Genomic DNA, 57,671 nt, shown 5'->3' with positions numbered 1-57,671 from the left:
TCCAGCCTCGGCGGTTATAAATATGACAAAGATGATCGTAATTAGCATGCTGTTCAGCCTGTTTTTTAGCATAACTGAGTCGTTGAATTCGCCTACCAACTGCAATAGCAAGAAGCAGAGATTCAATCGTAAAAGCAATCACAAACCCATAACGCTGTATAAAAGGACTGTATTCGGTTAGTAACACTCTAAATATCATGCTGATAAATACACAGCTTAAGGCAATAAATACCAAGCTGGCTTCGTTAACGCCTTGTTTAGCTTGCACAGCTGAGAGTATAAAAATGGTCATCACAATCAGTAGTGACAAATAGCCAGTAACGATTGTGGTGATATTAGTAATAGCGGGTAAATCTAAAGCTATTTTTTGTAAGCACAAAGTCAGTACACATAACGCGGTAATTTTTAATGCATAACTTAATTTGCGCCAATACTCAGGTAGCTCTAATAGTGCGCTCATAAACCAAGTAGCACTGACTATAGTTAAACCAATGCTTAATGTATAAAGGTGGCTGATATATGCAGAAAAGTAGCCATTGGTAAATAAATAGGGCTGGCCTTCTTGTAAAAAAATAAAGCTAGCGATACAAAAAAGATAGAGGCCATACAGTTTAAAAATAGCGTCTTTAATGCCATAACCTATTATTAAAGCATAAAAAATAAGCGTTGCGCATAATCCATAAAACACCCCAAATATTAAATTGTACAACTGCACCTTTTCAATAAACTGCTGTGAGTCTAGCCAAGTAAACCGGGGATTATAGCTGGCAGTAGTGGTTAAAGTTAGCTTTGCATTAAAGCTGCCTTGTTCCATTAAAATAGCCATTTGATTTGTTTTTAAAGGGGCTTTTAATTGGTTATTTTGTTGCCACGAAAAACTTTCAAGTGCAGGGCGAGTAAACGTAAAAACACCGCTTTGGTTTAGCGTACATACCAACTCAAATTGGTTAATGCCTTTTTCTAGTTTTATGTCTGCAGCAATACCTTGCGATAAGGGAATGGACACACTGTTTGTAATAGATTTTAAATTGCAGCTATCTTTTGCAATAGCTGTATTGCAGATAAGAAAAATAAAAAATAAAGCACCGCAAAGTTTAATACATAAGGAGGTGGTTGTATGTAAGTGCTTCCTTATTGTTACGGTGTTATTGAGCATAGTAGGGTTATAAAAATGGCAGTTACCCTATATTAACAAAGCGTGTTATCTTTGCTAGTAAAAGTTAATAATAAAGTTTGATATAGCGCATGAATGGGTAAATCTTATTTTTATAACTGTATTTCACTCGGAGTTTTATTAAAGTGGCGTTTAAACTCACGGCTAAACTGTGATGCACTGGTGTAACCTACCTTAAAAGCAGCTTCATTTGCTTTGCTGCCCGCTGTGGTAATTAACTCTTTTGCTTTAGCTAAACGTACTTTTTTTAAGTATTGTAAGGGAGATTCAAACGTTACCTGTCTAAATGCACGATGAAAAGAGGATACGCTCATATTTACCTCTTCTGCTAAACCTTCAACAGTAATAGGGTTTGCATAGTCCTGATGCATCGTTGCTAGTGTGCGAGCTATACGCGCATAATGGCCATCATGCATAGCTAGGCCTATTAAAGTATTCCCTTGGGGGCCGCAAAGGACACGATACACTAGCTCTTTTACTATATCTTCGCCGAATACCTCAGCCTCAAGTGGATTATTTAAAACCGTTAGTAACCTACATGTTACCTGCTCCATTGCGCAGTCTAGCTTTGCTGATTGTACTGCGCCAATGTGCGCGCTGGAGACAGATAAAGGCTGGTGCTGCATCATCTGATTAACCAGTTTGTGCAACATGACAGGGTTTATATCTATAGCTATGCCCATAACCGGTAAGTCATTATCGGTAAACGCTTCACACTCTAATGGGACCGGTACACCTAGTACCAAGTAATCACCTTCGCCGTATTTTATTTGATGTTCTGGGAAATGAATTATTTTATGGCCTTGGCCAACCACGATTATGCCTGAATTATAAATAAGCGGCTGGCGCGGTGAACTTTTGGTAGCGCGATGAAAATACACCCCAGGAATAATTGTTTCCATGGTGCCCTCAAAGCTTAGTAAATTATTGTACTCGGCGTATTGTTGCAACATTTTGGCTATGATGGGCATAAAAGTATCTGTAATTAAAATATTTTGCGTAAAATAACAGTGCTGGTAGTTTTAGGCAAGCTTTAGGCAGTTATTGGGCTTTTTATATATTAACTTTGCTACTAATATGCATCCATCAAAGCTTTACTTGATATGTGACTAAGTAAAGCATTATGAAATTAACCGTCACCTAGGAGCAAAATAATGAAATTTAGCTACGTAAATCCCACTCTCATCCAATTTGGCCAACAGCAAATTGCCGCACTTAGCGACTTGATCGCAAAAGATCAAAAAGTATTAGTTGTTTATGGCGGCGGCTCAATTAAAAAGAACGGCGTGTATGACCAAGTTGCTGCTGCACTTGAAGGTTTTGATTGGGTCGAATTCTCGGGCGTGGGTGCTAACCCAACAATTGAAGTACTTGACCAAGCGGTTAAAATTTGTAAAGAACAAGATATCGACTTTGTATTAGGTGTCGGCGGCGGCTCTGTAATAGACGGCGTTAAATACATTGCGGCTTCTGCAGTATACGACGGCGAAGGTTGGGACATTCCTACTGGTAAGCATACAATTACTAGCGCATTACCAATTGGTGCCGTATTAACGCTACCAGCTACAGGTTCTGAATCTAATCAAAACTCAGTGGTAAGCAAAGAAGCGACTAAGCAAAAATTGCCGTTTGCTTCACCAGAGGTACTGCCTAAATTTGCGATTATGGATCCTGATGTAATGAAAACATTACCACAGCGCCAGCTTGTAAATGGCTTAGTTGATGCGTGGGTGCATACTTGTGAGCAATACCTTACGTTCCCTGAAGGCGCATTGGTACAAGAAGGATACGCAGAGGCACTGTTAAAAACGCTCAAAACACTGGGCGATAACTTTGAAAACCAAGACGATGCATGGCGTGCAAACCTTATGTGGGCAGCTAACCAAGCACTTAATGGCTTAATTGGTTCTGGCGTATCGCAAGATTGGGCAACCCACATGATTGGTCATGAGCTTACTGCTGCCTATGGTGTTGACCATGCGCGTTCGCTTGCTATTGTTCAGCCTTCTTTATTGCGCAATCAATTTGCAGTTAAAAAAGCGAAACTAGAGCAAATGGGTAAAAACGTATTTGGCCTTGAGCAAACAGACGATTTAGCGGAGCAAACAATTCAAGCGATTGAAGCGTTTTACCACAGCCTTGAGGTTGCAACACAGCTAACTGAACATGGTGATGATAAAGCGGCTGCCATTGATAATATTATTGGCAAACTAGAAGCACATGGCATGGTTGCCCTTGGTGAAAACCAAGCGATTACGCTAAAAGAAAGCCGTGAAATTTTAGAACACGCGGTTGCTTAAGCGTTAATTTTAAAAAACCACTGGCTGTTAAAGCCGGTGGTTTTTTGTTTTATAGTTAACCTCAGTAAACGCAATTGGCGCCATTAATTGATAAAAAGCCCTTTATTGTCGTTTGTCGCTAATATACTATGTGGCTTCAATTGGTTAGGTTTATTTAAGTCAATTTTAGGCTGAGAAGATAGCTAAATTATGCGCTCAAATCGTTTGTTAATGGTCATGTTACTCGTGCTTGTGCACAGCTTTATAAGTTGTGATGGCGCTGCATACCATTTACAAGAAGACGTTGAGCATGTAAGTAACGCATTATCACAAAACACTATAACCGCTGATAATGACCAAGGACAAAGCGATAATCAGCCACCGGTTGAGATTCATGCACACCAACATTGTCACTGTGGCTATTACAGCACACTTAGTCACGCTATTATTCCTCAACAAAGTAAACCCTCAGTACTTGTGTATTACCATGGTTTAAATTATCCACCTGATGTACCCCCACCGAATTCATTTAGCTAGTTTTTAATTTAATTTAATTTCAATTAATTATTGTGCTTTTAGCTGCCTGCGCGTAAGCGTTCTATGGGCTGTTATAGGCATGTTTAAATTGCTAACTATTTTACACTGTCGCTATTTTTAGCGTAGGTTGTCAATGGTTTGCAAGTGAACTCTGTTTATTAAAAAACGGACAAGCTATATGAATAAAAAACCAATTATGCTGGTGGTGATGCTGTGCGCGCTACCTGCTTTTAGTGCGTTTGCAAATGTTAAAACGTTAACCCTAAAACAAGCGTTGATAAATACCGAGCAACAAAATCCGCTATTAAGCGCTATCCTTATCATCAAAAAATACTCAGCGCGCTTAAATCTCAAGCGGCGCTTTCGCCTAATCCTGTCTTAAATGTAGAAGCCGAAAACCTATTAGGAACTAACGATGCGCGTGGTGTGCAAGGGGCTGAAATAACCTTGTCATTTAGCCAGCTTATAGAGCTTGGAGATAAACGCCAAAGCCGTATAAATTACGCAACGGCGAACATTAAAGCCCAAGCAATACAATATCAAAATACTCGGTTAGCTTTATTAGCAACCACTGGTGAGCGATATTACGAGGCGCTTAAATTTCAAACCTTACTTACGCTTAACAGCGAACGACAACACGTGGTGAGCCAAGCTCTCAAAGCAATAAAGCAACGGGCTAACGCTGGCGCTGTATCGCAAGCCGATGTAACCCGTATGCGTTATGCGCTAAGCCAAGTTGAGCTTGAGAAAGCTAAGCTAAATAGCGAATTTGAGCGAGCGCGTTTATCGCTCAATGAGCTGTGGAATGAGCAACATGACTACACGAATTTCGCAGGAAATATGGCTACCTTAATACCGCTTAAATCTGAGCAAGCGTTACTCAATGCAGTTAACCAAGCGCCTGAGTTTGCCATGTTGCAGCAACAATACTTACAGCAAGCGGCCAACTTAACGCTGCAAAAAGCTAACGGGCAAAGCGACATTAATGTAGGTGCGGGCCTGCGCTACAATCAGCAAAGCGATACCAGTTCGTTGCTGTTTTCGTTTTCTATGCCATTGCAATTGAGTAACCCAAATAGCGGTAATTTTGAAGCGGCTAACAGTCAGTTGGCATTGTTACGTGAGCAGCAAGGGCAATTACGGGTTCAGTTACGCCAACAAGTTCGTACCTTGTACGCCTATTACCAAGGCAAAACGTTACAGGCGCAGTTGCTATCAGAGCAGGTTATTCCACAAGCCCAAACACTCATTGAGCAAAGTTTAAAAAGCTATCAACGCGGACAAATTTCGGTGTTGCAATTGCTCGATGCTCAACAAGCTCTATTTGACTCTAAACGCGCACTTATCAATACCTATGCAGCGCTATATCAAACGCACCTTACTCTTGAGCGTTTAACTGGCCAATCTTTAACTGGGACTTTTCAATCATGAACAACACGTTTATCGCACTATTAATATTTCTTTCGTTTACAACGAGCGTTATAAGTACACATGTATTTGCCTCAGCAGAGCATGGGCAAATGCAGCAATCCCAAAAACAAGGTGCCCATGGCGGCTTTTTATTAACTAACGCAAAGCTCACTCTTGAGTTAAAGCTGCGAGAATTGGCAGGTAAAGTTGAGCTGCGCGTATATGGTTATGAGCAAAATCAGCCGATAGATATAAACGATTTAAGCATCGAAATGAACTTAAAACGATTAGTAGAAGCGCCGCAAAAAATACAATTTACGCGTGAGAATGAGTACCTTGTTAGCACGCAACCCATAAATGAGCCACATTCGTTTTCGCTTTTCATTACTGCCAATTATAAAGGTGAACACGTTAGTTTTGAGTACACCCAACACGAAGGCCGCACTGTGCTTAGTGAGCGAGCGATTAAAGGTGCGGGTATTGAAACGCAGATAGCACAAAGTGGCGAAGTTGATATTTATGACACGCTGTTTGGTGTTATTGCACCGACACAGCACGGCACAGTAGAAGTGATGGCGCCATATACCGGATTGATCAGCGATATTTTTGTCAGCATTGGTCAAACGGTTCAAAAAGGTGAGGTACTGGCCAGTGTCACCAACCGTGAAACATTACAAAACTACAGTATTAAAAGCCCCATTAGCGGTGTGGTAACCGAGCAATATTTAAAGCGTGGCGAACTGGCAAGTACTCGCGCGTTAATGCAGGTCGTGAATCTTGATAAAGTATGGGTTGAGCTCTCAGCCTTTCCTGAAAACATCGAAAATCTAGCCATTGGTCAAAGTGCCACGGTGTACGATTTACATCACCATTTAAATGCCCAAGGTAAGGTGTTTTTTATAGCGCCTATGATGACCGGCGGGCACATTGCACGTGCCCGTATAGCGCTTAATAACCCAGATGGTCATTGGCGCCCAGGTATGCATGTTAATACTGATGTCAGTATCGATAAGGTTAATGCTCGCGTGCGTGTAAAGCCTGAGGCTATTCAAGAGTTTAACGGCATGGCGAGTGTGTTTGTGCGTAAAAATAATGTGTTTGAAGTACGCCCGGTTACTTTAGGCGCAAAAAATAGCGAGTGGGTTGAAGTCATCGCAGGTTTAAGCCCCGGTAGTGAGTACGTCACTGTCAATAGCTATGTGATCAAAGCCGATATTTTAAAAAGCGGCGCAAGTCACGCTCACTAGGAGGTACCATGATTAACTGGATTGTTTCTTTTGCGGTTAAACGCCGCATGATGGTGCTTGCGCTAACATTTTTATTTGCTGGGTTTGGTGTGTATAACATCCAAAACTTAGCGGTAGATGCTGTCCCCGATATTACCAACGTGCAAGTGCAAATTAATACTAAAGCGCCTGGTTTTACACCGCTTGAAGTCGAACAGCGTATCACTTACTTAGTCGAAACGGCGATGGCGGGTATTCCTAAGCTTGATTACACACGTTCGCTTTCTCGCTATGGGCTTTCTCAAGTAACCGTTATTTTTGATGAAGGCACCGATATTTATTGGGCGCGTCAGCAAATTGGTGAACGGATTCAAAGTATTCGCGCCGATTTACCTAATAATATTGAGCCAAACCTTGGACCTATTGCCAGTGGTTTAGGTGAAATATTTACCTACAGCGTGCATGCAAAGCCCAATGCGTTAAAAAGTGATGGTACGGCGTATAACGCCGAAGACTTACGTACTTTGCAAGATTGGGTTATTCGTCCGCAGCTTTTAAAAGTAAAAGGCGTAACCGAAATAAACAGCCAAGGTGGCTTTGAGCGCCAGTACCAGGTTGCGCCCATGCCAGAAAAGCTCATTGCTTATAAGCTGACAATCAAGGATGTTATTAGTGCACTTGAGCTTAATAACAGCAACCGTGGTGCTGGTTATATAGAGCGCTTTGACGGCCAATATTTAGTGCGCTCGCCAGGGCAATTAAAAACCTTAGCCGATATAGCAAACACCGTTATCGCCAAGCGAGATGATACCCCTGTGCGAATTAAAGACGTGGCAAATGTGTATTTAGGAAAAGAGCTCAGAACCGGCGCGGCTACCTATAATGGCGAAGAAACCGTACTAGGCACGGCAATGATGCTAATAGGTGAAAACAGCCGTGTGGTTGCCAAAGCCATGGCTGATAAGTTGATAGAGGTACAAAAAAGCTTACCTGCAGGGGTTATCGTTGAGCCTGTCTATGACCGTACCAACCTGGTTGATAAAACCATTGCCACAGTTCAAAAAAATCTGTTTGAAGGGGCGGTATTAGTTATCGTCATTTTACTGTTATTGCTCGGGAACATCACTGGTGCGCTTATTACCGCCATGGTTATTCCGCTGAGTATGCTATTTGCTATTACTGGTATGGTGGGCAATCGAGTCTCGGGTAACTTAATGAGCTTAGGCGCAATCGATTTTGGATTAATTGTAGATGGCGCGGTGATTGTGGTTGAAAACTGCCTTCGTCAATTAGGGATGGCTCAACATAAACACGGGCGCTTACTTACACTCAGTGAGCGTTTAAAAGTTGTCACTTCAGCCACCAAAGAAGTGTTTAGCCCCGCCGTATTTGGTATTTTAATTATTATGTTGGTATATTTACCGCTATTTGCGCTCAGTGGTGTTGAGGGCAAAATGTTTCAGCCTATGGCGTTTACTGTGGTTGCCGCGTTAATAGGTGCACTCATTTTTGCTGTCACCTTTGTGCCAGCGGCTATTGCCGTATTTGTGCGTGGTAAAGTAGATGAAAGCGAAAACGCAGTAATGCGTGGCGTTAAAAAAATCTACAAGCCACTGCTTAACTTATCGCTTAAATTACCGTGGCTGATGGTGAGCATTGCGACGGTTTTAGTACTAGTGCTTGGCTTTAAAGTTAAAAATATGGGCGCCGAATTTTTACCTCAGCTTGATGAAGGTGACATTGCAATGCATGCGCTGCGTATTACTGGCACCGGTATTGAACAATCGGTGCAAATGCAAAAGCAGTTGGAGCAGGCTTTATTAGCACAACCCGAAATTGCGAACGTATTTTCGAAGATTGGTACTGCGGATGTAGCCAGCGATCCTATGCCGCCAAATGTTGCCGACACCTTTTTAATGTTAAAGCCGTCCGAGCAATGGCCAAACCCATCACTGAGTAAAGACGCGTTAGTGCAGCAAATTCGTCATCGCGTGAATGAGGTACCGGGTAATAACTATGAATTTACCCAGCCTATAGAAATGCGCTTTAACGAGTTAATTGCTGGTGTGCGTGCCGATGTAGCGCTGCGTATTTACGGTGACGATTTAGCCATACTTAAGCAGTTTGGCGAAAAAGCCACTGGTTTAATGCGAAATATTACCGGTGCTACTGATGTTCGTTTAGAACAAATACAGGGGCTGCCTACACTTTCTGTTACTCCAATGCGAGACCACATGGCGTTATTAGGATTAACTGTAAACGACATTCAACAAACGCTTGCCGCTGCCGTTGGTGGGGTGCAAACAGGGCTCATTTATGAGGGTGATAAGCGCTTTTCGTTACTAGTACGCTTAGATAAGCGTTGGTCTGATGATGTCTCTGCGCTTGCGCGTTTACCTATTGCATTACCTCAAAGTAGTAACCCTGAGCTTGCATTTGTACCGCTTGGAGAAGTGGCTACAATCAGCATTGAAAAAGGGCCGAATCAAATAAACCGCGAAAGTGGTAAGCGTAATGTGGTAGTAACGGCCAATGTAGCGGGGCGCGATTTAGCAAGCTTTGTCAGTGATGCCCAAGCGAAAATGAACGCACAACTTAACCTACCTAGCGGTTACTGGCTTGAATACGGCGGTACGTTTGAGCAATTACAATCGGCGAGTAAACGTTTGTCGTTGGTTGTGCCTGTGACTTTATTGCTTATTTTTGGCTTACTTTATAGTGCTTTTGGCTCGCTGCGTGATTCACTCATTATATTCAGCGGTGTACCTCTGGCACTGACCGGTGGGGTATTGGCGTTATTGCTACGAGATATGCCGCTTTCTATTTCAGCGGGTGTGGGTTTTATTGCCCTAAGTGGTGTTGCGGTATTAAACGGTGTAGTGATGTTGTCGTTTATTAAGCAGTTACGAAACGAAGGGTTAAGTTTATACCATGCAATACACAGCGGCGCATTACAGCGATTACGCCCCGTGCTGATGACCGCGCTTGTGGCAAGTTTAGGCTTTATACCTATGGCGCTCAATACCGGTACCGGCTCTGAGGTGCAAAGGCCATTAGCAACCGTGGTTGTAGGCGGTATTATGTCATCTACCTTACTAACGCTATTAATTTTGCCAGCACTTTATAAGTTAGTGCATACAAAATTTAAAAAGCAGCAAACAGCTTAACTAATTACCAATTAGGTAATAACGTAAAAAGCAGCTGAAGTGTCAGCTGCTTTTTCGTTGTTATTAAGTAAAGCGTGCAGTTTAATTATATTGAAACAGGTTATCCCAGCGTTCATCTAATATGGCTTTTGCGTGCTCTAGATTTATCGCGTTATATAGGGTGTTTGTGCAGGTTACTAAATGCATACGTTCAAGTTTTTCAAGCGCATCACTAATTTCAAAATCTAGCTCGCATTGATACTTAGTTTTAAACCACGTCTCTATTTGCTCATCAAGCGCGTGTGCGCTTAAGCCATTTTTAGATTTTAGTAAAAACGTATACGCAAGCAGGGCTTCTTTAATGTCTTCTTCTTCGGCAGCGTCTATCAGAGTGTGGAATACACCGGCGTTGTTATCTAGGTTTTTAAAGTAGAGATTATCGCTCAACGCTTTCATAAATTTAATTTTGCGGTTTTTAAATTTACTCCACTCTTTAAAAACAAAACTACCAAATACCCCAATACCAATCGCTAACGTAATAAAGTGCTGCTGAGTCATGGTAACGGCTTCATCTCTAAACCCTCCCCAAAATGCAAACAAAGCAAACAATAAAAGTAATGAGGCGCCCAGTTTGGTAACTAACACCACCGCACCGCCAATAAGTGCAGATGAGCCAATAATAATTTTATCAATCGGGCGCATCCGTACTTCGCTATTAGGAAATAGCATTTCTAAGTCAGCTTTTGGCACATTTTGAAATAGTTTTACTATGGTAGAACTTGGCTCAAACCCCATAGGTAGTTTATTTTTTGATTCAAAATAGGCTTTATCTTTAAAGCGAATAAATACCGCTACGCGGTCGTAGTTGGTAAAATGCAGTGGCTTTTTACGTAAGCCCCAAAAGCTGGTTATGGTTTCGGTGAGTTGCGATTCGCCTCTGCGATAAAAGACCACTTCTTCAAAGTCGTCAAACTCTACCTCTAGGCGTACCTTAAAAAGCGATTCTTCGTTGAGTGCATCTTGTAGGTCTTCATTGGTAATCACTTCAAAATTAGCCGCATTTAATACGTTGGCAAAATCTTTAGCAAAATCGCGTTGGCACTGGGCTTTTTGCTCCTTCGAGACAGGAGCTAACGAGCGAGTGTCGCTATTAGGATCAAACGGTGCGTAATTGTTTTTTAGTGACTCAAGGGTTGAGTGGTAATTATAATGAATCAGGCTGGCGAGCACGTCGCAAAACTGTTTGAAAGAGGTTTGTTGTGCACTATCGGCAAGCTCTTGGCTGCACATGCCTATGATATCTTGCTTTCTAAAAGGAATAAAACGCGCAGTTTGCATAATTAATAATTGTCAGAAAAGTATAATGGCATTGAGCAATAATAAAGTACTCTGGGAAGTATTACTATTTTGCCAATGTTAAATCTATAAATAATAAGGCGTTATATTTTCAGGTTAGATTAACCTAACTGTGCGATGATGCCAGTACCCGCTAAAAATATTAATCTCAGTAGTTAAAAGGATGTTTAATGGCTATACAAAAAAAGCTAAAGCAAAAAACGCGTCAGTTTATTGAGTCTAAAAATATGCTCAGCGGTATTACGTTTGCCTCATTTTTAGAATCCACCATAGTGCCCATTCCACTTGAAGCAGTACTGGTGCCATTAATGCAGGCAAGGCGTGAAAAACTGTGGCAAATTGCCCTTATGGCCACAATCGGCTGTGTTATTGGGGCGTTGTTTGGTTATGCGTTGGGTTATTATTTATTTGATGTAGTGGGCGATTGGATCATTAATACCTTTTCTAGTCCTGAACAGTTTGAAAACGTTAAGCAAAAAATGCAGGCACAAGGTTTTTGGTTTGTATTAAGCTTAGGTATTGTGCCTATTCCGTTTCAAATTGCGATGTTGGCCGCTGGTGCAACTAAGTATTCGCTGGCACTGTTTTTAGTGGCATCTGCGATTGCGCGCTCTATACGCTATTTTGGATTAGCGTTAGTGGTATATTATGCAGGCAATCAAGCTGAGCGACTTATCAGTAAACATAAAACTAAAACCATGATTGGGTTAACTATTTTAGTTGCTATTGGCTGGGTTGTTAGCACACTAATATAAATCAATCCGTTTTATAATTTGTGGTATAGTTTTTAATAGTAATTATAAAAATAATTTAAATATCGCCTATGATGAACCCGGAAAAAGTGAGTCTAAAGTTAAGCCATTTTGTTAAAATTACCAGATTAAATAAGCTGTTAATTTTGATGACGCTGGCGTTTATTATCGCTTTCTCAATTTTTTCGTTGATGTACTTTCCCCGATTAGACATAACCCAAAACCTCTATGGCTTTACCACTGACTTTATTAATTTAGTGGTGATTTTTGCTATTTTTTTTGTAGTGCAATGTTCACGGTTAGCTAAAAAAGCGTATTTATATGTCAGTATCGGTTTAATGCTATGGATTGTAGGTTCTACTGCCGATGTGCTTGATGAAGTAATACGTCAGCCTTTTTGGATAAGCAATTACGTAGAAGACTTATGCCGCACATTAGGTATGCTAATTACCGCTTATGGTTTATTTAAAACCATGCACTTTATGCAGCGAATGCACAACCGGTTAGCGCAAGAGTTTATTATGGATGATTTAACCAAAGTGTATAACCGTCGCTGCTTTTATCAGCATGTGAAGGGGGTTGTTAATAATCCTTACACTGTTTTAATTATAGATCTCGACCACTTTAAACGTATTAATGACGATTATGGCCACGATGTGGGCGATAAGGTGCTTAAACAGTTTGCTGATAAAGTGAACCGTCTTTTTAAAGATGAAAATATTTTTGCTCGTATAGGTGGTGAGGAGTTTGCCGCTTACCTGCCTAGTTATGAGCTTGATGAAGTACTTAACTTTTCGCAGACTATTCTAGAGACGGCTCGTACTATTACAGTACAAAATCAGCGTTCTTTAACGGTCAGTATCGGTATTGCACATCGTACAAGCGACCAGACCTTTGATAATGTAATGAAACGTGCTGATCAAGCATTATACCGCGCTAAAAAAGCAGGCCGTGATCGCCTTGAGGTTGCTTAAACATCGTAATTTTATGGTATAAGCTTTGTTTGTAATTTTTTTGGGTACTTGTTTTGTAAAATAAAAAAGGGACTGTATGGATGAGTTAATCGGATTAGCAATCATTATATCTATTGCGATTGTTGCAGGAGGCGTATGTGGTTTAGTTGCCTTAGTGCAATTAAACGGCTTAAAACAAGAGATTGCAGTATTAAAACTCAAGCTATCACAGTATGAGTTAAACCCAAATACAGTCCCTAGCGAATCCCCTGTAAACACACAACCAGATAACGCAAAATCTTTAAACCGCGCAGACATTCCTGATTCTGATTATAAACCTGCGAGCATTAAACATACGCCACTACCTAAAGTAGCAATTAAAAAGCCATCGAGTATTGAACTGCTTTTTAAACAATTACGTGCAGGCTTTGAACAAAACTGGATGACCTGGATTGGTGCTATTGCTTTGGCTTTAGGTGGCGTGTTTTTAGCCAAATACAGTTTAGAGGCGGGGCTACTTTCACCTGCAATGAGGCTCAGTGCCGGTGGATTATTTGGCATTGGCTTAATCGCAGCAGCGTATTATTTACATTATAAACGTATCGTTTTTGAAGGCTTTAATAATTACATTCCTGCAGCCCTTGCCAGTGGCGGCTTTGTGACTTGCTTTGCCTTAATGTTTTTGGCCTATAACAGCTTTACCATGCTAAGTGCTGAGTGGGCATTTATTGGCTTAGCAGTGATTGCTCTTTGCGCCAGTGCAATGGCGATTAAGTTAGGCCCTTTACTTGCTGTAATTGGCATTATAGGCGCATACAGTGTTCCTATTTGGGTAAATACGGGCAGTGGTCAGTTATTTTCTTTACTTATTTATGTTGCCCTTGTGAGTGTTGCCGCAGCGGTTGTGGCACATAAAGTACAGCGAGTGTGGTTGTGGTATTTACTATGGGTAGGGCATATAGGCTGGTACTTGGTTGGACTCACTCTATTTAACTACGACACAGTGTGGTTAATAGGCGCGTATGCGTTACTAAGTATTTTAGGCTTAATCGCTATTGCACGCTTAGGCTTGGGCTTTAATACCCTTGAAGTGCGCCCGCACAGCTTCAAACGATTAGTTAACTTATTTCCAGATCACGGATTATTACTGGCCTTTATGGCGCCTTTAATGATTGCCATGCTATTGAGTTTGTTTAATTTACAATGGCAAATCGTGGCGTTGTTAAGCATCGCTTTGTTACTATTTTTAGTGTTAAAAAATAGCCGTTGGGATGCATGGCAAGGGGTTTCTTTAGTGATTGCGCTGTTACTAGTGATCAGTGCTAAACAAACTTATGCCTTTGATGATGCGTTATTTATTTTTAAAAACGAATATGGGCTAGGCTTATTACTTGCTCTGGGGTTAAGTGGCTATGGACTCTATTTTGGTAATAAATACTCAAAACGATTAGCTTTTCATTTGCTTGCTTCATTAAGTGTGTTTGCATTAGTTGGCACTTTGTATGCGATGATCCCAAATACGGCTTTAGCAACCGCTTATCCACTTTGGGCGGTATTGTTATGTTTAATGAGTGCGGTGTTAATTAAATTTACGCAAAATAATACAACCTTATGGCAGCGTTTTAGTTATTGGGTGGGAGCAAACGCCAATATCACTTTAGCAATTACTATGCTACTGAGCGATAGCGGCCTTACCATTGCACTGGCTGTTCAAGTATTACTGCTGAGCTTATTAATAAAAAAATACAGTGTGGCTATGCCACACTGGCCAATAAAAGCCCTTGTGGCGGCATTACTTTTACGCCTTACCTTATCGCCGTGGACGCCTAGTTATGATGATCTAACTATCTTTGGTTTGCATTGGAGCTTAGTTGTTTACCCGCTGTGTATTGGGTTATTTTTTGCAGCGGCTAAATGTTTTAATACTTCAAAACTAAAAATATGGTTAGAGGGGGCAGCACTGCATTGTTTAGCGTTATTTGTGACAACCGAAACCAGTTATCAACTGGTAGGGCACTACCCTCAGTTGTTTTCTTTAAGTTTTTATGAGCAAGTTTTGCTCAGCTGTAACTTGCTTGCTTTAGGCTGCGTTTATTTATATCGCGCGCAAAGTGCAGGGCAGCTGGGTAAGTTATACCGCACTGCAGGTTTGATTTTATCAGCGTTAGCTGGCTTATTATTAATCAATACAACGTTGGATGATAATCCGTTATTAATGCGTCTTTATGTTGGTGAAACGCCAATATTTAACTGGGTGCTTTTAATCTGGTTCGTCCCGAGCCTGCTGGCGTTATGGTTAGCGAGTTTAGTTAAATCGTTAAATGCTAAATTGAGTCAAATTACACTCGGTGTGTCTGGTTTATTAGCAGTATTAGCTATCAACACCTTGATCCGCCAATATTGGCAAGGCGGCTTTATTTACCTTGATAAGGCAACCAGTGACGCCGAGCTATATAGCTATTCGGTTATTTGGTTATTACTTGGCGCATTGGTGGTGATCGCCGGACATTTAAAACAGCTGCGGTTATTACAAAATGTCGGTTTGGGTATTCTTGGTGCGGTAATCGTTAAAGTATTTTTAATTGATATGGCTAATTTAACTGGGCTTTTAAAGGCATTATCGTTTATTGGCTTAGGGCTTTCGTTAGTCGGGCTTAGTTGGTTGTTCCAAAAACTAAGAAAGCGTAATTATAGCAATTAAGCATAGCTTTAAGCCCAGTATTTTACTGGGCTTAAGCGTTTATTGGTGGTTAAGTACTATGATTAAGCAGGGCCTTAAGTTTACCTGGTTTTACTGGTTTACTTAGGTAATGAATATTTTCAGCTTTGGTTGTTTGTTTTAGCTCGGTGTCACGCACCGCGGTAATTAAAATTGCCGGAATGTCGCTTTGCCAAGTCTCTCGCAGTGTTTTAATTAAAGTAATGCCATCCCAATCATTACCTAGTTGATAATCCATTAAAATAACATCGGGCGCTGCATGCGCTTTAGCATACGCTAACACAGCATCAACTTTGTCGAATAAGGTGTAATTTGCCCGCCATTTTTTCAATAAGCTGGCCATCGCGGCTAAGTTTTCAGGATCGTCGTCAACGGCAATAATATTAATCGCAGCGCGGTTGTCTACGATATTTTGATTTGTTTGTTTTTGTTGCACTAATTGCGCATCACCATAAGGCACTTCTATGCTAAATCGACTGCCTTTATTAGGTAAAGAAACGACATCAATCGGCAGGCTCAGTAAATCAGCCATACGTTTAACTACCCCTAGACCAAGGCCTACGCCTTTATTGTCGCCCGCTTCAATTCGGTAAAAGTCGTTAAATATTTTTGCCTGTTCAATATCGCTAATGCCCGGGCCTGTATCCCATACTTCTATTCGTAAACTGTGTTTACGATTTCTGCAGGCAATTAGCACTCGGCCATTTTCGGTGTATTTAATCGCATTAGACAGCAAGTTTTGTAGTATTCGGCGCAAGTAGGTAATGTCACTATGCACTATTTGCTTATTTGAGCGCACTGTAAATGACAGTCCTTTATCGCTTGATAAAATGGCATATTCACTTTTGAGAGGGTCTAAAATATCGTCAATACAAAAGTGACGTGGGCTTGGGGTCATTGCGCCTTGTTCTAATTTTGCAATTTCGAGTAAGGCCGACATTAAATGCACAGTTGAATCTAAACTGTCGCCAAGCTTATTAAAATTATTTTTATTCGTGGTGTCTAGTTGTGTTTCGTCAATCGCGGCAAGGTATAAACGTGCAGCATTTAATGGCTGTAAAATATCGTGACTGGCCAATGCTAAAAAGCGAGTTTTACTATCATTAGCTTGTTCTGCCTCACGCTTGGCTAAAGTAAGTGCTTGCTCTGTTTGTACGCGGCTATCTATTTGTGCTTGTAGATTACTATTAATCGTTTGTACTTCTTGGGTGCGCGCTTCAATACGGTTTTCTAAGTCCATATTAATTTCTTCTAGCGCATTTTGAGTACTAATGTGAGTAGTAATATCAGAAAAACTGGTTACAAATCCGCCATCAGGAAGTGGGTTTCCGATCATTTCATACACTTGGCCGTTTCGACGATGGCGAATAAAGTGATGTGAACTACCATTTTTTAAATGCTGAACTCGCTTATCAACATGACGGTCAATTTCACCTGGGCCACATTCACCGCGCTCTGCGTTATACCGAATTATTTCTTCAATAGGTTGGCCAACTTGTAAAAAGCCCTCGGGGTAGTTAAACATTTCACTGTAGCGCTTATTCCAAGCCACGAGGTTTAGGTCTTTATCAACAACGGATAGGCCATGGCTTAAGTTCTCTAACGAGGTAAACAATAAGTTTTGATTAAACTGCAGTGCTTGTGTGGTTTCATCAAAAAAGTTTACCACCTCTTCAAACGCCATGCGTTTGCCCGATGATACGGTATGAATAAGTGCTTGCGCCGACGAGGCACCTAATACCCCAGTAAGCGCACGTTCGCAGTAAGCAATAAAGTCAGCGCGAGGGTGAGCATTGTTGTCGTTTAAGTCGTGATGAAGCGCATAGTGTGATAATACTTGCTGGCTACGTTGAATGCCTAAAAAGGTTTGCAGCAGTATTTTAAAGTCGTATACCGTGGCTTTTACATTTTTATTTAAGCGACGCGATAAAATAGCCTGATCTTTAGGATTAACAAAAGCAGCCGCTTGAATTTTGTCGATTAAGCGCTCTTCAGCCCCTAGCGAAAAACTAATGTAACAGCCAATATTAGCAAACAAAGCGATAAGTGTACCGCGCGTTATTAGGGTTTGTTGTAACTCACTGTCTAGTGGGTTGGGGGCATCTAAAATAGGCAACATTAAAAACAGCACCCAACATATCACGCCGGCGAGTAGTCCAGCATAAACCCCATAGGCATGGCCTTTTCGCCAATATAAACCACCCACAATGGCAGGCAATAGTTGCGATACCAATGAAAAAGCAACCAATCCCATACTAGCCAGTGCACTGCCATTTCCAAACCATTGCTGATAGAAGTAAGCTAAAATAAGCACCCCGGCAATGGTAAATCGACGCACCAGTAAAATACGTGATTTATAGCTGCTGGTAATTAAGTTACGTTTAAATTTACGACGTAACATTAACGGCAGTACCACATCATTTGAGATCATGGTACTTAACGTTAATGTGGCTACAACAATCATGGCTGTAGCTGCTGAAAGCCCCCCAATAAACACAAACGTAGTCAAAAAAGCATTATTGTGCAGCATAGGTAAGGCAAGTACAAAGCTGTCTGGTGATAAGCTGCGGCCTATTTCTGGGTGAATCGCAGCGGTGGCAATAGGTAAAATCATTGCTGCTGTTAGCAATAAATACAGCGGGAAGGCCCAACGCGCAGTGAATAAATGGCGCTTATCTTGGTTATCGACCACGGTTACATGAAATTGGCGTGGCAAACAAATAATAGCCGCTGCTGCCATAAGTGACTGGCCGATAAAATTAAAACTAAAAAAGTCAAAGTGTGTCCAGTGCATCCAAATAGACTCGGCAACTTGACTGCTACTTTGGGTAGGTAAATTAAATAAGCTGTATATCGCAAGCCCTGCAACGGCGGCTAAGGCAAACAGTTTAACTAGAGATTCAAACGCCACAGCGAGCATTAAACCTGAACGGTATTCGGTTACATCAACTTTGCGCGTACCAAAAAATATAGCAAATAGCGCCATCATTAACGTGGCCGATAGCGCTAAAATATCCCCTGATATCTGATTGCTGTTTTGTAGGAGTAAAAAGCTAGAGCTGAGTGCTTTTAATTGCAATGCAATGTACGGAATGGTGGCCAATAAGGCGATTATTGTCACCATAATGGCGGTGGTTTGACGCTTACCATAGCGGGCTGAAATAAAGTCGGCAATAGTGGTGATATTTTGTTTTTTACTCACCAGTACCAGTTTACGTAAAAAGCCTTGACCGAAAAAAAACAATAAAGCGGGGCCTAACAATATAGGTAAAAAACTCCAGCTGCTGGTCGCTGCTGTGCCTACTGAGCCGTAGTAAGTCCATGAAGTGCAATAAATACCTAGTGCAAATGAATACACAAACGGGTGATGACTAATACGCTTGGCAAGTGGCGTGGTTTTATCGCCCCAATTAGCCAGCCAAAACAGCACGCCTATGTAGCCAAAGGCAACAATGAGTAGTACAGCCGTCATGTTTATTTAACCTTGTAGAATATTTTTATAATTTGCCATAACTATACCCAAACTATTTCAAGATGCGAGCGTCAGTTGGCGTTTGAGGTAGTTTGGTTTTTTACAATACTTGGTTGCGGGTTAAATAGGGGGGTATACATTTTATTTATATTATCTATAAATAAAATAAAGAATTGATTTTTAATGATTTATTCTAAATTGGTTATTTAGTTAGACTAATGTCTTATTCCCACGGTTTACTCAAAAATTGGCGTAAACACCTCGCAAATAAATTAATTAACTTACTGAAATTAAAGTAGTTCACTTGTTGTTTACTAATTAAGCGCCTACAGTTTACGAAAACGTTAACATGTTGTTACGACTATTGTCGCAATTCAATATTTGAGTAGCGTTGCTAAATTGATTAACGAATATAAAAAACCACCCATCGTAATCTTGCGATGTTTAAAGGGGAAAATAAAAATGGCTTTTAAAAATGAAGAACAAGCAAAAGCTTATTGGGCAGAAAACATTTCATTACTGTTTAAGTTATTAGCGGTATGGTTTGTGGTCTCTTTTGGCTTTGGCATATTACTTGTAGATGTACTAAATGAAGTACGTTTTTTTGGGTTTAAACTTGGCTTCTGGTTCGCCCAGCAAGGCGCGATTTATACCTTTGTAGCTTTGATTTTTGTGTACGTTTTCAAAATGAATACGTTAGATAAAAAATATGGCGTAGACGAATAGGAGCTAAGCAATGGATGTTCAAATACTCACTTTTATAATCGTCGGTTTAAGCTTTGCGCTTTATATCGGCATTGCAATCTGGGCTCGTGCAGGGTCAACAAATGAATTCTATGTTGCCGGTGGTGGTGTACCTCCACTAGCCAATGGTATGGCAACTGCTGCGGATTGGATGAGTGCTGCGTCATTTATTTCAATGGCGGGTATTATCTCGTTTGCTGGCTATGACGGTAGTGTTTACTTAATGGGGTGGACGGGTGGTTATGTACTACTGGCCATGTGTTTAGCGCCTTACTTACGTAAGTTCGGTAAGTTTACTGTGCCAGACTTTATCGGGGATCGTTACTACTCACGTACTGCGCGTTTAGTGGCTATTTTATGTGCCATCTTTATTTGTTTTACTTACATTGCGGGTCAAATGCGTGGTGTGGGTGTGGTGTTCTCGCGTTTCTTAGAAGTTGAAATTGAAACCGGCGTTTACATCGGCATGATAATTGTTTTCTTTTATGCTGTACTTGGTGGCATGAAAGGCATTACTTACACGCAAGTTGCGCAGTACTGTGTACTGGTATTTGCTTATTTAGTACCGGCTATTTTCATCTCGATGATGGCAACCGGTCACTTTTTCCCACAAACAGGGTTTGGTGCCACGCTAAGTGATGGTTCAGGCATGTATGTATTGGATAAATTAGATGGTTTAAGTACTGAGTTGGGCTTTGGTCAATACACTGAAGGCTCGAAGAGCATGATTGATGTATTTGCAATCACAGGTGCTCTTATGGTGGGTACTGCTGGTTTACCACATGTAATTGTTCGCTTTTTCACTGTACCTCGCGTAAAGGACACACGTATTTCAGCGGCGTGGACACTGGTGTTCATTGCTATTGTTTACACAACAGCACCCGCAGTAGCTTCGTTTGCCCGTGTAAACATGATTGACACCATTAATGGTAAAGACGGTAGCGGCACAGCGTATGCAGATGCACCAGCTTGGATTAAAAACTGGGAACGTACAGGCCTAATTACCTTTAATGATAAAAATGGTGACGGCAAAATGTTTTACACATCAGGTAAAATCACTGACCCTAATAGCGCGAACGAAGTAAACGTTGACCGCGATATTATGGTACTAGCGAACCCTGAAATTGCCGACTTACCAGCATGGGTTATTGCACTCGTTGCTGCTGGTGGTATTGCCGCGGCACTATCGACTACAGCGGGCTTACTATTGGTTATTTCAACCTCAGTATCGCACGATTTGCTAAAACGGACACTCAAACCGGATATAACCGACAAGCAAGAATTACTTGCAGCGAGGTTAGCAGCGATGATTGCTATTGTAATATCCGCCTACTTTGGGATTAACCCGCCAGGATTTGTGGCCTCGGTTGTTGCCTTTGCCTTCGGCTTAGCGGCGGCGAGCTTCTTCCCTGCAATTATTATGGGTATTTTCTCTAAATCAATGAATAAACATGGTGCAATTGCAGGCATGGTAACGGGTATCACCTTTACTGCTGCATACATCATCTACTTCAAGTTTGTGAGCCCAGAGCTTAATAGCCCAGAAAATTGGTTCCTAGGTATTTCACCTGAAGGGATTGGTTTAGTAGGTATGATCATTAACTTTGCAGTAGCAGCAGGTGTTATGAAAATGACTCAACCGACACCAGTTGAAATTCAAGAAATGGTTGAAGGCATTCGTAATCCTAAAGGGTCTAGTGAAGCACATGCTCACTAATCCATATAGCTAATGATATAACGCATCAAAGCCCGACTTAAGTCGGGCTTTTTATTTGTTTAAAAAATGACTACATTTCAGGTTAAGTCGCTTTTTTATTGAGGATGATTTATGAGTAGTGAGCAACAGGAAGTCGCGCAGTTTATTAACAAGCAAGCACCATTTTCAATGTTACAGGACAGCGCCTGCAGTTATTTTGTAAACCATCTCGATAGTATTTATTTGACCCGAGAAAACCAAACGCAATGGCTTAACAGTGAACAGCCTAAGTTATTTTTAATCCGCTCCGGGTTATACGATTTAGTCGATGCCAAAGGCGATACGGTAACGCGTTTAACCCAAGGTGATTACTTTGGTTACCCCTCTTTACTAACGGGAGATGCAATTCAAAACAGTTTAGAAGTACAAAAAGAGGGCATAGTGTATATGCTCGACCAAACGCATTTTGATTATTTACGCCGAGAATATAAAGCCTTTGAGCAATACTTTGTCCGTGCACATGCAAATCGATTACTGTCATCGCATTATAAGAGCAACAACGACAGTTGGTCTGAGCGTAAAATATCAGAGATCATGACTCGCAAAGCGATAACGCTGCCCCCCGATGCCAGCATCCGTCATAGTGCTAAAAAAATGCAAGAGCATGGGGTTTCTTCAATAATGATCACCGAAAACTCGCACCTTGTTGGGGTGGTTACTGACCGTGATTTACGTAATCGAGTGCTTGCTGATGAGGTGGACCCCGCGCAAGCTATCAATAGTATTATGACCAATAAGCCTAAGTTTATATTTGAAAATAATCGTGTGTTTTCAGCGCTACACTTAATGCTTAAGCATAATATTCATCATTTACCTGTGCTTGATGAAAATCATAAACCGCTAGGTATGATCACTAGTACAGACTTACTACGTCAACAAAAAAGCGACCCTGTCCAGCTCATTGGTCGTATTTATAAAGCGCATAATGTCGCTGATTTAAAGCGTTACGCTAAAGAAATTCCTGAGTTATTAAAGGGGTTTTCTAATAATATTGATGATATTTCACTGATTGGAAAACTACTCAGCGGTTTAACCGATGCGCTAACCTCGCGGCTAATATTTTTATTTCAACAACAACATGGTGTTGCACCTACGAGCTTTAGCTTTATTTGTTTTGGCTCTCAAGCGCGCGAAGAGCAAACACTGCATTCTGATCAAGATAACGGCTTGTTATTACCCGATGGTCTAAACGATGAGCAGCACGCGTACTTTAAACAAATGGGTGAATTTGTTTGTGAAAACTTAGTTGAATGCGGTATTCGTCGTTGCCCTGGTAACATTATGGCCAGCAGTGATGCGTGTCGAATGAGTGTTAGTGATTGGCGGGCGAAGTTTTTAAAGTGGATCACCAGCCCCACACCCCAGGCAATGCTCAACTGTAAAATATTTTTTGATCTGCGTTTTATTGAAGGATCAACCACGCTTTATAGCCAGTTTTGTGAAGAGTTAACCCATATTTCTCGCAACGATCTTTTTTATGCGGCAATGGCCAGCGATGTGAATACCAACAGCGCGCCGATTGGTTTATTCAATAACTTTAAAACCGAAAAAACCGAGCAGCACCACAAATACATCGATCTTAAAAAGCGCGGGGTTGTGATCATTAACGATCTGGCAAGGCTGTATGCATTAAAAGTAGGCATCCGCCGTGCTAACACCCAAGAGCGATTAGACGCTTTATTAAAGTATTCATTGTTAAGCAAAGAAGATATTTATAATTTAAAAGATTGTTGGCGATTTTTAACTCAGCTTCGGCTGCGCACACAAATAAACGAAGAGGGGTTACCCAGCAATTGTATAAACCCAGATAAGCTCAATTCGTTAGAGCGTCATCAGCTTAAAGAAGCGTTTTACCTAGTAAAACAGGCGCAGCAAGGCGCGGCGTTTAAATTTGCGCGTGGGAGTTTGTAACAACAATGGTTAAGCAGCTTATTACTCGTTATTTAAAGCGCCGCCACTTGCTTATGCAAAGTGCTTTAAAGCAACGTTACTTAGTGATTGATTTGGAATTAACAGGGCTTGATCCTAAACAACATGAAATTGTCTCGGTTGCTTGGGTACTGATTGATAACGAATGTATCAAAAACAGTCTGTCGCAGCATTTGGTTAATAAAGAGGTGAAAAGTCTAGAGCAGAGCCCCGTTTTTCATGGCATTAGTACTGACTCGGTGGCACAAGGGCAAAGTCTACAAAGCATTATAACGTCTTTAAGCGCTCACTTTAGTGACTGTATTTTAGTATTTCATAATGCCATGCTCGATTGGGGTTTTTTAAAGTTAGCACTAAAAAATGCAGGGATCACCCAGCGCCCCAAGTTGATTATCGATACCTTACAAATAGAAAAAAAGCGTCTGCTAAAACATAGCTCAGATATAAAATTAGACGATTTAACTCTTAATGAATGCCGTAAACGCTACGACTTACCAAGCTATCATTGTCATCACGCCCTTACCGATGCACAAGCTACTGCTGAGTTGTTATTAGCCCAATGCCATCAAATAAGCGCCGGTAAGGAGCTCAAAGTAGTCGAGTTGACGTAGGTTGGGCAGAGCGAAGCGAAACCCAACCTATAAAGAATGCATAAATACTTGGTTAATGAGGCAGTTTACTTTTGTTTTTATTTGTATAATTATGGGAACGTGTGATTTATTATGAATTCAAGGAACGAATATGAAACTTATCATCGCTATTTTTATTACTTTATTCCCTCTTATTACTTTTGCTAATTCAAGCGTGCCAGCTAATCGTCATATTGCAGTGCAGGGGTCAGCTGAGGTATTTGTTGAGCCAGATATGGCTCAAATTATATTTGAAGTAAAAAGCACTGAAGATACATTACTTGAGGCTAAACGTGAGCTTGATGGCCGGATTAGCTTGCTACTTGAACAATCAGACAAATACGGTTTTGGCCAAGACGATGTTTATATATCTGGTTTAAAAAGCAAGGTATACACTATGATTGGTACAGAATCTGGGACTGTTTCAGGCGATAAGTATTTAGCCCTGAAAACAGTTAAAGTCACATTAAAAGATATTAAAAAAGTCGATGAATTTATTAATTTTGCTCAAAGCTTAAAAATAGACAATATCGAAAAAATTAATGGTTTATCCTCTAAAGTTAATCAGTTAGAGGCAGAGGCAACACAATTAGCAATCGATAACGCAAAAGCGAAGGGAAATAAGCTCGCTCAAGCTTTTGGCGCTGAACTTGGCAACGTTTACAGTATCAGTGCAAATTCCAGCAGCTCAGATTACGATTATGACGCGGGCGGTGTTAAGCACATTATTTTATCTAGCCACAGAAATAGTATGGTTGCTAGTAATAACGAGAATCCATTTATGCAGCAGCAATATTTAGGCGCAACAATAAGCGTTAAAGCATCAATAAAGGTAGTGTTTGATTTAAAACTAAAATAGCAAACAGTGCAAATACCCACTAGCAGGGCTAAAAGTAAAAGTGCAGTGTGTGTTGATTATGACGTTAATTTAAAGTTTCTAATGCTTGGCTCTTATAATCACAGGCAAGGTCGATTACAATACCGCCATCTAAAAGGCGACGCTGCCTTTCTCTGTACGTAACTAGAGTGGATTTTATATTTCATGGCAATCAAACTTGCAATTAATGGTTTTGGTCGTATTGGTCGAAATATTGTCCGTGCACTATACGAATCAGGCTTAAGCGACGAGATCAAAATTGTTGCAATTAACGAACTAGCCGACCCTGAAGCTATTGCCCATTTATTAAAATACGACACCTCTCATGGTCGTTTTGCTTTTCCAGTTAAACTAGGTGAAGACACTATCAGCGTTGCTGATGACACCATTGCGTTATTTTGTGAAAAAAATCCAGTTGAATTACCGTGGCAAACGTTAGATGTTGATGTGGTGCTTGAATGTACGGGGGTTTACCACTCACGTGAGCACGCACAGTTACATTTGACTGCGGGCGCAAAAAAGGTGCTGTTTTCACATCCTGCGGATAATGATGTTGATGCCACTATTGTTTACGGTATTAATGACGATGAGCTTAAAAGCGAGCATACTATTGTCTCTAATGGCTCGTGTACAACTAACTGCGTTGTTCCTGTTATTAAAGTACTCGATGATGCTTTTGGCATTGAATCAGGTGCTATTACAACCATTCATGCGTCAATGAACGATCAGCAAGTGATTGATGCGTATCATCATGATTTACGCCGTACGCGTGCCGCCAGCCAGTCTATTATTCCTGTAGATACAAAATTAGCCCGTGGTATAGACCGTATTTTACCTAAATTTAAAGGTCGCTTTGAGGCCATTGCGGTCCGTGTACCGACCATTAATGTGACGGCGATGGATTTAAGTGTCACGGTTAATGCAGATGTAGATTTAAGTGCGGTTAATAATGCCCTTAAAGCACAAGCTAAAGACCGCCTTGAAGGTATTTTGAGTTACACCGAAGAGCCATTGGTATCGGTTGATTTTAACCATGACCCACATTCTTGTATCATAGATGGCACACAGACACGTGTTAGTCATAAACGACTGATAAAGTTATTAGTTTGGTGTGATAACGAGTGGGGATTTGCGAATCGCATGCTCGATACCGCGCGTGCTATGATGGCACTTAAGTAATATTTAAAACGTATTTTTCAGGTTCAGTATCGTTAACTAAGGAGATGTTCATGTCGGTCATTAAAATGGCAGATTTAGATTTAAACGGCAAACGCGTATTAATTCGTGAAGATTTAAATGTACCCGTTAAAGCAGGAAAAGTGACGTCAGATGCACGTATTCGTGCTGCGTTACCTACTATCAAACTAGCGTTAGAGAAAGGCGCGAAAGTGATGGTTATGTCACACCTTGGCCGTCCTACGGAAGGGCAATACGAAGAAGAGTTTTCATTGGCTCCGGTTGTCGATTACTTAAATGATGCACTTGAGCAAACAGTTCGCCTAGAAAAAGATTACTTAAACGGCGTTGATGTTGCAGATAACGAAGTCGTTGTTTTTGAAAACGTGCGTTTTAATAAAGGCGAGAAAAAAGACGACGAAATCTTATCAAAGCAATTAGCTGCATTATGTGACGTGTACGTAATGGATGCTTTTGGTACTGCGCATCGCGCACAAGCATCAACGCATGGTGTAGGTTTATTTGCTGATGTAGCGTGTGCCGGTCCATTATTATCAGCTGAACTTGAAGCGCTAGGCAAAGCACTTGATAACCCAGCACGCCCGCTCGTGGCGATTGTGGGTGGCTCTAAAGTGTCAACTAAGTTAACCGTACTTGATTCGTTATCTAAAATTGTTGACCAGCTTGTTACCGGTGGCGGTATTGCTAATACCTTTATTGCCGCTGCAGGTTATCCTGTAGGTAAGTCCCTTTTTGAAGCTGACTTAATGGACGAAGCTAATCGCTTATGTGCAGCAGCAAAAGCTAACAATGGTGAAATTCCGGTACCGACTGATGTTGTTGTGGGTAATGAATTCTCAGAATCAGCTGTAGCAACACTTAAAGATGTAAGCGAAGTTACCAGCGACGATATGATTTTTGATATTGGCCCTGATACAGCAAACAAACTTGCAAAAATTATTGCTAATGCGGGCACCGTTGTATGGAATGGCCCAGTCGGTGTTTTTGAATTTGATCAGTTCGGTAATGGTACACGTGCTATTGCCCAAGCAATTGCTGATTCAAAAGCGTTTTCAATTGCAGGCGGTGGTGACACTTTAGCAGCAATTGACAAGTACGGCATTAGTGACAAAGTTTCGTATATTTCTACCGGTGGTGGTGCTTTCTTAGAGTTTTTAGAAGGTAAAAAACTGCCAGCAGTAGTGATGTTAGAATCACGTGCTAAGTAATACGTAAAGTATTAGCTAGCCGTTAGGCAGATGTGGAGTGTCCGCATCTGCTACACTTAACTGATAAATACCTCTCACTTTTATTTATTAGTTATTTAATTCGAATTTTAGGCATTGAGCTTTAAGGTTCGAGGTGCAGTTATTGCACCAAACTAACAAATCCGTTCAAACTAGATAGTTTAATGACTATCGATAAATTGGAGAATACCCAATGGCTTTAATCAGTATGCGACAACTTCTGGATCATGCCGCTGAGCATGGTTACGGTGTACCCGCGTTTAATGTAAATAACCAAGAGCAAATGCGCGCAATTATGGAAGCGGCTGATAAAACAAACAGCCCTGTTATTGTGCAAGGTTCTGCGGGCGCACGTGCGTATGCCGGTGCACCTTTTATTCGTCATATGATTTTAGCGGCAGTTGAAGAATGGCCACATATCCCCGTGGTTATGCATCAGGATCACGGTACATCACCGGGTGTATGTCAGCGTTCAATTCAGTTAGGTTTTTCATCAGTAATGATGGATGGCTCGTTAATGAGCGATGGTAAAACTCCGTCAAGCTACGATTACAACGTTGATGTAACACGTAAAACAGTTGAAATGGCACACGCATGTGGTGTTTCAGTTGAGGGTGAGCTAGGTGTATTAGGTTCACTTGAAACCGGTGAAGCGGGTGAAGAAGACGGCGTTGGCGCTGAGGGTAAACTTACCACAGAGCAAATGCTAACGAATCCAGAAGAAGCAGCTGATTTTGTAAATAAAACCCATGTTGATGCGCTGGCTATTGCCTGTGGTACATCACACGGTGCCTACAAATTTACTCGTCCACCAACCGACGACATTTTAGCGATTGATCGTATTAAAGAAATTCATGCGCGTATTCCAAACACGCACTTAGTAATGCATGGCTCGTCTTCTGTACCACAAGAGTGGTTAGAAGTGATTAACCAATACGGTGGCGAAATTCCTGAAACATACGGTGTGCCAGTTGAGCAAATTGTTGAAGGTATTAAATACGGTGTGCGTAAGGTAAACATTGATACTGACTTACGTTTAGCGTCTACCGGTGCAATCCGTCGTCACTTAGCAATGAACCCGTCTAACTTCGACCCACGTAAGTTTTTAGCCGCTGCAACACAAGCGATGACTGATATTTGTATCGCCCGTTACGAAGCGTTTGGTACTGCGGGTCAAGCAAGTAAAATTAAGCCAATTTCATTGGATGAAATGCACCTTAAATACTTAAGCGGTGAGTTAAACCCAAAAATAAAATAATGAGCCAATAACGGCGATACTCTCGCACTCATTATAAAAAGCCAGTTGCTTACGCACTGGCTTTTTTGATCTGTAAGAGATCAGTATTTTACTTACCGATAAATCTGGGATCACTCGATTACTAACTAACCTTATCTGGGATCATTACTTTACTAAGTGAAGGGCTTAAAGTGACGCATTTTGTACTTTTAAGTGTCGAACATCATAATTAATGGATAAAAATCACACAGTAAATCATTGGTTTAGCTTTGTTAGTGGGTAAAATAGTGATCCGAAAAGGGATCTGCTTGATAAAACTCTGATCCTTGTATTTAAGATCATAATAAACCTGATCTAAATAGGTGCCGACTTTTATTATTAAGCCTAAAAATAGCTGCTAGTTAGTAATTTGATGATCCCAAGTTAATATCATAAATAATGCCTTTAATAACGACTCACTTTACTGCAAACCACTTTTTTATTTACTGCTCAAGATGATAAAAATATGACATATTCAATTTTTTGTTACTATTTTGTGTTTTTTTTAGTCTCATTTTAATTTAGACGTTACACTTTAATAAAAATGTCATACTTAGTCATAATAATGAAACCTACTCAATAGCCTAAGAGATAAATTGGAATGTCACGTAAAGTATTAGTCGTTGATGACGAAGCACCTATCAGGGAAATGTTGGTTTTTGTTTTAGAACAAAATGGCTTTCAAGCCATTGAGGCAGAAGATTATGATTCTGCAATAGCCGCAATGGTTGAACCTTATCCAGATATGGTGTTACTCGATTGGATGCTACCTGGTGGTAGTGGAATTCAAATTGCTAAAAAATTCAAACAAAATGAACACACACGCCAAATCCCTATCATTATGCTGACTGCTCGCGGCGAAGAAGAAGACAAAATACGCGGTTTAGAAGTGGGCGCTGATGATTACGTTACTAAGCCGTTTTCACCTAAAGAGTTAATGGCGCGTATTAAAGCGGTTATTCGCCGAGTAGCACCTACCTCTTTAGAAGAAGCAATTGAAGTGCATGGCCTGCGCTTGGACCCTATTTCGCATCGTGTTACCTCAGGGGGCAGTGAGCTTGATATGGGGCCAACCGAATTTAGACTGTTACACTTTTTTATGACCCATCCAGAGCGTGTTTACAGCCGTGAGCAACTGCTTGATCATGTATGGGGCACGAATGTGTATGTTGAAGACAGAACCGTAGATGTTCATATTCGTCGCTTGCGTAAAGCGATTGCTACGCTTGGACACGACCGCTTAGTACAAACGGTACGCGGAGCTGGTTATCGCTTTTCGAGTAAACTATAGTGTGCTTAAAATTAAGCTTACTTAGTTAAGTAGCAATCTATTAACCTAGCTCAGTCAACTTGTCTGCTAGCGTTTATAAGGTAAAGAGCGTGTATGTATCGAGTTATTAACAAGCAGGCGCTAACAAAGCGGCTGTTTGTCTATTTTATACCTTTACTTTTAATTGGGGTGCTTATTGGTGCCCCATTTTTGATGTTGTTTTTGGGCGCTTTTTCGCTACTTATGTGGCATTACCATCAACTTTATCGGTTAAGTGATTGGCTGCATAACCAGCGCAGTTTTAACCCACCAGAAGGTGAAGGGTCGTGGGAGCAAGTATTTGAAGGCATCTATCAGCTGCAACATCGTAATCGTAAAAAGCGTAACGAACTGGCAGAGCTGATACGCCGTTTTCGTGACGGTGCTGAGGCGGTGCCTGATGCTGTTGTTGTATTGCAAAACGATTTATCAATTGTGTGGTGTAATCAACTTGCACTCAAAGTGTTAGGGTTACAATGGCCGGTTGATCATGGTCAGCGTTTAGATAACCTCATTCGCGATCCTAAATTTGCTAAATATATGCGCCGTAAAGAGTTTAGCGATGCACTGGAGCTCGAAAGTGGCCACAGTGTAGAGCAAGTACTTGAGTTTAGGGTGATGCCTTATGCTAACACTCAGTTATTGGTGGTAGTACGCGATGTCACCCGTTTAAAGCAACTTGAGCAGATGCGTAAAGACTTTGTTGCTAATGTGTCTCATGAGCTCAGAACCCCTTTAACGGTTGTTACCGGCTACCTTGAAATGCTCGACAGTGATTCGCTCCCTCCGCCTGCAATGTGGAATAAAGCACAAACTACCATGCTAGAGCAATGTAAACGCATGGATAGTTTAGTGAATCAGTTACTTTCTTTATCACGTATTGAAGGCGCAAAACGCCACAGTAATGATAAGGCAGTAAAGGTACCGCAATTGCTAAAACTGATTGAAACTGAAGCACAGTCTATAAATCAAGATAAAGGCCATCAACTTATTTTTAATATTGATGCGTCACTTGATATTACCGGTGCTGAGGATGAGCTCAGAAGTGCGTTTTCAAACTTAGTATTTAATGCCATTCATTATTCTAAGCCAGGTGGTAAAATTGAGGTGTGTTGGCAGCGCAACAATGAACAGGCATGTTTTAGTGTTACCGATAATGGTGATGGTATTGCACCAGAGCATATAAATCGCTTAACTGAGCGTTTTTATCGGGTCGATAAAGCCAGAAGCCGCACCACAGGTGGCTCAGGATTAGGCTTAGCAATTACTAAACATGTACTTACTCGCCATGGTAGCCAATTAAAAATTAACAGTGAACTGGGTAAAGGCTCCTGTTTTTCTTTTGCGTTTTCAAGCGATAGGCTGATCTCTATTTCGCCATTAGTGACGAGTAATACTGCTAGTCATAAAAGTGTCATTTAAGAGTCACACCATTGTCATGTACTCACTTTAGAGTGAACCGCAGTTAGGAAATGGGACGAACAAACTGGAGAACCCCAAAATGAAATTTAAAAACTTAGTTGCCGCAATGGGTGTGGCTGTTACAACATTTGTATCTGCGCAAGCAGTAGCATTAGAAGACGGTATGCCTGAGTATCAAAAAATTAGCGGTGTATCAGGTAACTTTTCATCGGTAGGGTCTGATACGTTAGCCAACATGATGACCTTTTGGGCTGAAGAATATAAGCGTATTTACCCAAATGTAAATATTCAAATTCAAGCGGCAGGTTCGTCTACTGCGCCACCAGCATTAACAGAAGGAACGGCAAATTTAGGTCCAATGAGCCGTGCTATGAAGTCGAAAGAAATTGAAGCATTTGAAAAGCGCTATGGCTATAAGCCAACACAAGTACGTGTAGCAATTGATGCATTGGCGGTATTTGTTCATAAAGATAACCCAATTGAAGGGCTGCGTATTGACCAAATCGATGCTATTTTCTCATCAACACGTAAATGTGGCGCACCAGAGCAAGTAAACCGCTGGAGTGATGTTGGTCTAGAAGGTGATTGGGCTGCAAAAGACGTGCAATTATATGGACGTAACTCAGTATCAGGGACTTACGGTTACTTTAAAAAGAAAGCCTTATGTAAAGGCGATTTTCGTAATAACGTGAACGAGCAACCGGGTTCAGCTTCTGTTGTACAGTCAATTTCAGCATCACTAAATGCCATTGGTTATTCTGGCATTGGTTATAAAACATCGGGTGTGCGTACTGTTCCGTTATCTAAAAAAGGTACTAACTTTGTTGATGCCACGCTTGAAAACGTAGCTCAAGGTAAATACCCACTTTCACGTTTCTTATATGTTTATGTAAATAAACACCCAAATAAGCCACTTGGCCCAGTTGAAGCTGAGTTTTTAAAGATGGTACTTTCGCAAGAAGGTCAAAAAATTGTAGAAAAAGATGGTTATGTGCCACTTTCTGCAAAGCTAGTTGAAGTTGAGTTGAAAAAGTTAGGCTTAAAATAAACCGCTAATAATTAAAAAACCGCTCAAATGAGCGGTTTTTTTTGGTTTACAATTTATGCCGATTGATATTAGTCAGCTTTACTTAAGTTTTCAGCTTGTACTTTGCATTGATTATACGCTTCGATGCATTTAGATGAGCAAACCTGTGACTTAAGGCTGTCGGTGGTTGTTTGTTGTTCACAGCTGGTTTCGCATTGATAACTTTGCTGAGCGCATTGGTTAAGTGCTGGATTACCTGCTTGGCTTTGGCACCCTGCCAATGCTGCAAAAGAAAAAGCCACTAGAGTGGTTTTAATAAAAGTTTTCATACTTATCCTTAAAGTGAGGCTACACCAGTATTAAACTTCAACCTGTATATTGTCGATTAATCTAACACTTCCTAAAAAGGCGGCAGCTAAAATAACAAATCGTGTATCTTCGAGTGTAGCAGCTTTTAATGTATCTCGTTGAGCTATCGAAAAATAATCTGGTTTTAGCCCTGCGCTTTCTAAAGTCGCTTTAGCATCAGCTTCAAGAGTAGCAAACGCTTTATTTCCGCTTTTTAGTTGCTGCGCACAGTGATTTAAAGTGTTGAATAAAATCGTAGCGGTTTGCTTTTCATCACTTGATAAATACCCATTGCGTGAGCTCATGGCAAGGCCGCTAACTTCACGCATCGTTGGCACACCAATAATTTCTACTGGTATCGACAAATCACGGGCCATTGTTTTAACAACTTGCAGCTGCTGAAAGTCTTTTTCACCAAAGCAGGCGTAATCAGGTTGGACTAAGTTAAATAGTTTAGTGACAACTGTTGCTACACCTTTAAAATGGCCAGGACGTGAGCCGCCGCAATAGCCCATCGAAATACCTGGTACATCAACAAAACTTTGCACCCCTAAGCCATTCGGGTAAATAGCCTCTACACTGGGGATAAACAAAATATCCGTTTCAAGATCGGCTAAACCTTGTTTATCGGCATCTAAGGTACGCGGATACTTGTCTAGATCTTCGTTAGCACCAAATTGCATCGGGTTAACAAAAATACTAACAACGACTTTGTCGGCCAGTGTTTTTGCTTTTTCTACCAACGAAAAGTGACCGCGGTGCAGGTTACCCATAGTAGGTACTAGTGCAACACTTAAACCCGCTTGGCGCCAAGCTCTTATTTGACTGCGTAATGATTTAATTTCAGTGATTGACTGCATTATTTAAACTCGTGTTCAGCGCTTGGAAAAACGCCGCTTTTAACATCGTTACAATACTTTTTAACAGCGGCAGGCATGTTGCCTGTTTCGAGTAAAAAGTTTTTTGAAAATTTAGGAATGTAGCCTGCAGAAATACCGACTAAATCGTGCATAACCAAAATTTGGCCATCGGTTACATTGCCCGCACCAATCCCTATAGTCGGAATGCTTAATGAGTCAGTAATACGTTTTGCTAAGGCACTTGGAATACACTCAAGCACGAGTAGTTGAGCACCCGCTGCCTCTAATGCTTTTGCATCGGCAATAATTTTTTGTGCTTGTGCTTCTTCACGGCCTTGAATTTTAAAACCACCAAATACGTGCACAGATTGCGGCGTAAGCCCTAAATGCCCACACACCGGAATACCTTGCTGAGTAAGTGATTTAATGCTGTCATGCAGCCATTCGCCACCTTCAAGCTTGACCATATTAGCACCTGAGCGCATGAGCTCTGCGGCATTTTTACACGCATCATTTGGATTTGCGTAGGTCATAAACGGTAGGTCGGCAATAACAAATAGATCACGGCTTCCAGCGCGAACACAGCGAGTATGGTACGCAATTTCTTGGTTTGTCACAGCGAGTGTGTCATCGCCACCTTGTAATACCATTCCCAAAGAATCACCGACTAAAACAACTTCAACGCCATTCTCATGAAATAACTTAGCAAAACTGGCATCATAAGCTGTTAACGCAGTGATTTTATTACTTTCAGCCTTCATTTTATTCAAAGTTGAAACGGTTATTTTAGACATAATATTCTCGCAGACAGTGGTCTTAGTTAATTACAGCGGTAATTGTTGTAAGTCGTTAAGCGGTAGGTTATTTGCTATCTGTTTGATAGATGCGCCGCTTGGTAAAATAAGTTCGGGTGCAATTTCTTGCAGCGGGTAAACAACAAACTCTCTCTCGTTTAATCCGTAATGAGGCACCGTTAAACGTTTTGTATTTATAACCTGCTCACCAAATAATAAAATATCAATATCCAGTGTGCGTGCGCCCCAACGCTCAGCTTTTCTGACTCGACCATGCTCCACCTCTATGGCTTGCGTTAAATCAAGTAACTGCTCTGGCTGTAGCGAGGTATTGATACAGGCAACCGCGTTCACATAATCGGGTTGATCTTGTGGCCCCATAGGCTTGCTCGCATAATAATGTGAGCAAGCGATAAACTCGCTGTTAGGCAAGTTTTTAAGTGCAACAACAGCATCATCAAGTTGTTTTTTAGGTGTATTAAGGTTGGCACCTAAGCCTAAATAGACACGTTGCATTCTTTACTCAGCTGGTTTTTTAGTGGTGCGCCGACGAGGACGCTTACGTGGTTTTGGTCCACCTTGATGACCTAGCTCTCGCACCATTTCTTTTTGGCCATTAATATCTTGACTCAAGTACTGTGTCCACCACTGTGCAAGCTCTGTATGCTCAGTTTCACCGGCATCAACACGCAGTAATAAAAAGTCATAAGCGGCTTTAAAACGAGGCTGCTGTGTTAAGCGATAGGCACGTTGGCCTGCACGTTTGTCTAAACGTTGTTGAATATGCCAAATATCACGGGCGCCTAACGTAAAGCGTTTTGGTACTGCAATATGCTGAGCGTTCTCACTAAGTACTTTATTAATTGCTTGGGCAAAGGCATCGTATTCAGAGAGTTGTTCTTGACGTCGAATTTTTTCAGTACGTTCAACCAATGGAAACCACAGTAACGCTGCAAATACAAACGCAGGGGTGACTTTTTTCTCTGCATTAATGCGGATGTCAGTGTTTGCAAACATTTGCTTGATGAAAGTTTCTTCAAGCCCGCCTGGGTTTTTATCCAAAATGCGGTCAAGTTCTGGGAACAACGATTTAAATAACCCGTATTTGCGCAGCATTAAAAAGTTTTGTTGTGCTTTGCCGTTTAAAAACAGCTTGAGTATTTCTTCAAACAAACGTGCCGGTGGAATGTTATCAAGCAAGCTAGCTAGAGCGGTTATTGGCTTTTCGCTTGCAGGTGCTATTTGCATATCGAGTTTAGTAGCAAAGCGCACTGCACGAAGCATACGCACGGGGTCTTCACGATAGCGTGTTTCAGGGTCGCCAATTAACTCAATTTGTTTTGCCTTTATGGCCGCTAAACCATTGGCGTAATCATAAATACAAAAATCATTGATTGAGTAATATAAGGCATTGATTGAAAAATCACGACGCTCGGCATCTTCTTCAATGCTGCCAAATACGTTGTCGCGAAGTAGTTGCCCATGTTCGCTTGATTGGCTAATTTGATTTTTGTCTTCTTGTGCTTCGTGATGGCCGCGCATGGTGGCCACTTCAATAATCTCACGACCAAAAACAATGTGCGCTAAACGAAAGCGGCGGCCAATTAAACGGCAGTTACGAAACAGTTTTTTAACTTGCTCAGGGGTTGCATTGGTTACAACATCAAAATCTTTGGGTTGTTGACCTAACAATACATCGCGAATGCAACCACCAACTAAGTAGGCATCATAGCCACCATCTTTTAGGCGATAGAGTACTTTGATTGCATTTGGGCTAAATTGTTTGCGAGAAATACCATGCTCACCTCGAGGGATCACCAACGGTTCACTGCTGATTGCGACATCTTCGGCACTGGCATTCGGGCCGATAATTTGTCGACAAAATTGAAAAAGCTTGGAAATAATAGTCTGTCTCCTAGAGAAGCGGTTGATTGACTCGCCATTGCAATCAAAATGACAACAAGTACCTTCTCATAGAGCTGTACTTACTGTTTTATGTAATTAGCATATATTTAGGCGGCTATCATATACCAGCAAGGTGGAAAAATTAAGTTGCAGTGCTGAAATTAAGCCATTTTTAACGATTTTATTTGAATTTGTTATACCCAATCCGCGAAAGAGCGTTAAATCTGTATTTCACGCGTAGTGGGAACGCGGCTTAAGTTAAAATGTGCCACGCCCCAAGCAAGTAATTGCTCTGTGGTTAAATCCATAAGTTGGTCGTGGGTTGGCAAACCTAAAAAGTTAAATACCGCTATCAAAGTCGGTTTGGGATTTTGTTTGCAAATAGCGGGGGCGTAATTTTGTTTAGAGAGTTTAAATCCGGGTTTTGCTACCGCTAAAGGTAAATGAGCAAATTCTGGAATAGGGTTATTAAGTTGCTTAAAGAGACTTATTTGACGGGCGGTAGGTTCAAGTAGATCAGCGCCTCGTACAATTCGATTGATCCCTTGCTCAATGTCATCAATAACCACCACCAGTTGATAGGCAAATAAACCGTCGCTACGTTTTATAATGTAATCTTCATGGGCCAGAGCAGGGTCAACGTCAATACGCCCCTGAATAAGGTCGTTATAAGTCACGGTTGCATGGCATTGAGTTAAGCGAAGGGCATGACCCTGTTCACTGAGTTGGCTATGTTTACATTGCCCTTGATAAATTCCACCTAGCGCTTTTATTTGCTTACGAGAGCATTGGCAGGCATAAATAAGGTGTTGTTTTGACAGTGAGTTTACTGCATCTTGATAAATAGTAAGACGCTGTGTTTGATACACAACGTTTTCATCCCAATTAAGGCAGTAGGCGTCTAAGGTATTTAGGATATCGGTGGCTGCGCCTTTAACAACGCGAGTGGTGTCTATATCCTCAATGCGTACTAACCATTTCCCTTGGTTAACTTTTGCATCTAGGTAGCTACCTACAGCCGCCACAAGTGAGCCAAAATGTAACGGCCCCGAAGGAGACGGTGCAAATCGGCCGCGATAGTCAGATACTTGCGCGGTAACGGCTGTAGAAGACATGGCTATAACTTAATTAGCCGCGTCCAGCTTGCTTTTCTTTAATTTCGGCAAGTGTTTTACAGTCTACGCATAAATCGGCAGTAGGACGTGCTTCTAAACGACGAATGCCAATTTCAATGCCACAAGACTCACAAAAACCAAACTCGTCTTCTTTAATTAAGTTGATTGTTTTTTCAATTTTCTTAATTAATTTGCGTTCGCGGTCACGAGTACGAAGCTCTAATGAGAACTCTTCTTCTTGTGCTGCGCGGTCAACGGGATCAGGAAAGTTAGCTGCTTCGTCTTGCATATGTGACTTAGTACGATCAACTTCGTTCCGTAAATCATTACGCCAAGTTTCTAAAATTGTTTTAAAATGAGCACGTTGTGCTTCATTCATGTACTCTTCACCCGGTTTTTCTTGGTATGGTTCTAAACCGGCTTGAGCCAATAAACCATGTCTTTTTTGGTCTGGCATAACTCTCTCCTAAATCCTTAATTTAATGCCTCAGCATTAGCCGGCGGTATAAATAACAGAAACTTATACCCTAGGCAAATTTATTTTTAAATAATCGAATTAGCTTCAACCCTGTTTACCCATATAAAAGTAGCAAAAGCAGTGTTTATACTTTTTTATTACAGTATCGGTTTATAAACTGGCGTTGTTATGTGGGCAAAAATAATAAAAACAACTCATCTTTTACTTTTCGGTTAAGTATTTTTTAGGCGTAATACAATACCAGCGTTTAAAAGCACGCTGAAAAGCGCTTTGTTCAGAAAAGCCCAGCGCAGTGGCAATGTTTAACGAACTGAGTCCTTGTTTTAGTAATATAAGGGCTTGTTGTTTGCATATTTCGTCAATAATTTTGCTGTAGCTGGTGTGTTGTTGTTTTAAGTAACGCTGTAGGCTGCGAGTTGATAGCGCTAATGCCTGAGCAGCTTGCTGAACACTTAAACGCTCTGGCAGGTGTTGTGTTATTAGCGCTTTGAGCTGACTAATATACTGAGCTTCGTGGTTGTAGTTAATAGCCTGTGCGGCTAATAAAGTTTCTAGCTCGTTATTAGCGCCTTTTAGTGGGCAGTGTAGTAATTGGCTATCAAAGATCATGCTATTTGTTGTGCTATTAAACTCAATAGGACAGTTAAATACACTTTGATACTGTTTAACTTCATTGATGGGCGGTTGTGGGCGCATTAATTTTATTTGGCTGAGCATCAACGGGGCTTGCCATTCACAACATTGTTGAGCAAAAGCAAGCCAGCTACTAAAAAGCTCATCTGCCATGAAGTGTGTGACTGGTGTTTTGGGGTGCCATTCTAGGCTGCTGTGTTGTGGGTGATGATGTAGGCTAATAGTGCCAATGTTTCTAACTAAGGTATGCAGCTTTAAAGCATGTTGTAATGCGCTTAATAAAGAGTCACTCACTAAAGCAATATGCCCAAGTAATCCCCAGTTTTGCGCATTAAGCGCTTGACCAAACTCTAATCCTACTGTGTTCCTATTTAAGTGTTTTGCGCCAATGGCCATGAGCTGTTCGTAATCAGCAAGCGGGTATTTATAGCGACTGTTATTAAGTTGCTGCCCTCCTTGAGTAATATTATTAAGTAAGTGTTCTTTATTCAGACCTTGAGAAGCTAAGTAACTAGTTAAAGAACGAATAATTTGGCTACTTACAAAATACATAAAATATCCTTTTCTAGACGGTTAAAGTTTAAGCTGCCCTAACTGGCGCGCAAAGTCAATTTTGTGCGTTTGAGGTCAAGATTTTAATAAGTATTTACGGCATGGTTGTAAAGTTAAACAATAATAATGACAAGGAACACCACAATGAAGCCCCATTTACTCTCACTTTGTATCGCCAGTAGCCTACTTTTAATTGGTTGTAGCGAAGACAATGACAATAACGTTGCACCACCAATTGTCGTGGTGCCTGATCCCGTTCCAGAGACGAGCGCGCCAATAATTGCATTTGATGACGATAATAAACTTGATGCGAATATCCGTTGGACTACCTTCGGTGTGCCGCATATCACTGCTGATAACTTAGAGAGCTTAGCGTTTGGTAGTGGTTATGCTTATGCTAAAGATCATGCGTGTCTATTGATGGATCAAATTATTAAAGTGCGCGGTGAACGCTCGAAATACTATGGTCCAGATAAAGTACCAGGCAGTGGCGACTCAACGCATTTAATTTCTGACTTTGGTTATAAAGCCTTGGGTGTGAATGAATATGCTCAAGCCAATTATGATCAATTAGAAGAGAACAGCCGAGCGCACTTTGAAGGGTTTGTGCAAGGCTTTAATAAATACGTTACTGATACGGGGGTTGATAATTTAGCGCCGGAGTGTGCCTCTGCACCTTGGGTTACCAGTTTAACAGCACAAGATATGTTGGCGTACTCTATGGCTACAGTGCAGCTAGCCAGCTCGGCTAACTTTTTAGAGCTCGCTTTTTTAGCAAACCCGGGTGATGCGAATGAGTATCTGCCAATGCCTACGTCAGAGCAGCCAAGTGCTGTGTCTTCAATGGTAGGCAATATTAATCAGCGAGCAAAGCAATTTAAGCTAGAGAAAAAATTTGATCACTTAGGGTCAAATGGTTGGGGGCTTGGTAAAGATATGATGGCCAATGGTAAAGGTGGTCTATTAGCAAATCCTCATTTTCCTCACGAGGGCAATTTACGCTTTTGGCAATCACACCTAACCATTCCCAACGCTATGAATGTAATGGGGGGCAGTTTGCAAGGGATGCCAGGAGTGATCAATATTGGTTTTAATGAGCACATAGCTTGGACCCATACTTTTTCTACAGCACGTCATTTTTTAATTTATCAGCTAGCACTAAATGAAAATGATCGCATGGGTTACAGCGTTGAAGGTGATAATTATGAAATTACTTCAAAAACAATTAACGTTGAGGTAACTGTGGCACCAGGGACCACAATTACACTTAGCAAACCGTTTTACTATAGCCACCATGGTTTAATGATTGAAACACCTGCCGCAAATGGTTTAGGGTGGAACGACAGCCAAGCATTTACCATCAAAGATGCCAATGAGTTTAATATGGATGTGGTTGCTCAGTGGTCAGCTATTAATCAAGCAACCAGCTTAGAAGAGATGAAGGCCTCGTTTGCTAAATACGATGGCGTTTCATTTAATAACACCATGGCCAGCGATAAAGAAGGTAATGTCTTTTTTGTTGATGACAGCACCGTTTTGAAACTGGGTGATACCGCAAATATGGCAATTCGTTTGCAACCTGAATTGGTTGCACTTAGAGAGTCGACGGGCTTTGATTTAGTACCTGGTAACTTAAAGTTATTTGAGCCGCAAGGCGTTGTGCCTTTTGAACAAGCTCCCCAACTAAGTCGCACTGACTACGTACAAAACTCAAATGACAGCTATTGGGTTACTAATCTTGAACAACCTCTTGTGGGCTTTGCTGCGCAATATGGCGATGTTCATCAGCCATTATCATTGCGTACCCGTATGGGTTTGAAGCTCATAAAAGAGGGAGGCGGTGAAGACAGTAAGTTTGATTTGGCTGAACTTGAAAATGCGCTAGTAGGCAATCGTATCTATTTAGGTGAATTAGTATTTGATGATTTAGTTGCCCAGTGTAAAGCGCGTGGCGCAACACCGGTTACCCTAACTAATGGAACAAGTATTGACCTAACAGCTGCCTGCGCCGTGTTAGAGGGCTGGAATGGCGCTATGAACCTTGATACACAAGGCGCTGCGTTAATCAGAGAGTTTGCTCACTTATTTAATGGTGATGAATACTTATATGATAATTTTGATGTGACCAACCCTGCAAATACGCCAAATACCTTACTTGCCGATGGCTCTGCGTTAACGGCTTTAGCGCATGCAGTGCTTAATTTACAAAGCAATGGCGTGGCATTAAACAGTACTTTAGGTGAGCTGCAATTTGTTGAAAAAACGCTAGCAGGCGGCATTGCTTCAGGCGAGAAACTTCCTTGGAGTGGGCCAATGAGTGTGGAAGGAGGCTTTAATGTGTATCGTTTTGATCGCAGTAGCAGTCGTTCATTTTCTACGGTGATCCCATATATCGATCATCAAACATTGGATGATGCGATAACAGGTAAACCGTTAGCGTCAAATTTAACAGCCAGTGGTTACCCTGTTAATTACGGATCGAGCTGGATGTTTGTGATGAACTTTACCGATGATGGTCCTGTGGCAAAAGGATTACTGACTATGTCGCAGAGTTCAGATTCAAGCTCAGAACATTTTGATGAGCAATCGCGTTTTTACTCAAATACGCCAGTATTAAGACCCATCTTATTTAAAGATGCAGATATTAATCTAAATTTAATTAATGAAATGGATTTATCAATGAGTAAAGAGTAAGCACACTTTGAGCGCCAGTACGAATGCTGGCGCTCTATTTACCTAGTCAATAAACGGCACTTTTTCAATTAAAGTAACTTCACTCGCTGAAATGTGTGCTTTATAAGCTAATACTTCTACGCCTTGCTCAATGGCCTCGCTAAGCAATTCTGCATAGGTTGGGTCAATATGCACCGCAGCACTGACTTGTGTGATGCCTTGGTGCAGCACTGCAAATAGTAATACCGCTCGATGCCCTTGTTTTACCATGTCGATTAATTCACGAATATGCTTTTGCCCACGAACAGTTTGGGCGTCAGGGAAGTAGCCTTGACCACTTTGTGGACGATCTTCGCTCAGCAGCGTGACTGATTTAACTTCAACATAGCAATTGGCTTTGCTGCTGTGGGTAAGTAAAAAGTCGATGCGGCTGTTTTCACTGCCATACTTCACTTCACTTTGTATGTGTTGATAGCCTGTAAGCTCATCAATAACCTCATTATTAAGTGCTTCTTCGACCACTTTATTGGCGATAGCGGTATTTACACAAATAAGCTGTGATACATTATTTTGCGTCAGCTCTAATGACTGCGGGTACTTTCGCTTGGTATTACTGCTGGTGGAATAAAAGGCAGTAAAACCGACATCGGCACAGCCCGTCATCTTACCCGTATTAGCACAGTGAGCGGTAAAAGTAGTGCCATCACTGAGCTCTAAATCAGCTAAAAAGCGTTTGTAACGCTTTAATAAAGTGGCAGATTGTAATGGCGGGGTGTACTTCATTTATGACTTCCTTATGTAACCTGAGCACTGGATAATAAGTTTATTTCAAGTAGTTGTTTTAGCGCTAACTGCGTTGAGTTCATTTTTTCTAGAGATAATAAACTTAAATATTTTTATAGCTCAATATGTTAGCAAACTTATTAACCCGAGTTTAGGGTAAGTAAAATTGAGGTTTACAGGCCGGTTGAGGTTATTCACCTCAAGCGGTTGGGAACTTAAGCGCTCTATAGTAAACTCAACCGCACATTTAAGTGCAAGGATATTCTAACATGAGTGAAAAATTTGTTGTTCAATTAAGCGAGCAGTTGGCACCAGGGCATTGGGGCGAAAGTGCGTCATTATCTTTTAACGAACACGGCGCAACGGTTCATTTATCTGAGCAAGAAACATTAAAAAATGTGCAAAAAGCGGGTCGTACAATTGCAAATCAAGGCATTAAAAATGTTGTTCTTGAAGGTGATGTATGGTGCACAGAGAGCCAATGGGCTTTTTACCAAGGCTTTGTATCACCAAAAGTACTAAACGGTGTTGAGTTTGTTGATAACGCACAATCTGATCTTAAAGAACTCGCTGATTTAAAAGCATCGGCAACGTGGGCGCGCGAAATGATCAATGGTACCGCCGATGACATTTACCCAGAAAGCTTAGCTGAAAAAGCCGCTGAATTTATTCAATCACTTGCACCAGAGCATGTTAGCTATCAAATCATAAAAGGCGATGCGCTATTAGAACAGCAGTGGATTGGTATTCATGCCGTTGGTCGTGGTAGTGAGCGTCCGCCAGTATTACTTGAGCTTGATTACAACCCAACTGGCGATGAGAACGCACCGGTAAGCGCAGCACTTGTTGGTAAAGGTATTACGTTTGACTCAGGTGGTTACTCAATTAAACCAAGCGAAGGTATGTTGGGTATGAAGTGCGACATGGGTGGTGCAGCAACGGTAACCGCAGGTTTGGCACTGGCAATTAGCCGTGGCGTAGAAAAGCGTATTAAGTTGTTTTTATGTTGTGCAGAGAACTTAATTTCGGGTAATGCATACAAACTAGGTGACATTCTTACTTACAAAAATGGCATAACCGTTGAAATTGTAAATACCGATGCTGAAGGGCGTTTAGTATTGGCTGATGGCTTAATGGCCGCAGGCGAGACAGGCGCTCCACTTATTATTGATGCGGCAACCCTTACTGGTGCCGCCCTTGTTGCTGTTGGTCAAGAGTACAACGCATTGTTTGCCCTTGATAAAGAGCTAGTGCGTGAAGTGGAAGACTTTGCGTCACAAGAAATGGAAGCCGCATGGCCATTACCACTTGAAAAGTGGCATCAACAAAACTGCCCATCGCCGTATGCGGATACAGCAAATAGCCGCGCCCAAAAAGGCGGTGGTTTCGGTGGTGCATCTAACGCCGCTGGTTTCTTATCTCGCTTTGTGCCAAACGATGGCAAAGGCTGGGTACACATCGATTTAGCTGCTGCATTTAATATGGGTGGTAGCACAAGTCAATGGGCTTCAGGTGCAACTACACAAGGTATGCGCACCGTAGCACGTACCCTACTTGAAAAGGCATAATCTACTGAGATTACGCATTAGTTAAAAAATAGGTACCTTAGGGTGCCTATTTTTTTATCCGCCAAACAAGCAATTTTGTTTTATTTACGGTAAAATCCTTCGCCATTACGTGTTTGGGCATCTATTTTTATTTAAACCTCGCTCAAATATTATACATACCACTGGGATCCTTACTATGTCAGAAAAGTGCTATATCACGGCTCAACAATTACTTGAAGATTCATTCCGCGTAGCGGCACAAGTGTATAAAGATGGCTTTCGTCCAGATTTTATTATTGGTATATGGCGCGGTGGTGCTCCAATTGGGATTGCGGTTCAGGAATATTATGATTACAAAGGCATAGAAACGGATCACATTGCGGTTCGTACCTCGTCTTATTACGGTATTGGTAAGCAATCAAAAGAAATCAAAGTACATGGTTTACACTACATAGTTGAAAACGCAAATGCAGGTGACTCTTTACTGATTGTTGACGATGTTTTTGACTCAGGTCGTAGTATTGTAGCGTTAAAAGAGAAGCTCTCTGAGCTAATGCGTTTAAACTTACCACGTGATATTCGTATTGCTTGTCCATACTACAAGCCAAAAAATTCAAAAGTTGATACAGTGCCTGATTACTACATTCATGAATCTGAAGAATGGTTAGTATTCCCGCATGAATTATCAGGTTTAACGCCGGATGAAATTATTGAAGGTAAATCTGATTTAGCTAAAATCCACGATATTTTACTTGAAAAGTAAATGTGATTTTGATCAATAAAAAAGGCCTTAATGGCCTTTTTTATTGTCTTTAAAGCTGTGCAAAGCTATCTACATAGTCACTTAATTTAGGAATATCGACAGCTTGTAGTCCTTGTGTGCTTCTTTGCACTAAGTTTTTCTCTACTAACTCACTCACTACACGCCTGTATGCACGCTCAGTGGTTGCAAAGCGCTCAGCTTCTGCATTTACCGTAGGGTAAGCACGTAATAAAGTGGGATTGTTATTCTCTGCACGTAATAAGCAGTCTTTGGCAATATTGTAGCTCAACGGCAGTAACAGCTTATCTAAATTAATTTTTTGATTTTCTTGAAACTTAGCCGCAATCGTTTGCGCCGTATATAAGCTTAGCTCGGGTTTATCGAGCAATAATGCGCGCCAATGTTTTAATTCAATCAAGTTATACGTGACATCACTAAAGCAGGTTACCGTGTAAATGCAGGGGTTATTATTAAGTGCTTCAATTTCGCCAATTAGGGTATTGTTACAGTCGAGTTGGCCAAGAAGCAGGCGCCTGCCATTACCTACATCGTAACTAAACGATACAGTTCCACTTCGCACTAATACCAACTTAGTTAACGGTTGGTCTTGCTGTATTAATATTTCTTTTTTTGATTGCTGAAAACTACTGCCGGCAAACGTCAGCAGTTGATCAACAAGGTAACTGGAAAAATGGTATTGAAACATCAATCATGCTCTTCGGACAATTGTCCTATTTATTACACCTTAATGACGATAGCATTAAGATTAAGAATTTATGCTAACTTGCCCACGCCGTTAATATAATTAATAGCGTTAAATGACCTTCATTCTTCCGTGTAATGATTAAAAATTGTGGTATTAACCAGTATATTTTAAGGTTTTATTGGTAAGTTAGCTTTTTTATTTTAACTACTGCGTAGCGTAGCTTAATAATGTACTAAAATTTAACGCGTAATACTAACCTAAAGCCTAGGAGAGAACAATTGAGTTGGGAATATTTAGGTTATTTAGCATCCGTCTTATTAGTCATATCATTAACCATGACTGATGTAACCAAACTACGTTGGTTTAATTTATTGGGCTGTATTGCGTTTACTTTTTACGGTGCGGCTATAGGCTCAGTGCCGGTGGCTTTTACCAACGGCTTGTTGGCTTTGGTTAATATTTATCACATTATTAAGCTATATCGTCAGTCAAAAGTTGATAACAAAAAAGGGTTAACGCAAGTTAACCCTTTTTTGTTTTTAATTACTCAGCTTTTGCGACGTCTTTTTCGTAGCGTAACGTACCCGCAATCCACGTTTGCAGCACCTGAGTTTTGTATAGCTGCTCAATGGGGACTTTAAAGTAGTCTTGATCAACCATTATAAAGTCAGCCCATTTACCTTGCTCTAAACTCCCTAGCTTAAACTCTTGATGCGCTGCATACGCGCCGCCAAGGGTAAACGCACGTAATGCATCTTCTCTGCTTAACACTTCACTGGCGCGCCAACCGTTTTCAGGCAATTGATTATGATCCATACGTGTAATGGCAGAATATAAGCCATCAAACGGGTTCGCGAGCTCGACAGGGTAATCAGAACCCGCTGCAATAGTCGACCCCTGCTCTAAAAATGTTTGCCAAGCGTATGCGCCTTGGAGTTGTTTATCGGTTAAACGCTGCTCTGCCATATGCATGTCAGATGTAGCATGCACAGGTTGCATTGATGGAATTATTTTCAGGGTTTTAAAGCGCGGAATATCCTCTGGCGAGACGATTTGTGCATGCTCCATGCGATTACGCAGTAGTATACCACCGGTTTGCTTAAATACATTTTGATAGGCATCGAGCACAATTTTATTTGCTCTATCGCCAATGGCGTGGGTATTTGCACTAAACCCGCTTTTAAAAGTGAGTGTAAATAATTGTTCTAGCTTTTGTTGGGTTTCAAGCATTAGGCCAAAGTGGTTTGCTCTGTCTGCGTATTCTTCAATAAGCGCGGCACCGCGTGACCCTAAGGCTCCATCAGCATAAATTTTTACACTGCGAATAGATAAAAAATCTTGAGCATCTTGATACCGACCCGCTTTAAGCATCATGTTTAAATCTGGGCTTGCTGCACTTAACATCGCTACAATTCTAAGCGGTAATGTACCTAACTCAGCGCGCTGTTTATAAACTTGCCACGTGGTTTTATCAATACCTGCATCGTGGGTTGAGGTAATGCCTAAGCTTAATAAATGTTTACCTGCGGCATCTAATGCATTGCTAACCGATTGCGCAGATGTTGCAGGCATATGTTGAGTAACCAAGGTTTCTGCTTTATCTATAAAAATACCGGTTGGTTTGCCAAACTCATCTTTTATAATTTCTCCACCTGCTGGGGCTGGTGTGTCAGCATTAATATTGGCAAGTTCTAGTGCTTTTGAATTAACCCAAATAGCATGGCTATCTACTCGCGATAAAATAACAGGGCGGTCGCTGACGACTTTGTCTAAATCAGCAGCGGTAGGGAAACGCGTGTCGGACCATAGCTCTTGGTTCCAGCCCCGACCAATAATCCAACCTTCTTTGCCTTTGGCAAATTCGTTGAGCTTAGCGGTTATTTCATCTACCGATTTTGCGCCGCGCACATCCAGCTGTGACAAGTTTTCACCCAGGCCAATTACGTGTCCGTGGGCATCAATGAGCCCTGGTAATAAGGTTTTTCCATTGGCGTCAATTAGGGTTGCGCCCGGGAAGCTATTTTTTAAGCTGTCAGGACCTGTTTTTACAACTTTGCCATCTTTTATGACTAAGGTTGTAAATGTATTTACTTCGCCGTGGCGCATTTTTCCTTTGTATAAAGGGGTGTAGCCATTGGCATTATATATTACTTTCGTTTGTGCAATTGCCACACTAGATAAGGCGCAGAGGCTTGCTAGTAATACCGGTTTAATTAATTTATTGAGTCGCATAAGAGGTATGTTGTTATTATTTGTACTATCACAGTAGCAAACTCAAATTTAGAATACCAATAGCATAATTTATTAATAGTCGAATAAGCCCAGCTTTTAGCTAGAGCAAGCAAATTCAGGGTAGGATAGATTGCGTGTTAACAGGAAAGAATTTGTTTAATCTTCTCAAATAAAGCCTAATTAACTAGGCTTTATTTGAGGGAGCTATTTATTTACTGGCGTACAAACTATATTCGCTTAATGACAATTGTGCGTCTTTATCACGGTCGTAACTGCCAAAACGTGACCATAAAGCAGGATCACTGGCAGTTTCCGAACGAGTTAAAAAGCCATCTTGATTACGGTCAAGTTTTTCAAATTCTGAGGTAATATAGCTATTTGTCGCAAAGCTCATGCAGCTAACAACAGTAAGCGTTAGTAAAATAATATGGCGGATAGGTTTCATCTAAATACTCAGTACAAATTGGTGGTTAGATAGTTTTTAAACTCAGTTAAAGAAATTCTGTTGTCTTGATTTTCATCCCAATTTGAAAATGAGTTTAATAGCTGAGGCTGAGCAGCAAGCTCGCTATGGGTTAAATACTCGTCGTTGTTGGTGTCTAGATGTTCAAAGCGTTGCTTTACATCAAGTGCACATGCACTATGGCTAACAAATAGTAAAGCACCAATAAGGAGAAGCTGTATTTTCATGGTTGGCGTTCCAAGGCATATTTTAATTGCTGGCAATAATGAAATAAAGCACTTGCCATAATTTAAATCCCAACATTAAATCCGTTTACACACTCCCTCAGGGATTATGGCAAGTGCTTTTAACTCTATACTAATAGATTAAACTTGAATCTAAACTTAAGGTTTAAAGTTTTGGAATTCTTTTTTAGAAATCATCTCGTTATTATCTTTGTCTAAATCGGCAAACTGCTTAAGTAATTGTTTATCTTGCTTTGCCTCAATAAGCGATATTTGGTCATCCATATTTTTATCTAAATGCATAAAACGTACATTTAATGGCGATGCCAGTGCGGTGGCACTAATAGCTAAAAATAGGAGCGAAAAAGCACCAATTAGTTGTTTCATGAATGTACTCCTTTATTTTATAAACAGCTTAAATTCGTTTAGAGATATGAGCCCGTTTTCATCGGTGTCTATCTGTGCAAAGTTCTCATGTAATAAAGCATCTTCACCTGCTTCAGCTTCACTTAATGTGCCATTACTGTCTTTGTCTAAACGATTAAATTCAGCATCTACATCAAGGGCGAATAAATGAGTACTGGTTAGGCACAAACCGATAAGTGCAGCGTTCTGTAAATTGTTTTTGAACATTCCTTGGCTCTTTTTAGATTAATATTAATGTTCTCGTAACAAAAATGGTGCCAATATTTATTTTTATTAATAATCAGTGAGTTATGTTTTTTTGTGATGATTGGTGCGTAATTTTTACAAGTAACTGTGTGTTTTATGCAACAATTTTGCAGTTATAAGCGTTTAAAATTTTTTAAATCAATTGCTTAACTTGTCGCTATTTAGAGACAGCAGGGGTTTTTATCCTTGATGGTTCAGCGAGTGTATAAGTTGAGCGCTTAATAATAGAACGTTTAAAAATAGTAAAGGACTTTTGTATGCCCGCAGTCATGGCTGAAAAATATAAAGCATTGATAAATTGGCGCCCCAATTTAATTGGCCAATTTGTAATGAGCATGCTGTTGTCGCTGTTGCCCTTATCTATAGTGGTTATTGTGTTTTTAAATGTATTAAATAAGCAATTAGCGGTCACTCAGCAAATTGTGAGTAATAATTACCAAGTAACTAAGTCGTTTAATCTGCTTAAGCAAGAGCTTAATAGTTTAGAAAGAGCAACTAGGCAAAACTGGGTATTAAAGAGCGACTCACTCGATAAGCTAATCGTAGATAAATGGCAATCATCATTGCAAAACATCAATGAGCTAAAACAGCTTTCAAATAACCAAGCAAATACACACCAATGGCAACGGCTAACGGATACTTTGCAAACGGCGCATACTCAACTTGTGGTTGAAGCGCGTCAACAAGCTGAATTATTTGTGCCAATCAGCGAAACACTAGCGGAGCTAACATTGTGGTTACGTGAGGAAAATGAAGCCAAAATCACTCAAAACCAAATTAAGCTCACAAATTTACAAGCTTCCTTTATAAACTGGTTGATTGCACTTACGCCTTTAACGCTGCTTGTTGGCGGCGGTTTTTTGTGGCGCATAAGCGGGCGCTTAAAAAGCTTAACCTCAGTGATTGATAAGTTAGGCCAAGGAGATTGGCAGCAAAAAATATCGGTGCAAGGGTCGGCTGAACTCATAGAGTTAGGTAACAAGTTGCAGTGGGTGCAAGCGCAGCTGCATATGTTAGAACAACAAAAAGATACATTTTTACGCCACGTTACTCACGAATTAAAAACCCCTTTGGCTTCTATGGTTGAGGGCACTGAATTACTAGCCGATGAAATCGTTGGCCCCATCAATAACGAGCAAAAAGCGGTACTTGGGCTGATCAGTCAATCGATGGTGAGGCTACGTACTATGATAGACAGTTTATTGAGTTATAACGCCATTCGCACCAGTAAAGACAACGTCAGTGAAGTGGAATTTAATCAGCTAATAAAAAAGGTAAATAACCACTTTGAGCACCGCTTAAATGCGCGAGAACAATCGCTTATTTGGCACAATAGTTTACCTAATATTTCTCTTAGTTTGCCACGGGAGTTAATTGAAATGATTTTAATTCAGTTAATTTCCAATGGCTTAAAGTTTTCTCAGCCAAACCAAGTCGTTACTATTAGCTTGAGTCTAGAAAATAACGGCCTAAATATGCAAGTAGCAGATGAGGGTTGTGGCATTAAAGAGCATGAAAGAGATCATGTTTTTGGGGCGTTTTATCAAGGTAAACATACCAAAGAGATTAGCTTACAAGGCAGTGGTTTAGGCCTTACTATAGTCAAAGAGTCAGTTGAACAGTTACATGGGCAACTAAAAATTGAGCATAATGAGCCGCAAGGCTGTCGATTTAACATTGTCATCCCCTATAAAAATAAAGGAGTTAAATAATATGTCTGCGCGTTTAATGGCTATTGTATGGCTAACCAGCAGTCTTGTTTTTTTATCTGGGTGTGAAATAACAAACACTCAAACACAGGGTGAATCAGCATTAAATGTACCCTCTCAGCCAGATAGCAAAACGAATCAGCCAAATCCCAAACCTCGGCCAAAATCAGAGCCAATATATCCCTCTGCAGCGCAAGTTATTGCTTGGCATGCCAATCAGTGCGGTGGTTTTAAATTAGCGCCTAGCAATGAAACCTACTTAGGGGAGCAAGCACTGAAAGCGTTTTTTAGTAAAGCATGTTTAAAGCTTAGTAGTGACCCCAATACTGTGATGAGTCAATTACTTAAGCTGGATCAGGCGTACTATTGGCCCGATGATATAAAGCACTATTTATGGCTGCAAAAACAGCACGTATTAATGCAAATAGATGCAAAAAAACAACAGCAAGCATTGAACGCCAAAATGCAAAAAACCTTGTCGTCATTAGCCGCAATTGAACAGCAACTTTTACTACGTGAAGAAACCAAGGAGCAGTAACTATGTCAGTCACACTTCCATCAAGTGCTAAAGTTTTACTCGTTGATGATGATGCCAGCTTGCTGCAATTACTGGCGATTCGAATTCAATCAAAGGGTTATGAAGTAACGACCTGTGATAGTGGTATGAACGCATTACAACTACTTAAAAACCAAGTGTTTGATGCGGTGATCACCGATTTAAGAATGGATGAAATGGATGGCATGGCGCTGCACCGACAATTGCAAAACCGCTACCCTGCGTTGCCTGTTATTATGATGACGGCTCATGGATCTATCCCTGATGCGGTAGAGGCCACCAAGCAAGGTATTTTTGCCTTTATCACAAAACCCGTTGATAAAGATGAGCTGTTTGACAGCCTAGCCAAAGCCATTGAGATACATGGGGTTAATAATGATGAAGTCGCCCCGCAAAGTAATATTGTCACCCGCAGTGGCGCTATGCTGCATTTGTTGGAGCAAGTGAAACTATTAGGGCCTACACAAGTTAACGTGCTTATTTCTGGTGCCAGCGGTACCGGTAAAGAGTTGCTTGCGCAGGCGATTCATCAGCATAGCCATGTTAGTGACGGTCCATTTGTGGCAATAAACTGTGGGGCCGTGCCTGGTGAGCTATTAGAATCAGAGCTATTTGGTCACAAAAAAGGGGCATTTACAGGAGCTGTAAAAGATCACCAAGGCCTATTTCAGCAAGCACAAGGCGGCACCTTATTTTTAGATGAGATTGGTGATATGCCGCTTAATTTACAAGTTAAGTTGTTACGTGTGCTGCAAGAAAAAACCATTCGCCCTGTGGGCTTTCAAGAAGAAATTCCCATTAATGTACGAATTGTTTCTGCAACCCATAAAAACCTGCCTGAAGCGATTAGTAATCAACAGTTTAGAGAAGATTTATACTACCGGTTAAACGTCGTAAACTTAAAGTTGCCCCCGCTGTGTGAACGCCGTGAAGATATTAGCTTATTAGCCAACTTTTTTAGTGCCAACATCGCAAAGCGTATGGAGCAAAAAGAAAAGCGCTTTGCAAACGATGCCATGCATGCCCTAGTAAGGTATGATTGGCCAGGTAATATACGTCAATTACAAAATGTGGTGGAGCAGGTGGTTGCGTTGACTCCCAGTGAGGTTATATCTGAACATTTAGTGCTTAGTGCGCTCAACAGTAATGAAAGCAACGTTGAGCCATTATCACTTAATGAAGCTAAAAAAGAGTTTGAACGAGACTATGTAATTAATACCCTGAAAATGGCAGGGGGCAATGTGGCAGAAGGCGCTAAACTTGCCAAGCGCAACCGTTCTGATTTTTATAAGTTGATTAAAAAGCATGAGATTGACGTAGATAGTTTAATTTAATTTGGTTTTTAAAAGGAAGTGAGCATGCAGTTATTCATGGTGTATTTAGGTGGACGCATTCAAGGTTGCCACATAGAAATGCACGACGTACGTTTTGTGGTAGGCCAAAACATTGAGCAAACCTATACCAAACTAAAAAGCCAATGGGTGGGTGATAAAAACAGTGTACACATGGATAGCTACATGGCAGTCAATCACATTGATGGCTACCAAGTTGACATTGTTGATGGTTCTGTTGAGCAAAACAAACAGCTTTATTTTGTTAATTTAGGCGCTTACAGAAGCGACTCAATGGCAGAGCAACACGACTTTGCTTTGTATGTTGCCAGTAGTAGTGAAGAAGCGAAACAACGCGCTAAAAATGACTTATTAGCAGGGCTGAGTCATCTTCATAAAGATGATTTATATGATGTTGATGACTGCTTTGCGATTGATTTACTCGATAGTCAGCTTAATATTAAGCTAACCCCAAGCGGCCAAGCACAACCAATTAAACCGGACTGGTTTGGTTATCATGTATTATAGTTGCTAAGCATTTGTTTGGATATTGTGTGAAAAAGTATGCGTTTATACTTTTGCTAGTTGGCTTAAGTGGCTGTAAATCACTGTCGGGTTTACCGCCCGTTGTTGATTTAAATAAACTGGTAAAGCAAGTAAAAAACGACCCTACCAATGTGGTTGCAATTCACAAGCAAGCACAAAAAACACACCGCTCTATTAAAGCACAGGTTGGTAGCGTAAAACAGCTTTTAGCTGCATTAGAAAGCGTTGTTGGGCGCAAGTGGGGTAAGCAAAATACGCAACAGCCTAGTGCAAAAAAATACGTCAAATACAGTAATGATTACCAAGCTCGTGCCATTATTGATTTTGAGCAAGGCACTGTAAAAGTAGAAACCATCGCGTTAAAAAATACAATAAGCTTGTTACAGCAGGCCATTGTTATGACCCTACTGACCTCCAGCGACCCCGATAAAACCGATATTTTTACCAGCGAAGCCCCCATATTAGAAGGCGAACCGTTTTTATATCAACAAGTACTCGACCAAGATAAGTTACCAATAAAATACTCTTGGCGTGCTAATCGATTTGCGCGTTATTTAGTAAATAATAACTTAAAAAAGCAACGACAATATGGACATGTTATTTCGTCAGTTAGTTTTAATTTAGTGGAGCAAAATGCTCATTTAAGAAAGCAAAAGTACAGTGATTATGTGCTGACGGCTGCAAAAAAATATCAAATATCGGCAGCACTTATTTATGCCATTATTGAAACCGAAAGTAGCTTTAATCCACATGCGGTGAGCTCATCAAACGCATATGGATTAATGCAAGTGATCCCCGCAACTGCAGGGCGGGATGTGTATCAAAAAATTAAAAAAGTACCCGGGCAGCCAACCAAAGCAGTGTTGTTTAATCCAAAACATAATATTGATATTGGCAGCGCGTATTTAAGTATTTTAAAAAATAATTACTTACATAAAATTAATACCGATAAAAGTAAGCACTTTGCCATGATCTCGTCTTATAACGGTGGCGCGGGTAATGTATTGCGTATATTTAATAAAAATAGAAGTGTGGCGTTTTCACAAATAAATCAGCTTACTTCAAGCCAGTTTTATAACATTCTCACCACTAAGCACTCACGTGCGGAATCAAGACGCTACCTATATAAAGTCACTAAAGCAGAAAAAAACTATCAGTAACTTATTTACTCATCACTTTCTTGTTGCTCACTTTTAGCGGCCATTTTAAAGGCCACTATCACTAAGCCAAACATAGCAAATGGAATCGCGGCTAATAGGTATTCGACCAAATGACTGTCTTGAAAATTAGCTTGCAGCAAAAAATGCCCCGCAACACACATAATAATAACGATCAAAAGGATGGGTAGTAACCTAAGTTCTTTTTTTGCTGAATGTTTTTTCATTAGTTAAGGTGAGTTTAGGTATAAAAAAATAATGCACTATTGTAATGAGCTTACTAAAGCTTGGCAAACAACGCTGATTTTTAAATTGCGATTAGGTATGATTAACATCAAAGAAAACCTTAAAAGTAGTGGTTGGGGATAAAGTGCAACAAAGCTTAAAGCAAGTTTACCTAGTTGGCGGAGCAGTGCGAGATAAGCTGCTAAACATACAATCAAAAGATAACGATTACGTTGTTATTGGTGAAACGCCAGAGGTTATGGAAGCGCTTGGGTTTTTACCTATTGGCAGTGATTTTCCCGTTTACTTGCACCCACACACTAAAGAAGAATATGCACTAGGGCGTACCGAGCGTAAAAGTGGTAAAGGTTATACCGGCTTTGTAGTGGATGCGAGCCCCAATGTTACGCTTGAAGAAGACTTAGCACGCCGAGATTTAACCATAAACTCTATGGCACTTGACGAAAACGACACTATTATTGACCCTTTTAATGGTCAAGATGATTTAAAAAATAAAGTGCTGCGCCACACCACCCAAGCATTTGTAGAAGACCCGGTTCGGGTATTACGTATTGCCCGTTTTTTAGCCCGTTATGGCAGTGAATGGTCTATTCATCCAAGTACCACTGCATTAATGCAGGAGCTTAAAAATAAAGGCGAGCTGGAACATTTAGTGCCAGAGCGAGTATGGCTTGAAACAGAAAAAGCGCTTGGTGAAAAACACCCTGAGCTTTATTTTCAAGCATTAGATGGCTTAGGTATTTTTCCTGAAATTGAACAGATGAAAAACACCCCACAGCCTGCAAATCATCACCCCGAGGGAGATGTGTTTGTACATACTATGTTAGTCCTTAGGCGAGCAGCCGATTTAAACTTTAATTTAGAAACGCGTTTTGCTGCTTTAACTCATGATTTTGGTAAAGCGCTCAGTTACAAAAAACAGGGGAATTTACGCGGCCATGAACGTGAAGGGGTTGCGGTGGTTGAGGCCTTTTGTGAACGTTTAAAAATACCTAATCGCTTTCGTGATATCGGTGTGCTTACCAGTGATAACCATACACTTTGCCACACGCTTGAACAGTTAAGGCCGCAAACTATTCATAAATTAATCGTCACTAATTTAAATGCATTAGTGCACCCAGAGCGTTTTATTGCATTTACTCAAGCGTGCCAGTGTGATGCACAAGGACGAGGCGAAACGCTGGTAGATAAGCCCTACCCACAAGCCGCTAAATTACGTGCAATTCACAATGAACTACAAAAAATGGATAAAAAACAAATAGTGCAAGATGCGCTTAAAAGCGGTAAAAAAGGCCCTGAAATAGGCGAAACGGTCAAGCAGGCAGAAATAGACTGTATTAAAGCGTTTTTACAGCTTAATGGCTAACTTGTAAGGTTTGTGTAGTTAAGCACTACGAGCTAAAGCCTCAGCTTGCATGGCTTGTTTATTACTTACCTTGTGCTTTTTAGTCGCGCCCTGTTGAGCATGGTTATTGGCTGCATTAGGACGATATAAATCGAGAATAAACTCTATTTCTTCGGGTTCTAATAACTCTTTCATTTTGACTCCTCCTAGGTGAGTAGACTAAGACTGAGCGAATGAATTAAAAGTGAATCGTTACACTTGTGTGTGAATTAAATTGTAACTGCAAAGCTTTAAAATAAAGCGGTTTATAATTAAACCGCTTTTTGTTTAATTATTTAAAGGCAGGTTCACGGTAAACACCACACCATTGTCTTGCTCATTATTATGCGCGATAACACTGCCGTTATGGTAATTACACACCAGCCTGACAATATATAGCCCTAAACCCAAATGCGGCTGTTGCTGCATTTGTTGGCTGCGCACCGATACCATAGAATCAAAAATATGTTCAGTAAGCCCCTCAGGCAATAAAGTACCTGTATTACTTACCGTTAATGTTGCTTTGTTTTCGCTTTGCTTCAGACTGACTTCAATCGCGGTGTTGGCTTCACTAAATTCCAAGGCATTATTAATTAGCTTATCGAGCAGTTGCGCTATAAATTCAGGGGCACCTTGCATTGGCAGTGTGCTTTGGCAAATGTTGAGTGTAAATAACTGGTTAGGGTAAGTAAGTTGGTAGCCCTGCATACAACCACTAATCACTTTTTGTAAATCAAACGGCTCTGGCTCATTACTTTGAATGCTTTGCTCAAGGCGGGTTGCTTCACTCATAGTGGTAATTATTTTCCCTAAACGCTCAACTCCTTCACTGGCACGCTCAAGGTATTTTTGACTCAGTTCACTTTGCTGCAAGCTTTGTAAGTTCTCAAGTGATGAACGTACAACCGCAACCGGCGTGCGCAGCTCATGAGATAAGCGCGACGACATATTTTCTAAATAATCGGTATAGCCACCAAGTCGGCTCACTATATTTGAAAAGCTACGCGATAAATCGCCAATTTCGTCATTGGCATCGCTGTAATTTATATAGCCTGTTACCCGCCCTTGTGCATCAATGGCTTGCTCTGCTGTATCGCGTAGTCGCCTAATACGACTTGATATACGTGAGGCAAAAAAGAACAAAGTGACTGTGCCAATTAACATGACCGCTAAAATCACATTAAATAGTTTTTCCAGCGATTTATTACGCAGTGTGCGCACGCCATTAGTGGTTTCTTCGGCTATAACTGCGCCAATAACCTTATCCTCAATCCAAATAGGATACGCGGCCGATAATATCACCGCTTTGTTATCGGGGGTGAGTCGCCAAGACGAGGCCGGTTGACCTTTCAGTGCTTTGGCTAAATGAGCGCCTTGCATTGAAGCGACATCGTGTAAGGTATCTATAAATTCATCTTCAGGACGCGTTAAAATTTTATAATACAAAGGATGCAAATAGGTTTGTTCAAAGCGTTGCCATGCGGTTTTTGGCGCTTGATTTTTTAGCCCATCAGCCCATACGCCATCGGCATTTTGAATACTGCCCGATTGCGCTAAAACACGGTGATGATTATCGAC

Annotated in this window: 49 protein-coding genes and 2 pseudogenes (2 of these 51 only partly in view); 29 read left to right on the top strand and 22 right to left on the bottom strand. The window is 40.9% G+C overall.

Annotation, left to right across the window (positions count from 1 at the left end; genetic code table 11):
* Positions 1–1,006 carry the 5' portion of a sensor domain-containing diguanylate cyclase gene (locus PSM_RS12140; protein WP_013465767.1) on the bottom strand. Its footprint begins 461 nt before the window's first position, so the window shows 1,006 of its 1,467 coding nt (coding positions 1–1,006); its start codon is at positions 1,004–1,006; the stop codon falls past the left edge of the window.
* A gap of 260 nt (positions 1,007–1,266) precedes the next feature.
* The gene (locus PSM_RS12135) at positions 1,267–2,145 is read right to left on the bottom strand and encodes an AraC family transcriptional regulator (RefSeq protein ID WP_041695773.1); all 879 of its coding nucleotides are present in this window, start codon (positions 2,143–2,145) and stop codon (positions 1,267–1,269) included.
* A 183-nt stretch (positions 2,146–2,328) separates the two neighbouring features.
* Between PSM_RS12135 and PSM_RS12130 the strand changes: the two genes are divergently transcribed.
* The 5 genes and pseudogenes from PSM_RS12130 (at position 2,329) to PSM_RS12110 (ending at position 9,793) form a co-directional block, all read left to right on the top strand.
* Positions 2,329–3,474 (top strand): iron-containing alcohol dehydrogenase, encoded by a 1,146-nt coding sequence (locus PSM_RS12130; RefSeq protein ID WP_013465765.1) that lies wholly within the window; start codon positions 2,329–2,331, stop codon positions 3,472–3,474.
* Between the two features lie 189 nt (positions 3,475–3,663).
* Positions 3,664–3,990, top strand: coding sequence for a hypothetical protein (locus tag PSM_RS12125; RefSeq protein ID WP_013465764.1), 327 nt, complete (start codon positions 3,664–3,666; stop codon positions 3,988–3,990).
* A 178-nt stretch (positions 3,991–4,168) separates the two neighbouring features.
* Positions 4,169–5,421 (top strand): annotated as a pseudogene (locus PSM_RS12120) (TolC family protein).
* Positions 5,418–6,647, top strand: a complete 1,230-nt coding sequence (locus PSM_RS12115; protein WP_013465761.1) for an efflux RND transporter periplasmic adaptor subunit — start codon at positions 5,418–5,420, stop codon at positions 6,645–6,647. Before PSM_RS12120 ends, PSM_RS12115 begins: the two are co-directional and overlap by 4 nt.
* An 8-nt stretch (positions 6,648–6,655) precedes the next feature.
* Positions 6,656–9,793: an efflux RND transporter permease subunit gene (locus tag PSM_RS12110; RefSeq protein ID WP_013465760.1), complete on the top strand. Its 3,138-nt coding sequence runs from the start codon at positions 6,656–6,658 to the stop codon at positions 9,791–9,793.
* A gap of 81 nt (positions 9,794–9,874) precedes the next feature.
* On the opposite strand, the gene PSM_RS12105 is transcribed toward PSM_RS12110, so the two are convergent.
* A complete protein-coding gene (locus tag PSM_RS12105; RefSeq protein WP_013465759.1) occupies positions 9,875–11,110 on the bottom strand; it encodes a TMEM143 family protein in 1,236 nt (411 codons plus the stop codon).
* 188 nt (positions 11,111–11,298) lie between these two features.
* Between PSM_RS12105 and PSM_RS12100 the strand changes: the two genes are divergently transcribed.
* The 3 genes from PSM_RS12100 to PSM_RS12090 all read left to right on the top strand — a co-directional run bounded on the left by PSM_RS12100 (position 11,299) and on the right by PSM_RS12090 (position 15,534).
* Complete coding sequence (locus PSM_RS12100; RefSeq protein WP_013465758.1) at positions 11,299–11,883, top strand: YqaA family protein; 585 nt, start codon at positions 11,299–11,301, stop codon at positions 11,881–11,883.
* 71 nt (positions 11,884–11,954) lie between these two features.
* On the top strand, positions 11,955–12,854 hold the full coding sequence (locus PSM_RS12095; RefSeq protein ID WP_024602348.1) for a GGDEF domain-containing protein: 900 nt from the start codon (positions 11,955–11,957) through the stop codon (positions 12,852–12,854).
* A gap of 76 nt (positions 12,855–12,930) precedes the next feature.
* The gene (locus tag PSM_RS12090; protein WP_013465756.1) at positions 12,931–15,534 is read left to right on the top strand and encodes a DUF2339 domain-containing protein; all 2,604 of its coding nucleotides are present in this window, start codon (positions 12,931–12,933) and stop codon (positions 15,532–15,534) included.
* 49 nt (positions 15,535–15,583) lie between these two features.
* On the opposite strand, the gene PSM_RS12085 is transcribed toward PSM_RS12090, so the two are convergent.
* Positions 15,584–19,024 (bottom strand): hybrid sensor histidine kinase/response regulator, encoded by a 3,441-nt coding sequence (locus PSM_RS12085; RefSeq protein ID WP_013465755.1) that lies wholly within the window; start codon positions 19,022–19,024, stop codon positions 15,584–15,586.
* 462 nt (positions 19,025–19,486) lie between these two features.
* On the opposite strand from PSM_RS12085, the gene PSM_RS12080 reads away from it, so the two are divergent.
* From PSM_RS12080 to PSM_RS12030, 11 genes are all read left to right on the top strand, one after another.
* Positions 19,487–19,750, top strand: a complete 264-nt coding sequence (locus tag PSM_RS12080) for a DUF4212 domain-containing protein (protein WP_008464847.1) — start codon at positions 19,487–19,489, stop codon at positions 19,748–19,750.
* A gap of 10 nt (positions 19,751–19,760) precedes the next feature.
* Positions 19,761–21,485, top strand: a complete 1,725-nt coding sequence (locus PSM_RS12075; protein WP_013465754.1) for a sodium:solute symporter family protein — start codon at positions 19,761–19,763, stop codon at positions 21,483–21,485.
* Positions 21,486–21,596: 111 nt separating this feature from the next.
* Positions 21,597–23,435 carry a DUF294 nucleotidyltransferase-like domain-containing protein gene (locus PSM_RS12070; RefSeq protein WP_013465753.1) on the top strand — a complete coding sequence of 613 codons (1,839 nt, stop codon included), beginning with the start codon at positions 21,597–21,599 and terminating at the stop codon, positions 23,433–23,435.
* Between the two features lie 5 nt (positions 23,436–23,440).
* Positions 23,441–24,064, top strand: a complete 624-nt coding sequence (locus tag PSM_RS12065; RefSeq protein ID WP_013465752.1) for a 3'-5' exonuclease — start codon at positions 23,441–23,443, stop codon at positions 24,062–24,064.
* A gap of 130 nt (positions 24,065–24,194) precedes the next feature.
* The gene (locus PSM_RS12060) at positions 24,195–24,941 is read left to right on the top strand and encodes an SIMPL domain-containing protein (RefSeq protein ID WP_013465751.1); all 747 of its coding nucleotides are present in this window, start codon (positions 24,195–24,197) and stop codon (positions 24,939–24,941) included.
* A 183-nt stretch (positions 24,942–25,124) separates the two neighbouring features.
* Positions 25,125–26,138: an erythrose-4-phosphate dehydrogenase gene (gene epd, locus PSM_RS12055; RefSeq protein WP_013465750.1), complete on the top strand. Its 1,014-nt coding sequence runs from the start codon at positions 25,125–25,127 to the stop codon at positions 26,136–26,138.
* Positions 26,139–26,188: 50 nt separating this feature from the next.
* Positions 26,189–27,364: a phosphoglycerate kinase gene (locus PSM_RS12050; protein WP_013465749.1), complete on the top strand. Its 1,176-nt coding sequence runs from the start codon at positions 26,189–26,191 to the stop codon at positions 27,362–27,364.
* A 211-nt stretch (positions 27,365–27,575) separates the two neighbouring features.
* Complete coding sequence (fba, locus tag PSM_RS12045; protein ID WP_008111197.1) at positions 27,576–28,640, top strand: class II fructose-bisphosphate aldolase; 1,065 nt, start codon at positions 27,576–27,578, stop codon at positions 28,638–28,640.
* A gap of 619 nt (positions 28,641–29,259) precedes the next feature.
* Complete coding sequence (phoB, locus tag PSM_RS12040; protein ID WP_013465747.1) at positions 29,260–29,949, top strand: phosphate regulon transcriptional regulator PhoB; 690 nt, start codon at positions 29,260–29,262, stop codon at positions 29,947–29,949.
* 93 nt (positions 29,950–30,042) lie between these two features.
* Positions 30,043–31,389, top strand: coding sequence for a phosphate regulon sensor histidine kinase PhoR (gene phoR, locus PSM_RS12035; RefSeq protein ID WP_013465746.1), 1,347 nt, complete (start codon positions 30,043–30,045; stop codon positions 31,387–31,389).
* Positions 31,390–31,468: 79 nt separating this feature from the next.
* Positions 31,469–32,437: a PstS family phosphate ABC transporter substrate-binding protein gene (locus PSM_RS12030; protein ID WP_013465745.1), complete on the top strand. Its 969-nt coding sequence runs from the start codon at positions 31,469–31,471 to the stop codon at positions 32,435–32,437.
* Between the two features lie 68 nt (positions 32,438–32,505).
* Here PSM_RS12030 and PSM_RS12025 read toward each other — a convergent pair whose 3' ends face one another.
* From PSM_RS12025 to PSM_RS11990, 8 genes are all read right to left on the bottom strand, one after another.
* Positions 32,506–32,745, bottom strand: a complete 240-nt coding sequence (locus PSM_RS12025; RefSeq protein WP_013465744.1) for a hypothetical protein — start codon at positions 32,743–32,745, stop codon at positions 32,506–32,508.
* A 30-nt stretch (positions 32,746–32,775) separates the two neighbouring features.
* Positions 32,776–33,624, bottom strand: a complete 849-nt coding sequence (gene panC / locus PSM_RS12020; RefSeq protein ID WP_013465743.1) for a pantoate--beta-alanine ligase — start codon at positions 33,622–33,624, stop codon at positions 32,776–32,778.
* The gene (gene panB, locus PSM_RS12015; protein WP_013465742.1) at positions 33,624–34,418 is read right to left on the bottom strand and encodes a 3-methyl-2-oxobutanoate hydroxymethyltransferase; all 795 of its coding nucleotides are present in this window, start codon (positions 34,416–34,418) and stop codon (positions 33,624–33,626) included. Before panB ends, panC begins: the two co-directional genes overlap by 1 nt.
* Before the next feature lie 30 nt (positions 34,419–34,448).
* Complete coding sequence (folK, locus tag PSM_RS12010; protein ID WP_013465741.1) at positions 34,449–34,934, bottom strand: 2-amino-4-hydroxy-6-hydroxymethyldihydropteridine diphosphokinase; 486 nt, start codon at positions 34,932–34,934, stop codon at positions 34,449–34,451.
* A gap of 3 nt (positions 34,935–34,937) precedes the next feature.
* Positions 34,938–36,236 (bottom strand): polynucleotide adenylyltransferase PcnB, encoded by a 1,299-nt coding sequence (pcnB, locus tag PSM_RS12005; RefSeq protein WP_024602358.1) that lies wholly within the window; start codon positions 36,234–36,236, stop codon positions 34,938–34,940.
* Between the two features lie 305 nt (positions 36,237–36,541).
* A complete protein-coding gene (gluQRS, locus tag PSM_RS12000; RefSeq protein ID WP_013465739.1) occupies positions 36,542–37,438 on the bottom strand; it encodes a tRNA glutamyl-Q(34) synthetase GluQRS in 897 nt (298 codons plus the stop codon).
* A 13-nt stretch (positions 37,439–37,451) separates the two neighbouring features.
* Complete coding sequence (gene dksA / locus PSM_RS11995) at positions 37,452–37,895, bottom strand: RNA polymerase-binding protein DksA (protein WP_013465738.1); 444 nt, start codon at positions 37,893–37,895, stop codon at positions 37,452–37,454.
* A gap of 222 nt (positions 37,896–38,117) precedes the next feature.
* Entirely contained in the window at positions 38,118–39,101 is a 984-nt protein-coding gene (locus PSM_RS11990; protein WP_013465737.1) for an AraC family transcriptional regulator, read from the bottom strand.
* Positions 39,102–39,245: 144 nt separating this feature from the next.
* On the opposite strand from PSM_RS11990, the gene PSM_RS11985 reads away from it, so the two are divergent.
* Positions 39,246–41,795 carry a penicillin acylase family protein gene (locus tag PSM_RS11985; RefSeq protein WP_013465736.1) on the top strand — a complete coding sequence of 850 codons (2,550 nt, stop codon included), beginning with the start codon at positions 39,246–39,248 and terminating at the stop codon, positions 41,793–41,795.
* Positions 41,796–41,837: 42 nt separating this feature from the next.
* On the opposite strand, the gene sfsA is transcribed toward PSM_RS11985, so the two are convergent.
* Entirely contained in the window at positions 41,838–42,557 is a 720-nt protein-coding gene (sfsA, locus tag PSM_RS11980; protein ID WP_013465735.1) for a DNA/RNA nuclease SfsA, read from the bottom strand.
* Positions 42,558–42,826: 269 nt separating this feature from the next.
* Between sfsA and pepB the strand changes: the two genes are divergently transcribed.
* Together pepB and PSM_RS11970 are read left to right on the top strand one after the other, a co-directional pair.
* Positions 42,827–44,125, top strand: coding sequence for an aminopeptidase PepB (gene pepB / locus PSM_RS11975; RefSeq protein WP_013465734.1), 1,299 nt, complete (start codon positions 42,827–42,829; stop codon positions 44,123–44,125).
* Between the two features lie 175 nt (positions 44,126–44,300).
* The gene (locus PSM_RS11970; RefSeq protein WP_008111161.1) at positions 44,301–44,867 is read left to right on the top strand and encodes a phosphoribosyltransferase; all 567 of its coding nucleotides are present in this window, start codon (positions 44,301–44,303) and stop codon (positions 44,865–44,867) included.
* Positions 44,868–44,916: 49 nt separating this feature from the next.
* Here the strand turns inward: PSM_RS11970 and PSM_RS11965 are convergent, their stop codons facing one another.
* On the bottom strand, positions 44,917–45,573 hold the full coding sequence (locus tag PSM_RS11965) for a Crp/Fnr family transcriptional regulator (protein ID WP_013465733.1): 657 nt from the start codon (positions 45,571–45,573) through the stop codon (positions 44,917–44,919).
* A gap of 278 nt (positions 45,574–45,851) precedes the next feature.
* Between PSM_RS11965 and PSM_RS18455 the strand changes: the two are divergent.
* Positions 45,852–46,082, top strand: a pseudogene (locus PSM_RS18455) (YgjV family protein); the annotation flags it as partial.
* Positions 46,083–46,116: 34 nt separating this feature from the next.
* On the opposite strand, the gene PSM_RS11960 reads toward PSM_RS18455, so the two are convergent.
* From PSM_RS11960 to PSM_RS11940, 5 genes are all read right to left on the bottom strand, one after another.
* A complete protein-coding gene (locus PSM_RS11960) occupies positions 46,117–47,805 on the bottom strand; it encodes an amidohydrolase (RefSeq protein WP_013465732.1) in 1,689 nt (562 codons plus the stop codon).
* A gap of 208 nt (positions 47,806–48,013) precedes the next feature.
* Complete coding sequence (locus PSM_RS11955; RefSeq protein WP_013465731.1) at positions 48,014–48,250, bottom strand: calcium-binding protein; 237 nt, start codon at positions 48,248–48,250, stop codon at positions 48,014–48,016.
* 8 nt (positions 48,251–48,258) lie between these two features.
* Complete coding sequence (locus PSM_RS11950; RefSeq protein ID WP_013465730.1) at positions 48,259–48,495, bottom strand: EF-hand domain-containing protein; 237 nt, start codon at positions 48,493–48,495, stop codon at positions 48,259–48,261.
* A gap of 156 nt (positions 48,496–48,651) precedes the next feature.
* A complete protein-coding gene (locus PSM_RS11945) occupies positions 48,652–48,879 on the bottom strand; it encodes a hypothetical protein (protein WP_013465729.1) in 228 nt (75 codons plus the stop codon).
* Between the two features lie 12 nt (positions 48,880–48,891).
* Positions 48,892–49,125, bottom strand: coding sequence for a cag pathogenicity island protein Cag25 (locus PSM_RS11940; protein WP_013465728.1), 234 nt, complete (start codon positions 49,123–49,125; stop codon positions 48,892–48,894).
* A gap of 296 nt (positions 49,126–49,421) precedes the next feature.
* Here PSM_RS11940 and PSM_RS11935 point away from each other — a divergent pair, with 296 nt between their 5' ends.
* Genes PSM_RS11935 through PSM_RS11915 form a run of 5 tightly spaced genes read left to right on the top strand, consistent with a single transcriptional unit; the run spans position 49,422 to position 54,466 of the window.
* A complete protein-coding gene (locus PSM_RS11935; RefSeq protein ID WP_013465727.1) occupies positions 49,422–50,876 on the top strand; it encodes a HAMP domain-containing sensor histidine kinase in 1,455 nt (484 codons plus the stop codon).
* Between the two features lies 1 nt (position 50,877).
* Positions 50,878–51,411: a hypothetical protein gene (locus PSM_RS11930; RefSeq protein ID WP_013465726.1), complete on the top strand. Its 534-nt coding sequence runs from the start codon at positions 50,878–50,880 to the stop codon at positions 51,409–51,411.
* Between the two features lie 2 nt (positions 51,412–51,413).
* Complete coding sequence (locus PSM_RS11925) at positions 51,414–52,763, top strand: sigma 54-interacting transcriptional regulator (protein WP_013465725.1); 1,350 nt, start codon at positions 51,414–51,416, stop codon at positions 52,761–52,763.
* A gap of 24 nt (positions 52,764–52,787) precedes the next feature.
* Complete coding sequence (locus PSM_RS11920) at positions 52,788–53,288, top strand: DUF1543 domain-containing protein (protein ID WP_013465724.1); 501 nt, start codon at positions 52,788–52,790, stop codon at positions 53,286–53,288.
* A 26-nt stretch (positions 53,289–53,314) separates the two neighbouring features.
* Positions 53,315–54,466, top strand: coding sequence for a murein transglycosylase domain-containing protein (locus PSM_RS11915; RefSeq protein ID WP_013465723.1), 1,152 nt, complete (start codon positions 53,315–53,317; stop codon positions 54,464–54,466).
* 5 nt (positions 54,467–54,471) lie between these two features.
* On the opposite strand, the gene PSM_RS11910 is transcribed toward PSM_RS11915, so the two are convergent.
* The gene (locus PSM_RS11910; RefSeq protein WP_024602373.1) at positions 54,472–54,690 is read right to left on the bottom strand and encodes a hypothetical protein; all 219 of its coding nucleotides are present in this window, start codon (positions 54,688–54,690) and stop codon (positions 54,472–54,474) included.
* A gap of 143 nt (positions 54,691–54,833) precedes the next feature.
* Here PSM_RS11910 and PSM_RS11905 point away from each other — a divergent pair, with 143 nt between their 5' ends.
* Positions 54,834–56,075, top strand: coding sequence for a multifunctional CCA addition/repair protein (locus PSM_RS11905; protein WP_029610018.1), 1,242 nt, complete (start codon positions 54,834–54,836; stop codon positions 56,073–56,075).
* Positions 56,076–56,093: 18 nt separating this feature from the next.
* Here PSM_RS11905 and PSM_RS18625 read toward each other — a convergent pair whose 3' ends face one another.
* Complete coding sequence (locus PSM_RS18625; RefSeq protein ID WP_010387666.1) at positions 56,094–56,249, bottom strand: hypothetical protein; 156 nt, start codon at positions 56,247–56,249, stop codon at positions 56,094–56,096.
* Positions 56,250–56,381: 132 nt separating this feature from the next.
* Positions 56,382–57,671 carry the 3' portion of a proteobacterial dedicated sortase system histidine kinase gene (pdsS, locus tag PSM_RS11900; RefSeq protein WP_013465720.1) on the bottom strand. The gene runs 846 nt beyond the window's last position, so only the last 1,290 of its 2,136 coding nucleotides appear in the window; its start codon lies beyond the right edge, outside the window; its stop codon occupies positions 56,382–56,384.

Origin of the sequence: Pseudoalteromonas sp. SM9913 (assembly GCF_000184065.1) — a bacterium.
In the GTDB taxonomy this organism is placed as follows: domain Bacteria; phylum Pseudomonadota; class Gammaproteobacteria; order Enterobacterales; family Alteromonadaceae; genus Pseudoalteromonas; species Pseudoalteromonas tetraodonis.
This window is presented reverse-complemented; position numbering and strand designations above follow the sequence as displayed.

Bases quoted from the DNA above. Each gene is read 5' to 3' on its own strand.
- PSM_RS12135 (WP_041695773.1), bottom strand. From the start codon at position 2,145: ATGCCCATCATAGCCAAAATGTTGCAACAATACGCCGAGTACAATAAT.
- PSM_RS12130 (WP_013465765.1), top strand. From the start codon at position 2,329: ATGAAATTTAGCTACGTAAATCCCACTCTCATCCAATTTGGCCAACAG.
- PSM_RS12125 (WP_013465764.1), top strand. From the start codon at position 3,664: ATGCGCTCAAATCGTTTGTTAATGGTCATGTTACTCGTGCTTGTGCAC.
- PSM_RS12115 (WP_013465761.1), top strand. From the start codon at position 5,418: ATGAACAACACGTTTATCGCACTATTAATATTTCTTTCGTTTACAACG.
- PSM_RS12110 (WP_013465760.1), top strand. From the start codon at position 6,656: ATGATTAACTGGATTGTTTCTTTTGCGGTTAAACGCCGCATGATGGTG.
- PSM_RS12105 (WP_013465759.1), bottom strand. From the start codon at position 11,110: ATGCAAACTGCGCGTTTTATTCCTTTTAGAAAGCAAGATATCATAGGC.
- PSM_RS12100 (WP_013465758.1), top strand. From the start codon at position 11,299: ATGGCTATACAAAAAAAGCTAAAGCAAAAAACGCGTCAGTTTATTGAG.
- PSM_RS12095 (WP_024602348.1), top strand. From the start codon at position 11,955: ATGAACCCGGAAAAAGTGAGTCTAAAGTTAAGCCATTTTGTTAAAATT.
- PSM_RS12090 (WP_013465756.1), top strand. From the start codon at position 12,931: ATGGATGAGTTAATCGGATTAGCAATCATTATATCTATTGCGATTGTT.
- PSM_RS12085 (WP_013465755.1), bottom strand. From the start codon at position 19,024: ATGACGGCTGTACTACTCATTGTTGCCTTTGGCTACATAGGCGTGCTG.
- PSM_RS12080 (WP_008464847.1), top strand. From the start codon at position 19,487: ATGGCTTTTAAAAATGAAGAACAAGCAAAAGCTTATTGGGCAGAAAAC.
- PSM_RS12075 (WP_013465754.1), top strand. From the start codon at position 19,761: ATGGATGTTCAAATACTCACTTTTATAATCGTCGGTTTAAGCTTTGCG.
- PSM_RS12070 (WP_013465753.1), top strand. From the start codon at position 21,597: ATGAGTAGTGAGCAACAGGAAGTCGCGCAGTTTATTAACAAGCAAGCA.
- PSM_RS12065 (WP_013465752.1), top strand. From the start codon at position 23,441: ATGGTTAAGCAGCTTATTACTCGTTATTTAAAGCGCCGCCACTTGCTT.
- PSM_RS12060 (WP_013465751.1), top strand. From the start codon at position 24,195: ATGAAACTTATCATCGCTATTTTTATTACTTTATTCCCTCTTATTACT.
- epd (WP_013465750.1), top strand. From the start codon at position 25,125: ATGGCAATCAAACTTGCAATTAATGGTTTTGGTCGTATTGGTCGAAAT.
- PSM_RS12050 (WP_013465749.1), top strand. From the start codon at position 26,189: ATGTCGGTCATTAAAATGGCAGATTTAGATTTAAACGGCAAACGCGTA.
- fba (WP_008111197.1), top strand. From the start codon at position 27,576: ATGGCTTTAATCAGTATGCGACAACTTCTGGATCATGCCGCTGAGCAT.
- phoB (WP_013465747.1), top strand. From the start codon at position 29,260: ATGTCACGTAAAGTATTAGTCGTTGATGACGAAGCACCTATCAGGGAA.
- phoR (WP_013465746.1), top strand. From the start codon at position 30,043: ATGTATCGAGTTATTAACAAGCAGGCGCTAACAAAGCGGCTGTTTGTC.
- PSM_RS12030 (WP_013465745.1), top strand. From the start codon at position 31,469: ATGAAATTTAAAAACTTAGTTGCCGCAATGGGTGTGGCTGTTACAACA.
- PSM_RS12025 (WP_013465744.1), bottom strand. From the start codon at position 32,745: ATGAAAACTTTTATTAAAACCACTCTAGTGGCTTTTTCTTTTGCAGCA.
- panC (WP_013465743.1), bottom strand. From the start codon at position 33,624: ATGCAGTCAATCACTGAAATTAAATCATTACGCAGTCAAATAAGAGCT.
- panB (WP_013465742.1), bottom strand. From the start codon at position 34,418: ATGTCTAAAATAACCGTTTCAACTTTGAATAAAATGAAGGCTGAAAGT.
- folK (WP_013465741.1), bottom strand. From the start codon at position 34,934: ATGCAACGTGTCTATTTAGGCTTAGGTGCCAACCTTAATACACCTAAA.
- gluQRS (WP_013465739.1), bottom strand. From the start codon at position 37,438: ATGTCTTCTACAGCCGTTACCGCGCAAGTATCTGACTATCGCGGCCGA.
- dksA (WP_013465738.1), bottom strand. From the start codon at position 37,895: ATGCCAGACCAAAAAAGACATGGTTTATTGGCTCAAGCCGGTTTAGAA.
- PSM_RS11990 (WP_013465737.1), bottom strand. From the start codon at position 39,101: ATGTATTTTGTAAGTAGCCAAATTATTCGTTCTTTAACTAGTTACTTA.
- PSM_RS11985 (WP_013465736.1), top strand. From the start codon at position 39,246: ATGAAGCCCCATTTACTCTCACTTTGTATCGCCAGTAGCCTACTTTTA.
- sfsA (WP_013465735.1), bottom strand. From the start codon at position 42,557: ATGAAGTACACCCCGCCATTACAATCTGCCACTTTATTAAAGCGTTAC.
- pepB (WP_013465734.1), top strand. From the start codon at position 42,827: ATGAGTGAAAAATTTGTTGTTCAATTAAGCGAGCAGTTGGCACCAGGG.
- PSM_RS11970 (WP_008111161.1), top strand. From the start codon at position 44,301: ATGTCAGAAAAGTGCTATATCACGGCTCAACAATTACTTGAAGATTCA.
- PSM_RS11965 (WP_013465733.1), bottom strand. From the start codon at position 45,573: ATGTTTCAATACCATTTTTCCAGTTACCTTGTTGATCAACTGCTGACG.
- PSM_RS11960 (WP_013465732.1), bottom strand. From the start codon at position 47,805: ATGCGACTCAATAAATTAATTAAACCGGTATTACTAGCAAGCCTCTGC.
- PSM_RS11955 (WP_013465731.1), bottom strand. From the start codon at position 48,250: ATGAAACCTATCCGCCATATTATTTTACTAACGCTTACTGTTGTTAGC.
- PSM_RS11950 (WP_013465730.1), bottom strand. From the start codon at position 48,495: ATGAAAATACAGCTTCTCCTTATTGGTGCTTTACTATTTGTTAGCCAT.
- PSM_RS11945 (WP_013465729.1), bottom strand. From the start codon at position 48,879: ATGAAACAACTAATTGGTGCTTTTTCGCTCCTATTTTTAGCTATTAGT.
- PSM_RS11940 (WP_013465728.1), bottom strand. From the start codon at position 49,125: ATGTTCAAAAACAATTTACAGAACGCTGCACTTATCGGTTTGTGCCTA.
- PSM_RS11935 (WP_013465727.1), top strand. From the start codon at position 49,422: ATGCCCGCAGTCATGGCTGAAAAATATAAAGCATTGATAAATTGGCGC.
- PSM_RS11930 (WP_013465726.1), top strand. From the start codon at position 50,878: ATGTCTGCGCGTTTAATGGCTATTGTATGGCTAACCAGCAGTCTTGTT.
- PSM_RS11925 (WP_013465725.1), top strand. From the start codon at position 51,414: ATGTCAGTCACACTTCCATCAAGTGCTAAAGTTTTACTCGTTGATGAT.
- PSM_RS11920 (WP_013465724.1), top strand. From the start codon at position 52,788: ATGCAGTTATTCATGGTGTATTTAGGTGGACGCATTCAAGGTTGCCAC.
- PSM_RS11910 (WP_024602373.1), bottom strand. From the start codon at position 54,690: ATGAAAAAACATTCAGCAAAAAAAGAACTTAGGTTACTACCCATCCTT.
- PSM_RS18625 (WP_010387666.1), bottom strand. From the start codon at position 56,249: ATGAAAGAGTTATTAGAACCCGAAGAAATAGAGTTTATTCTCGATTTA.